A 57,214-nucleotide genomic window follows, 5' to 3' on the forward strand; every position below is an offset into this window, starting at 1 on the left:
AGCTTCTACCTGTATGCCCCGAAAGCGGACCCCTATCTGCGCCGTCGCTGGCAGGAGCCCCATCCGGCAGACCAGGCGGCCGAGCTGGAATCCTTTGCCCGTCTGTGCCGGCGCGAAGGGGTGCGTTTCGGGGTAGGCCTGAGCCCGTTCGAGATTTTCAACCGGTTTGATGACGCCGCCCGGGAAGCGCTGGCAGCCAAGCTCCGGATGCTAGACCGGCTGGGGATTCAGGAGCTGGCCATCCTGTTTGATGACATGCGCTCTGAAGTGCCGGAGCTGGCCCGCACCCAGGCGGAGATTGTCCGCTGGATTCGGGATAACTCCAAGGCCACCACCATCAGCGTGTGCCCTACCTACTATTCCGACGACCCGGTGCTGGACCGGGTGTTCGGAGAACGCCCGGCGGACTATCTGGAAACCTTGGGCGCCGAGTTGCCGAAAGAGGTCAGGGTGTTCTGGACCGGGGAGGAAGTCTGTTCCCGGGAAATCTCACCGGGGCACCTGAAGCGGGTAGGGGACCGCCTGGGCCGCAAACCGGTGCTGTGGGATAACTACCCGGTGAATGATGGTGACCGGATGTCCCGGCATCTGCACCTGCGGGCCTTTACCGGCCGCCCTGCGAACAATGCCGCACATCTGGCGGGCCACGCCATCAATCCGGCATTACAGCCGGCGTTGACGGCGATCCCGGCGCTCACCCTCGCGGAATCGTACCGACAGGGGCCGAACTATCAGTATGGCCAGGCGTTTCATCATGCCGCCCGGGAACTGTTGGGGGTAGACCTTGCCAATCAGCTACAAACCGATCTGCTGGTGCTGCAGGATGCCGGGCTGGAGCGGATCAGTGATGAAAAGAAGCAGGCACTGATCCACACCTACGATGCCTTTGATCACCCGGCCGCCAACGAGATTCTGCGCTGGCTGGCCGGTGATTATCAGGTGACGGACGAGATGGTTCAAACCCAGTAGGCGGACGTTACTCGAGGTAATAGTCGACGGTCGATACAACGCGTACCGTTTTCACCGGCTGCTGTTGCTCAGAAATCCCCGGTGCCTGGTCCCGGGCCAGGATCTGGAACACCCCCTGATTGGCCCGGCGCAAACCGCCAACACTGGCGTTAGCATCCCGGGCGAACTGCTGGGCAGCTTCCCGAGCGGCGGCGGTGGCTTCGGCAATCATCGCTGGCTTGATGTCGTTCAGGCCACTGAACAGGTAAGTGGGGCCGCCGGGGCCGTAATCGGTGGTCAGCAGTACGCCGGAATCCACCAGTTCACTGACGTTCTGGGCCGCCTGGCGAATGCGGTCTATCTGGGTGCTGCGCACCATCAAGGTCTGGTTGATGATGAACTTCTGTTCGCCCTCGCCCTGATAAGGGTTGGCACGGGTGTCGGTGACATCCAGCCGCTGCAGTTCCACCGCACTCTTGTCGATCGCCTGTAACTCCAGAAACGCATAGATGGCTTCGCGGCTACTGCGCGCTTTTTCCTGCGCTTGTTCCAGGGTGTTGCCCGTGGCCACAAAGCGGATTGGCCAGAGTGCCAGGTCGGCCTGCACCTCCCGTTCGGCAACGCCTTTGACGGTGACATAGCGATCCGACGTTTTCAGGCCGGTGAGCCCTTCTTTCAATAACGAGGCAGAGAGAACAAGGCTTATGCCCAGGATAATGGCAACAACAACTTTCATGGTTCAGTCCCTTGTGTGAATCAACGTGCCTATTCTGTGATGCACTGGACCTCTGGTCCACTGCTAAAACGTTCCCGCATGGCGTTCTGCCGCCGATCCGTGTCCCGGAATTCCGGTGGCAGGGGTTGGATCAGATACAGGTAATCGCCCTTGTCGAGGTTGCCGGCCAACGGTGCTTGTCGTTCCTCGTTTGGCCAGAACACTGGACTGATCACCACCACGGAAAGCTCCGGCGCCTGTTGTTTAAGCAAGGCCACGGTGCCGAGCCCCTGCTCACTGTGGAAGGTGCCTGTCAGGTGCACTACCTGGTGGTCCGGATGCTGTTTATGAGCCTGCAGGATGCGCATGGCCATGGTGTTGTCGCGTAGCAGTTGGGCGTTGTAGGTGTTATCCATGCGCTCGGCCATGGAGGGATCGCCCTGGCCGTGGCTGCCGCTGATGGCCTCGACAAACTTTTCCCGGTAGGCGGGGGTGTCCCGGAACGGCTGCTCAGGCAGTGTTTGCCGTTGGTCGGCGGGCAGGCGCTCGAGGTAGTCCGTGCCAGTGCGGCCCACGCAACGAACCACATCGGCAGGGGCGTTGGCGGCAACAACGGGAAGATCATGGCGCCGGGAGAATTCCACCAGCGGCCGGTAAGAGCCCCGGTAGTTGTCCCAGGCGTTGGCGTCTTCGATCATCTCGGTTTCGCCGGTCATGCCCGCCAGATAACTGTCTAGCGCCGGCTGATCATCCAGATTGAACTGCTCCAGGGTCAGCACCTGGCGCGGACGCTGTTGGTAGAGCCGTTGCTGTAACCGGGCCTGCAGAAGGTGCGAAGCCTGGTGGCCATGATATTCGCCAATCACCACCACATCGGTGCTGGCCAGTGCGCGGGCCAGACTGTCGATAGTGACTGGCTGGCTTGAATGGCTGTCGAACAGTACGCTGTCATACAGGGTTTGTGGTTGCGCGGGCTCTGTGCCGGACGGTTTGGGTAGCTGGGCACAACCGGTCGTTAGCGCCAGGCAGAGGGCCAGCACAGGGGAGCGAAAGCACTTGGGTGTGGTCATCGGCAATGCTCACTCAGGTTTGTCGGTGCGCCCTTTGCGCCAGTCTTCGCCCAGTCTCTGCTCGACGTATTCGCGGATAAACTGGCGGACTTTCTGTGAAGGAGTAACATCCTCTGCCTTGCACAGTTCCTCAAAGACCGCTTTCTTCTCCGGATCGATCAGTAGCGTCAATCGGGCTGTTCGGTTTTCCTTAGTCATAAGTAGCAGTGCTCACGGCATGTTAATCAGGTTAACATTGAGTGTAATTTTCGTGAGCATATAATGACTGGGTCATCGTCGCAACCGGGAAAAGGTTTATGTCGCACCGCGCTCATCTGTTCTCTCTAAGGGGCGCTCACGCCTTCCGTGAAGCCTGTGTGGATGAGCGTTATACCGGTGGCCGCTTTCTGAAAGACCTGATGGCCGGTGTTACCGTCGGCATTATTGCCATCCCCCTGGCCATGGCGCTGGCCATCGCCAGTGGCGTTGCCCCCCAGTATGGTCTGTATACCGCCTTTATTGCCGGTTTTGTGATTGCCCTGTTTGGCGGCAGCCGTTACAGCATCTCCGGGCCCACGGCGGCGTTCGTGGTGATTCTGTACCCCATTGCCCAGAGCTACGGCCTGGGTGGTCTGCTGCTGGCCACCCTGATGTCCGGGGTGTTGCTGGTGATTATGGCGGTGATGCGCCTGGGCCGCTTTATCGAGTATATCCCGGAATCCGTCACCCTGGGATTCACCGGCGGTATTGCGGTGGTGATCGCCACCCTGCAGGTGAAAGACTTTTTCGGCCTGTCGGTCGAGACCATGCCGGAGCAATACTGGGACGAGCTGGCGGTGCTGGCTCAGCAGTTACCGGCCCTGGATTCCATGAGTACACTGATAGCCGCCATTACCCTGGCGGTTATGTTGCTCTGGCCCAGGCTGAAAACGCCGGTGCCGCCGCATTTGCCTGCGGTGATTATCGGCAGCCTGCTGGCGATCTGGTTCAATGCCAATGGGGCTGCGATAGAAACCATCGGTTCCCGGTTCAGTTACCTGTTGCCCGATGGCAGTACCGGTGCCGGCATTCCGCCGTTTCTTCCCGAATTTGCCTGGCCCTGGCAGCAACTGAATGCCCAGGGTGAGCCGGTGGGCCTGTCCTGGAATATGGTCCGCGAGCTGCTGCCGGCGGCCTTTGCCATTGCCATGCTCGGGGCCATTGAATCCCTGCTCTGTGCGGTGGTGCTGGACGGCATGACCGGTAAGCGCCACAGCGCCAACAGTGAGCTGATGGGGCAGGGCATTGGCAACATCGTGGTGCCGTTTTTCGGTGGTATTACCGCCACCGCCGCCATTGCCCGCTCAGCTGCCAACTATCGGGCCGGGGCCCAGTCACCGGTGGCCGCCATGGTGCATGCCCTGGTGGTGTTGCTGGCACTGGTGTCACTGGCGGGTGTTCTGGCTTACCTGCCCATGCCTGCCATGGCGGCCCTGTTGATCATGGTAGCCTGGAACATGAGTGAAGCCCCCAAGGCCGTGCACCTTCTCAAAACCGCGCCACGCAGTGATGTGCTGGTATTTTTGACCTGCTTTGGCCTGACTGTGGCGCTGGATATGGTCATTGCCATTACCACCGGCGTGTTACTGGCGGCGGTGCTGTTCATGCGTGAAATGGCTCAGATGACCAAGGTGACAGACATCAGCGAAAACAAGCGGGTAGTGCAGGCCGGGCTGCCGAGAGGCTGGCGGGTGTTCAAGATCAACGGCCCGCTGTTCTTTGCCGCCGCTGACCGGGTATTTGGTGAGCTGGCGGATCTGTCCCGGGAAACCCGGGGCTTTGTGTTGTATATGGATGGCGTAACCGTGCTGGATGCCGGCGGCCTGGCTGCGTTGAGCAAACTGATTGACCAGTGCCGGAAAAACGGCACCGAAATGATGATCGCTGACCTTCAGTTTCAGCCTCTTCGGGCCCTGGCCCGGGCTGGGCTGAAGCCGGAACCCGGCGTCAGCAGTTTTTATCCATCGCTGGCCTCGGCTCTTGAAACCCTCAATGCCCGCCGCAGTGCCCCGCAGATGGTTTAATCCGCCTACAGCGGCCAGTGCAGTTGCAGGTTGCCGCCGCCAAACCCGAATTTGTGCAGGTAGAAGGTGGGGTTCAGGGTTAACACTGCCTGGTTGCTGGCGCTCAGTCGGGTTTCAATAGGCACGGCCAGCTTGCCGGTAAAGCCGGTGTGCCGGCGTTGTTCTTCCTCCTGTTCAAACGTTTGCCGGATCTCGGGCGCACTCAGGTAAATGCCCGGGCTGATGCTGGTGTTCTGGCTGGCGCTCAGGGTGATCTCGGCGAAGACCGTGGGTTCCCGGCGCCGAATACGTCCCTCATCGTTCAGCTCTCGTCCGAAATATCCGGTTTCATCCAGTTGCAGCCAGGCCACTCCAACCGTGGGGGAGAGGCGGTGCGGCACCAGGGTGGCGGAGCCCCGGGCCTTCAGGTGATCCCGCTCGAATCCGGTGGCCCTGTTTTCATCGCTCCGCTGCAGCGTGTAATCCCGCCGTGTGCGCTCACCTTCCAGGTGTAACCCGATCAGCCAGTCTCCGGTTTGCTGGCGGTGGCTGATGGCTCCGCGCTGGGTTTCGTTGCTGACAGCCAGCTCCTGGCGCTGGCTGATGAACCGGGAATCCGGGGACAGGTTGAGCGATACCGTCGTACCCTCCACGGCAGTGGATCCTTGGTGATGCCACTGCAGAAAATAGGACTGCGGCTTTTTGCTGAAACGGTCGGCGGTATCGGTTTTTTCGTTGAAGTAGTAATCCGGTAGTATCACAGAGGCGTGCAGCCAGCTCTGGCTGTCGAGGTGATGGCGCGCGCTAAGATAAATGTCCGATTCCGCTTTGTCGGAGAACACATCGCCTTGCAGCCACACTTCTGTGCGCTCGCCAATGTTCTGGCGGAAGCCTACCAACTGCCGCTGATAGGGACCGTCCAGATCCTCCGCCCGCTGGATATCGAGCAGAAAGCCGTTCTGATCATCGCGAAACCCGAAATCCTGGCGGTAGCGGAAGTCGAAATACAGCCGGCGGCTGCTGACACTGCCGCCGGTACCGCGGATGCCGTTGTCCATGGCGGTCGGTAACGCCTGACGGTGATCAAACGTCAGCTCGTGAAGGAAGCGCTCGGTGTCATAGGCTTCATCCCGGCCCAGTACCACTGCATCGGACCTCCAGGGTTGCGGGATATGAGCAGTGCTGGCGCTTGCGGTGCCGGAGAGGGTGATTGCCAGTGCCAGGATCATCCGACGGGAGGCAGGGCTTCGGGTTGAAGTTGTTGTCATGGATTGAGGTCACCTTCCTGACAGGCTTTGTTCTATCCTATGTCCAACACTGATGATTCGCAAAAAAGGACCCCCATGTTGCCATTCCGGGTTGTTGACCGTCTGAAGTTCATTGTCGAGCGCCAACTTGTCAAAGGGGCTGGATTCCAGTTACTGGTTGTCGGCTTCTTTATTGGGCTTATTTCGCTGATCGGCGGGATGCTTGTGGTGCCCCAGGGGGGAGAGTTCGACGACCCGGGCTCGGCTGTCTGGTGGGCGTTTCTGAGGCTGACCGACCCGGGTTATCTGGGCGACGATGTGGGTACCTGGCAACGGGTGGTCTCCACATTGCTGACCGTGCTCGGTTACGTGGTGTTTATGGGTACCCTGGTGGCCATCCTGACCCGCTGGTTGATTGCGAAGATGGAAGAGCTGGAGCGGGGCCTGACACCAGTCACCCTGAAGAACCACTTTGTAGTGCTTGGCTGGACAGCTCAAACGCCGCCACTGGTGGCTGAGCTGTTCAGCTCTACCGGTCGGATGCAGCGTTTTCTGGAGAAGCACGACACACAGAAGTTACGGTTGGTAGTTCTGGCCGAAGAAGCCAGTGCAGAGCAGGCTCACGAGCTGGGGAATGAGCCCGGTGTTGGGCGCCGGGCCCGGGAGGTGATTCTTCGCAGTGGCTCGGCCATCCAGCCGGACGCCTTGCACCGGGTAGCGTGTCTGGATGCCGCTGCGGTGATTGTGCCAAGCCAGGTTCACGATGCCGGAAGCTTGGTGACGTCAGATGTGGAAACCGTCAAGGCGCTGTTGTCCATCGCTGCCCAGGCTCGCCATCTGAACGCCCCCCTTCCGTTTGTCGTGGCTGAGATACAGGACATGCGCAAACTGTCGGTGATTGAACGTGCCTATCCGGGGGCGGTAGAGGTGGTGGCCGGCGATGTCACCATCAGCAGGTTGATGGTGCAGAACGTACTGCATCCCCATCTTTCTGAGGTCTATAACGAACTGCTAACCGCGGGAGAAGGCAGTGAAATTTTTGTCCGGGGCGGTGAAACCGCCGAAGGCTTGAGCCTGGGCGAACTGGCGACCCAACGCCCGAGTGCCATTGTTCTTGGATTGTTGCAGCCCGCCGGTAGCGGCTGGAACGTCAACCTGCTGGCACCCGCAGACACGATTATTCGCCGCGAAGACCGCGTGGTGCTGTTGGCCAGAGATTACGAGCATACGGGGGCAGACCCGAAAGCGGAACCGCTGCCTGTTGTTGAAAGGACCGCTGCACGGCCCCACACAACTGGCGGTTCGGGGGCTCACCGGGTACTGGTTTTGGGCTGGAACCGCCGGGTACCCAGCCTGGCGGCGGAGTTCAGCAGTTACAAAGGGCGCAAATTCATGTTGAACATGGTGTCTGCCACCCCATTAAAAGAACGCCAGCGAGAAATTGACCGTTACGGCGTTGATCTTGAAGCCATCGACGGTCAGTTGCTGGAAGCTGACTACATGGTGGAAGACGATCTGCGAAAACTGAACCCCGCCAGCTACGATACGGTCATTCTGCTGAGCAGTGACCGCCTTGGTTCCGGGGAAGAGGCCGATGCCAGGGCCATGGTTGGTTACCTGCAGCTGGAAGAGATTCTGGCCGAGGCGCCCCGGCGCCCGCAGGTAATCATGGAGTTGAGTGATCCCAACAACCGCCAGCTGCTCTATGGCCACCAGAGTGAGATGCTGATCAGCCCGATGATCCTGAGCCACGTTCTGGCTCAGGTAGCCCTGCGTCGCGAACTCCGGGTAGTGTTGGATGAGTTGTTTACTGTGGGTGGTGCCGAGATTCAGTTTCGCGATCCCCACGATTACCCGTTGCCGGCGAGCGCGGATTTTCAGCTGCTTGAAAAAATTGTCGCCGCCAGCGGTGATGTTGCCCTGGGCGTTTATCGTGCAAAGGCTAATGAATTGGGGCGGCACCTTCAGCTGAATCCGCCACGAAAACAGTTCCTGGAGCTGCAGCCACAAGACCGGATCGTGGTGTTGGGAACCAGCTGAACGGGTTCAGGTGGCACCGACTTTGTGGTCCGGACCGGGGGGGACTTTTTGGGCCAGTGACTTGACGTGATCGCTCAAACCCACCGCCTGCTCAATATCGATGACCAGCGCGATGCCGGTACTAAGGCTTTCATCCAGTTTGCCGGCATTGCGGACAGCCGCCAGCACAGGGTCAACCCGGCGGCTTTCTACGAGAATCAGCAGTACATCTCTCGGGTCCAGTATTTCCAGTCCGAAAATACCCAGGGTTTTCTTCAGGCCCTGGCCTCGGGCATTGGTAATAATGGTAGCTCCGGTTGCTCCTGCTTCCCGGGAGGCGTCCAGTACCTTATCGGTTTTGTCCTCATCGACAAAAACCATCAGCAACTTGAATTCCATGGTGCTCTCCAGTGACTTGTTTCAGAAGCTATTCAACCTGTTCAAGCAACACCGCCATAATGTCGTCCATGGTGACAAAGCCCAGCAGATCATTGTCCTCCAGTACCAGGATGCGTTTTACCCGGTGTTCGGTCATCAGGCTGGCGACCTGGCGAACAGCGAGACTTTTCCCTACCGAGATTGCCGGCTTGGCGCAGGCGTCGTAAACGTTCAGCAGGTCAATGTCACCTTCTTCGGCAACAACGGTCTTGAGCACATTGGTGTAGGTAATCAGGCCGTAGGCATCATTTGGGTGCTGTTTCTCGACCACCAGGGATTTCACGTTATGCTTCTTCATCAGGCTCAGGGCTTCCCGCAGCTTGGCGAAGGGGGAAACACAAACCACGTCGGTAACCATGACCTCTTTGACCAGTTTCATCTCCGGTGCTCCTTAGATATTTTCTTTCAGATGCTGTTCAAACTTCTGGAACTGGGACATATCAATGCCGCCCAGGTGTTCCAGCGGCAGGGTGAATACCAGTCCCTGGGAATCGTTTTCCGCCGGCATCAAAAGTTTTTGAATGGATTTGAGTATCTGCAAGGACAGGCCCTTTTCCAGAACCATCACCAGCACACTCTGGCTGCCGTCGTAGGTCAGGCCAAAGAAGGTCTTCTTGGCCGTGTTGCTGATGCCCCGGCCGGAAAGCACGGTAATGCCGCCGGCGCCCAGATCGCGGGCGGCATCTATGCATTCCTGTTCCTGGTCTTCCGGAACAATGGCTACGAGAACGGAAAATTTCATGGTCGCACCTCTCTGCGGTCTGTCAGCCATTGCATGACAATGGCGTAGAGCATCACCGTAACAATAGGAAAGATAGAAGCGAAAGCAATCAGGCCGAAGCCATCAATCAACACACTTCGGCCCTCGATATTGGTGGCCAGGCCAATGCCGAGGGCGGTCACCAGGGGCACGGTCACCTCGGAGGTGGTCACCCCGCCCAGATCGTAGGCCAGGGCCACGATATATTTCGGGGCCAGGGCGGTCAGGATGATGACTACCGTGTAGCCACCCATAATGTAGTAATGCATGGAGCCGCCAACAATGATCCGGTGCACCCCGATGCTGATGCCAACGGCCACGCCCAGGGCAACCAGAATGCGAATGGCATTACCGTTGATCCGCCCGGAGGCGGCCTCTTCGGCCTGCTTGCCCACAGCGAGCAGGGCCGGCTCGGCCATGGTGGTGGCAAATCCGATCATAAAGGCGAACAGATAGATGAAGCCGAACCTCTCGAGCTCAATCAGCTGCTCCGCCATGCTGGTGCCAATCGGGAACAGGCCCATCTTGAGGCCGACGACAAAGGCATACAGGCCCAGAATAACCAACAAAAATCCGAACAGGATCTTCGGCGGATTGGACAAGCCCCGGCGCAGGACGATGTACTGGAAGAACAGAATGGTTAGGATGATGGGCAGCACGTCCCGGAACATCTCCGCCAGCTCCAACAGCATTTTCAGGGCGCCGGAGATGGCTTCGCCTTCGTCCTGCAGGAGCATGGGGCCCGCTTCGTCGGATACGCCGCCGCTGTAAACCACGATGCCGTAGAGTTGCACAGTAATCATGGGCACCATGACCGCCAGGGCCACCAGGCCAAAGCCATCGGTGAGCGGATTGCGGCCCCGAATGGAAGCGGCCAGGCCGATGCCCAGGGCAGCAATAAGCGGCACGGTAACAATGTTGGTGGTGACTCCACCGGAGTCGTAGGCCAGCCCGACAATTTCTTCCGGAGCGAACCAGGTGACGATGACCACGGTGATGTAACCGATGATCATGAACCAGTGCAGCGGGTAGCCGAAGATGGTCCGGAACACGCCGAGGGCGATCACCACGCCAACCGACGTGGCGACCAGAAGCCGGAGGGTGAGAGCGTCAATCTTGCCTTCGCTGATCTCCTGGGCCTGTTGGGCTACGGCAATCAGGGCGGGCTCTGCCACCACGGCGGAGAAACCCATGGCGAAACCAAACGAGAGCAGGATAGGTACCGACCCCCGCTTGGCAAACTGGTTGGACAGGCTTTTGCCCACCGGGAAAATAGACAGCTCAAGGCCCTGAAGGAACAGGGCGACACCGGCAGCAACAATCAGCAGGCCAATGGCCATGCTGAGTGTATTGTCCGGCATCTGCTGAAGTACGACCAACTGGAAGAACACAACCACCGCAATAATCGGAAACAGATTCTTCAGTGCGTGCAGCAGCGAGTGGCCGAAAGCGCGGATGTAGAACACCGGATACCTCTGTTACCCGTCGTCGCCGGGGCGTGATATTAATCAAGTGGCTGAATCATAGCATGTTATAGCGTGGCCAAAATGACCGGGCTCAAGAACGGCTCTGGTCTACCGGCTTATCCATTTTTGGTATTCACCAGAAAAATGCCGAAAATACACCATATAAATTTCAATTATAAATCGGAAAGCACTAAAGTTACGCCCAACGTCATCCCCTGCCGGGTTGTATGAGCAGGCGGTTGGCTCCGGAGGCTGCTGGCAGCAGCGTTTCCGACCCTTTTGAACACTAACGTAGAAAGGATAGAGACCATGCCCTACGCACAAGACGTCGACCAGATTGCTTCCATCCTGAAGCAGAACCCGACCTGGAATGCTATCAACCCGAAGCACGCTGCCCGCATGCGCGCCCAGAACAAATTCAAGACTGGTCTGGACATCGCCAAGTACACCGCCAAGATCATGCGCGAAGACATGGCTGCTTACGACGCCGATTCTTCCCAGTACACCCAGTCTCTGGGTTGCTGGCACGGTTTCATCGGCCAGCAGAAGCTGATCTCCATCAAGAAGCACTTCGGTACCACCAAGCGTCGTTACCTGTACCTGTCTGGCTGGATGGTTGCTGCCCTGCGTTCCGAGTTCGGCCCGCTGCCTGACCAGTCCATGCACGAGAAGACTGCGGTTTCTGGCCTGATCGAAGAGCTGTACACCTTCCTGCGCCAGGCTGACGCATGGGAACTGAACCACCTGTTCCGTGCCCTGGAAGAAGCTGAAAACGCCGGCGACACCGCCAAGGCTGCCGAGCTGATCAAGCAGATCGACAACCACGAAACTCACGTTGTGCCGATCATTGCCGACATCGATGCTGGTTTCGGTAACGCAGAAGCGACCTACCTGCTGGCCAAGCAGATGATCGAAGCCGGTGCTTGCTGTATCCAGATCGAGAACCAGGTATCTGACGAGAAGCAGTGTGGCCACCAGGACGGTAAAGTAACCGTTCCCCACGCCGACTTCCTGTCCAAGATCAACGCGGTTCGTCTGGCGTTCCTGGAACTGGGTGTGGACGACGGCGTGATCGTTGCCCGTACTGACTCCCTGGGTGCTGGTCTGACCAAGCAGATCGCTGTAACCAACGAGCCGGGTGACCTGGGTGACCAGTACAACAGCTTCCTGGACGGCGAGTACATCGAAGACGCTTCCCAGATCGAGAACGGCGACGTTGTGATCAAGTCCAACGGCAAGCTGCTGAAGCCGAAGCGTCTGGCCTCTGGCCTGTTCTGCTTCAAGCCGGGCTCTGGCGAAGACCGTGTTGTTCTGGACTGTATCACCAGCCTGCAGAACGGTGCAGACATGCTGTGGATTGAGACCGAGAAGCCGCACGTTGGTCAGATCGCTGCCATGGTTAACCGCATCAAGGAAGTAGTGCCCGACGCCAAGCTGGTTTACAACAACAGCCCGTCCTTCAACTGGACCCTGAACTTCCGTCAGCAGGTATTCGATGCCATGAAGGAAGAAGGCAAGGATGTATCTGCTTACGACCGCGCCAAGCTGATGAGCGCCGAGTACGACAACACTGAGCTGGGCCAGCTGGCTGACGAGTGGTGCCGTAACTTCCAGCGTGATGCGTCCCGTGAAGCGGGTGTGTTCCACCACCTGATCACCCTGCCGACGTACCATACTGCGGCTCTGTCTACCGACAACCTGGCCAAGGGCTACTTCGGTGACGAAGGCATGCTGGCGTACGTTGAAGGTGTTCAGCGCAAGGAAATCCGTCAGGGCATCGCGACTGTGAAGCACCAGGACATGGCCGGTTCCAACATCGGCGATGACCACAAAGAGTTCTTCGCTGGTGAAGCGGCTCTGAAGGCCGGTGGTAAAGACAACACCATGAACCAGTTCGGTTAATCGACCGGTTCCGGTTGTCCGGCAGGCACGCGGTGCCTGCCAGCTACCCGAGACCCCGCAAGGCTTTTGCTTTGCGGGGTTTTGTTTTTTTAACACGTCTGATTTTGGCTATCTGCCTGATTCCCCGCCTTTCTTTTTTGTTTGTCCAAGTGTCGTTAAAACCTGCTGTTTCAGTAATGGAACAGGTCGTCCTGGTGTTCGCTCTGGTGTCGAGCAGTATCACTCCTGAAGATCTATATAAGTCAGATAGATAACAGCTGCTTGGTAAGGTTGGCACGGTAATCGCTCCAATACATGAGCGGGTCTGGACCTTGGCTTACCCGGTTGCTGGCGGGTTGGGTCGGATTCCTCAAAGCCAACAAACTCAAAGGAAATGACATCATGAATACCAAGAAAAGTCTGCTAGCAGCTGCCATCGCCATGAGCATGGGTATCTCCGGTTACGCTATGGCACAACAGGGAGGAGACGGCGACCCCAACAACAACGCCAATGACAATTCCTCTGCCAACACCAATTATTCCGGAAACACGGATTCCGGTAACGACAACTCCACCGACAACTCCGATAACTCGAACAATTCAGACAACAGCACCGATGTGTCTGATTCGTTCAAGATTGCCGACAGTGGCAACAACATGTCGGATAATTCAAACAACTCCGATAATTCGAACAATTCGGATAACTCCAATAATTCCGACAACTCGGATAATTCGGACAACAGCACCAATGTTGCCGACGCCTTCAAGATTGCCGATAGCGGCAATACCGATGCATCGGACAACTCCGACAACTCCGACAATTCGGATAACAGCACCAATGTCAGCGATTCCTTCAAGATCGCCGACAGCGGTAACACCGACAACTCGGATCATTCAGACAATTCGGATAACTCCGATAACTCTGACAATTCCGACAACAGCACTAACATCAGCGATTCGTTCAAGATTGCTGACAGTGGCAACAGTGACAGTTCCGATAACTCCACCAACGCCACTGATTCCTACAACACCGACAGCAGCGACAATTCAGATAACAGCACCACCACGCTGAATCTGTCCCTGGAAGTGTTCATGAACGATGCCGAGCTCAATGGCTCTGTATCGGGGACCAACGTCACCTACGGCAGTGCTAACGGTGAAAGCTCCTATGTGGATACCCGGGCCTCCAATGAGATTTCCGGTGGCTCCGCTAACTTCACTGGTGTCGGAGCCTTCGCCCAGAACGCGGGCGTGGGCAGCGTGACTCAGGCCAACGTCAGTGTGATGTCCAACCTCAACGCGGGTGGTGGCACCAACTGAGGCAATCAGGGCTGCTCCGGGTGTTGAACCGGGCAGCCCTGTGTTGTCGGGAGATGTGTCATGACAAGGTGCGTCACGCTTTTACTGGTACTGGGCAGCCTGTTTGCCATAACGGCGAACGCGGGTGACTGGCCCGATGTAGAACCACTGAGTGCCGAACAGCTGGATTCCGCCAGCGGTCGCCAGGGCATCTCCATGCAATGGCAGCTGAATGAAACCCAGCAGAATGGTCTGGTCAGTGGCAACGTACTGTCCGGCCCGGTGATTACCGGCGACAACCGGATCAGCGACCACGCCTTCGACAATATGAACGGCGTTGCCACGGTGATTCAGAACAGTGGTAATCAGGTCGTCATCCAGGACAGTACCCAGATCAACATACTCATCAACCATTGAAACCGGAGGCGGGCCATGGCGGGAATACGACAGCTGGTGACGGGTGTTCTGGCGACCCTGCTGTGGCCTTCGGCTTTTGCCGGAACCGTGTTGGTTCCCGGCCCCGGGGGCGATGTGCAGGTTAGTGTCAGCAGTTTTCTGGACCAGCGATACCAGGATGTCTTCCGGCAACAGTACGATTTCAGCTGTGGCTCTGCAGCGCTGGCCACCTTGTTGTCGTTTCACTATGACCACCCGGTCAATGAACAGGAGGTGTTCATCGGGATGCTGGCCATCGCCGATGAAGACAAGGTTCGTCGGGAAGGTTTCTCCATGCTCGATATGAAGCGCTACCTGGAAGCGGAGGGGTATCAGGCCGACGGATTCCGGCTGCCCCTGAGTGGACTGCGAGAACAGGTACGTGTGCCGGTGATTGCCCTTGTGACCCTGGGGGGCTACCGGCATTTTGTGGTTATCCGGGGCATAAGTGAGCGCGAGGTGTTGGTGGCAGACCCCGCCCGGGGTTTGAAGGCCTATAGTTGGGCTGAATTCGAGCAAAGCTGGGATGGCTCAGCGTTCGTGATTCGTAGCCATCTGGACCAGGGGCGGTCCAGCTTCCTGGCAGACGGCCAATGGCCTGGACTGGCCCGGGCACCGCTGTTCAAAGGTCTCAAGGGGCCGGGTGTTGGCCATACCTTGCCCTATTGGCCCAGCGCACAGGAGTGGTGAGATCATGACAAAGGGTACCGGTCTATCCATGGTTTTTCTGCTGGTGGCACCGCTCGCCTGGTCCGACATGCGGGTGTCAGCACCTCCACTCAGCGACAACGAACTGGCCGAATTACGGGGCGGATTTGTGCTGGATAATCTGGAGATTGCCATTGGCCTAGAGCAGGTGGTGGCGGTCAATGGGGATACCCTGGTGGTCAACAGACTGCAGATTCCCGACCTGAATCGCCCGGTGTCCAATGCCTGGAGTAGCCAGATGGAAACCGTGCTGTCCGCGAACGTCCCCGGCTTGCAGGGGCTGGAGCTGGTGTCTGGCGCGGCGGGTAATGGGGGCTGGATGACTGTGATCCAGAACAGCCTCAACAGCACGGTCATTCAGAACACCCGGCAGCTGAATATTGAACTCAACAACCTGGGTGGCGCCTATCGCCTGCCCAGAGACTCCGGCCTGCCTCTGATCCTGCCCTGATTGCCGGTTAAAGGTTGATCGGCAGTTTCAGTGTGATTTCACTGTTAGGTGCGTTATCGGTAACGCCAACGGCGACTGTCAGGCTCAGGGTGGTTGCTGGTGATAACCGATGAGACAGGCCGAAGGACAGTGAACCTACCTGAATACGATCAAAATTGGCGGCGAACAGATCGTTGTTGTGTTCAAAGGTGGTTTTACGAATCACCGAGTGGTCGTAGCCGAGGCTGAAAGACGTCCGTTCGTTAAACGCAAAGCCCATGCCGAATCCGAAGCGGACCACGTCGCCCGGGTCTACGGTGCCGCCATTTTCAAAGCCCTGTTCCTCCTTGATGGTCCAGACGTAACTGAGGTTGCCAAACAGCACAGCCGGGTCGGTCGGGTAAATGAACGAGAGGCCAGGTTCGACCGACCAGAAGCCGGATCCTGTCGGCCGTTCTGCCAGTTCGATGCCGATGGGGTTGCCGCTGTTGTCGGTGAGCACCCGTTGTTTGACGTCGTAAGGGCCGTCGCCGGTCGGGGCTTTGGCTCGGAACACTCCGATCAGATAGGGCCAGCCATCGAGCCCGTCGTTGAGCTGGTAACGCACGGCCAGTTCAACATCGCCAAGTCCTTCACCGGACGATTCTCGCAGGGTGTCTACCGGCGTACCCTGGAAAATCTCCCTTTCCCGAAGATCCTCCCGGATACTCAGGTATGGTACCCGAACGCTGCCCTCAAACCGGCTGGTGAACCCATACTTCAGGGACACGGCGCTGACGAAAATGTCTCGCTGAATTTCGGAGATGTTGATCAGGCCAATCAGCAACGCGGGAATGATGGTGTAGCCCTCCACCGCAACCCGAGTGGCGTTACTGTGGGCGTGGGAGAACGAGGGCTCGATGGTGAAGCGGCCGGGCCGGGTCACTATGCCCCGATCTGCAGTGATTGAGGCGATGTCCGTTGCGGTATCCTGAACGGCCTGTTGTTGGGCGGCATCCGTGGTTGTTCTGGGCCTGGCGTCTGGTTCAGGTGGCGCGGCATTGGCTGTGCTTGCCAGGGCTGCGGCTAACGCTATCGGGGTCAGTGGTTTCATGTTCGGTCTCCTTGCCCTCTGCCGGGGTTCAGGTTGATGCTGGAAGGGAGCTGCAGGTTGTGCTTTTCGAGTAGCCGGTAAAACGACACCCGGGAAATCTTCAGTAGGCGAGCGGCGGCGGAAACGTTCTGGTGGGTAAGCGACAGGCTGGTGGAGATAGCCTGCTCCTCAGCCCTGGCTCGGAACGCCTCAAGGGTGAACCGGTCTGGTTGGGCAGGGGCGCCGGTTGGCTCCAGCCCCAGATCTTCGGGCGTAATATGCAGTGACTTAGTCATCAGCACCGCCTGGCGGATTCGATTCTGCAATTCTCGGAGGTTGCCCGGCCAGCTATGGCGAGCCAGAGTAACCAGGGTGTCGCTTCCGATCTGATATTGGCTTCCATCGCAGGCATCCAGCGCTCGGCGGGCCAGGAATGGAATGTCCTCGAGGCGTTCTTTCAAGGTAGGCAATGTCACGCTCAGATTGCCCAGCCGGTAGAACACATCGGATCGAAACAGCCCCTGTTCCACCCTCTTTTCCAGGGGCACGCTGCAGGTTGCGATGATGCGGACGTTGACCTTTATCGGGCGACTGGCGCCGACAGGCTCAATGATACCGTCCTGAAGGAATCGCAGGATCGCTGATTGCTGTTCCAGGCTTAGTTCATCGGCGCCGGTGAGGATCAGGGTGCCGCCATCGGCTGCAGCGATCCGGCCCATGCGCTTGTTCAAGGCGTGGGTAAAGGCCCCCCGTTCGTGTCCGAACAGCTCGCTCTGGGTTAATGAAGCGGGCAGGGCGGCGCAGTTTACATTGACCAGGGCCTGCGTGCGCCGATCGGAGTGCTCGTGGGCGAAGCGTGCCGCCGCCTCTTTGCCGGTTCCGCTGGCGCCGTAGATCAGCAACGGCTCGTTGGTGATGGAGAACTTGCGAACCAGGCTGCGGGCCATGCGAATGGCACTGGAAGGACCCTCCAGCGCGTACTGCTGATAATCACTGGCATGGTCGGAACTGGCCAATGCTTCGGTCAGTTTCGACATGCCCCACATGTGGCCAAGGCTGTCGGACAGGCGGTAGGGGGCGATGGGAAGGGTGTGGTAATCCTGGCAGAATTCCCGAATCAGTTGGCGCACCGCCGGGTGTTGCAGCTGCTCGCGCCGAACCAGGGCGAGCCAGGACGATACCGGTAAAGCCTCCAGCCAGGGCGCGAACAGCGGTAACCCGGCAAGCTCGAGATCGGCAACAACACACACACCCACTGCCAGCCCCCGCCAGTGCGGCAAAATGGCCAGGGATTGGGTATTGATATCAACCGGTACAATCGCCCACTGGGATGTGAGTGATGGCGGTACCGTGTTTTCGCCTGAATCCGCCGACAACCAGACGAGCGGTCGTTTCTGTTCCATAACCTTGCTCCTGCAAAGTGACTGAACAACCGACTGCTTCTGTTGGGAATCTTGGGGGAGCGAATGCGGAAACTGCTATAGTCGACCACGGCCCTGTGACCTGCTGATGAGCTTTGTCATGCAGGCGGAATCCCTGACAACCAGGCAAGCAGATTCTGCACCAGTTCTCTGGGGCGTTGACAATACAGCGAGTTGGAGATGGGTGTGGGGCGCACTGACAAGAGCTCTGTAAGGAAAGCTGACATGTCTGGCCGAAGAGTGGAGTGGCTCCATGCTATCTGATCAATGGACGGTGTTTCTGATTCTGGGCGCAACCCTTGCCCTGTTTATCTGGAACCGCCTGCGCTTCGATATCGTAGCCATGCTCGCCTTGCTGGCGGTTGCTGTCTCCGGCCTGGTTGCCCCCGACCAGTTGTTCGCGGGCTTTGGTCACCCGGCGGTGATTACCGTAGCCGCTGTATTGGTGATCAGCCAGGGGCTGGTGAACGGTGGTGTTGTGGATGCGGTCGCCCGATTGCTTGGTAAGGTTGGGCGTAACGCCGTTCTGCAGGTCATCACCCTGACTCTGGTGGTGGCCTTGTGTTCCGGCTTTATCAATAACGTGGGTGCGCTGGCGCTGTTGATGCCCGTGGCGATCTGGATGTCGCGGCAGTCCGGGCGCTCTCCGTCTTTGCTGCTGATGCCACTTGCCTTCGGCTCTTTACTGGGAGGCACCATTACCCTGATTGGTACACCCCCCAATATCATTATTGCCAGTTATCGCGAAGCGGGCTCTTTCGGCCTGTTTGATTTTGCGCCTGTTGGGCTGGCCATTACCGCTGTCGGCATTGTGTTCATCGGTGTGATTGGCTGGCGCCTGACACCCAAACGCGACGACCCGGCCGGTGGCGACAAACTGTTCAGCGTTGGTGAGTATGTTACCGAACTGAAGGTGCCGGAAGAGTCGCCCTTTGCCGGTGGCACACTGCACAACCTGCTTACCTCGGGTGGCACCGAGAAGAGCCTGGTGGTACTGGCATTGATTCGGGGAGAGGAGGTCTCGCCAGCACCATCAACCTTCAACGTGCTGAAGTACGGCGATGTGCTGTTGGTGGAAGCCGACACCGAGAGTCTGCAGGAGTTTGTCGAGCAAACCGGGCTGGCACTTGCCAATGCGGTGAACGACGAGGATGAAGAAGGGAAAGAATCGCAGCCAATGACATCCCGAGAGGGCACCGAAGAGCAGGTGGCCGCCGGGGACGTTCGACTGACGGAAGCCGTGATTTCACCATCGTCGCGTTTAATCGGGCGTTCTGCCAACCGACTGAACCTGAGAGAACGCTACGGTTTGAACGTGGTGGCCATTGCCCGGCAGGGGCACCGACTAAAGCGGCGCCTGGCAGACATCCGATTCCGTTCCGGGGATATCCTGCTGGTGCAGGGCTATGAAGACAATTTGTTATCGACACTGCAAACCCTGGGTTGCCTGCCGCTGGCCGGCGGGGTGTTCCTCGCCGCCATCGCGATCATCCTGTCTGGCCTGCTGACACCGCCCGTGGCGCTGGTGGCCTGTGCGGTGGCCATGGTGCTGGTGCAGTTGATGGATGCCGGCGATGCCTACCGAGCCATCGACTGGCCGGTGATCGTGCTGCTCGCCGCAATGATTCCCGTAGGGCAGGCCCTTGAAACCACGGGTGGTGCTGCGTTGATAGCTGAGCAGATCCTGACGGTTGCCCAGGGGCAGGCCGCCTGGGTCGCCTTGACCATCATCCTGGTGGGCACCATGTTGTTGTCGAACGTGGTCAACAACGCGGCGGCGGCCATTCTGGTCGCCCCGATAGCTCTCGGGGTGTCCAGCCAACTTGGATTGGCATCGGATGCAGTGTTGATGGCGGTGGCCGTAGGCGCTTCCTGTGCCTTCCTTACCCCGATCGGGCATCAGTCCAATGCCCTGGTTATGGAGCCTGCGGGTTATCGTTTCGGGGATTATTGGCGCCTTGGCTTGCCGTTGTCGGTGCTCGTGACGGTTGTCGGAGTGCCGATGATACTTTGGGTCTGGGGATGACTAGCGTTCGGCCAATAGGCCCCGGAAGTAAGCCTCTACAAAGGTAGGCGCCACGTCAGCCAGCGGCCATTGCTCTGGATCGGCCAGCCAGTCAAAAAACAGTCCCAGCATTTGTGTATGCAGCAAGTAGGCGGCCTGGGCGGGCGTTAGTTCCGGGTGTAGCTTTATCCGGTTTTCCGGGCGTCCCAGGATTTCCGTGACAAATTCTGTGGCTTCCCGGGCCAGCTCCCGGTGTTTGGCAATGGCCTGGTCGGATTCATTGCGATGGAACAGGATCATGTACACGCGAAAGTAGCGGGTATCCTGGGCCAGCTTGCGTAATGCCACAACGCACAGGTTTTTCAGGCTCTCAAGCCCCTGATCGGCTTCCGCAGTTTCATCCATCATCTCACCCAGAGGCGCCCGTACCCGTTCCAGCATGGCGTCCAGAATGTCGGCCTTGTTACGGAAATGCCAGTAGACCGCGCCGCGCGTAACGCCGGCCTTGCGGGCGATCTCTTCCAGCGAGGTCTTTGCAACGCCCTTGTCCATAAAGACGCATTCTGCCGCATCGAGAATGGCTTCCCGGGTGGCTTCGGCTTCGGCTTTTGTTTTTCGTGCCATGATTAATCGCAGTCATCTGATGGGAAAAACCGAAGTATAAAGGAAATTAGTTTACATACATACATGGATGGATGTATTTTAGCGCCCTATTAACGTTATGTATTATCCCGGGCTCGCTATTCCATCCCGGCTCGCCTTATGTCTTTAAACCGGTTTTCAGGAGACCGCGCCATGCGCATTGATAACGTTCACCGGCCGATGGCTCGCAACGGCTTTTTGGTTGCAGGTTTGTCATGCCTGTTCATTCTGGCTGGTTGCAGTAACGACGACGCAGGCAGTCAGCAGGGCGGCGGTATGCCGCCAGCAGCCGTGGTGGTTGAGCGAGCCGTGGCCGAAAACATCAGTGTGCGCCAGGATTATGCCGGCCGCGCTCGGGGTGCCCGTGAGGTAGAAGTGCGGGCGCGGATTCAGGGTATTCTGGAAGAGCGTCTGTACGAAGAAGGCCAGATGGTTCAGGAGGGCGACCCGCTGTTCCGGATCGATCGCAAGCCTGCGGAAGCGGCCTTGCAACGGGCCCAGGCTCAGCGCCAGGTGGCCGAGGCCGACCGGCGCCAGGCTGAACGGGAGTGGAACCGGATTTCATCACTGTTCCAGCGCAACGCGGTGAGTGAACGGGACCGGGATGCTGCCCAGTCCGCACTGGAGCTGGCCCAGGCCAATCTGGCGGTGGCCAATGCCGGCGTCGCCCAGGCGGAGCTGGACCTTGGTTATACCTCGGTAACCGCGCCGGTCAGCGGTGTCACCAGCCTGGAAGATTTTCCCGAAGGCAGTCTGATCAGCTCCGGTACCCTGCTGACCACGATTGTCCAGCTGGACCCGATCCATGTGCGCTTTGCCCTGCCTGAGAACGACGCCAACATTCGCCGGGCTGCCCGCGAGGGGATGCGCGGTGCCGGCGATCAGGAAGTGGCCGCCCGTCTGATACTGGCCGACGGCCAGGAATATGAGCTGGATGGGCAGATCGACTTTACCGCCTCCACGCTGGACCCGCGTACCGGTACAGTATCGGCCCGCGCGGTCTTTGGTAACCCGGAGAATGTGATCGTGCCCGGCCAGTTTGTACGGGTTCGGGTTGAGTTGCAGAGCTTCGAAGATGCCATCGCAATTCCGGAAAGAGCGGTGACTCAGGGGCCGAACGGGCCGGTGGTCTATGTGGTTGACGATGAGAGCACCGCAAAGGCACGTCGGGTAGAGCTTGGCCCGGTGAGTAGCGGTCGCCAGATCATTCTCAGCGGCCTGGAAGAAGGTGATCGTTACATCGTCAGCGGCCTGGTTAACCTGCGTGATGGCGCAACGGTAAACGTCACCAATACCGATGATGAGGGAGGCTCAGACTGATGCTGCGGACCTTCATCGACCGGCCGATCTTCGCATCGGTCGTTTCCATCATCATCACGCTTGGTGGTCTTCTGGCGCTAATCGGGCTGCCCGTAGAACAGTATCCAAACGTAGTTCCGCCCCAGGTGGTGGTGGACGGCCGGTTCCCGGGTGCCAGCGCGGACGTGATTTCGGATTCAGTGGTGGCGCCGCTGGAGCAGGAAATCAACGGCGTGGACAACATGATCTACCTGGAATCCAGCGCCACAGATTCCGGCAGCTTCCGGGTGACGGTCTCGTTTGAGATTGGCACCGATCCTGACCAGGCCACCATCAACGTCAATAACCGGGTACAGCAGGCGCTGGCTCGCCTGCCCCAGTCCGTCCGTAACCAGGGGTTGAAAGTGGAAGCCCGTTCCACCTCCATCCTGCAAGTGATTACCCTGTCTTCTCCGGATAACACCATGGATGTGGTGGAGATCTCCAACTATGCCTTGCTGAACGTGCTGGATGAGTTAGTGCGGTTGCCCGGTATTGGCGATGCCTCCCTGTTCGGGGCCCAGGATTATTCCATGCGGGTGTGGCTGAGGCCGGACAAACTCGCCCAGTACGAGCTGACTCCCAACGATGTAGCCATTGCCTTGCGCGCCCAGAACGCCCAGTTTGCGGCGGGTCGGATCGGGGCGGAACCAGCGCCCGAAGGGCAGGCGTTCACCTTCAGCGTGTCAGCCCCGGGCCGGCTGACCAGCCCTGAAGAGTTCGGTGAGGTGATCCTGCGCAGTGATGATCAGGGTGCCTCCCTGCGCCTGAAAGACGTGGCCAGAATCGAGCTGGGCGCCCAGAACTACGACTTCGCAGCGGTCTACAATGGTGGTGCCACCGTGCCCATGGGGGTGTACCTGCAGCCCGGTGCCAATGCCCTGGACGCTGCTGATGCCGTGAACGCGGCCATGGAAGAAATTGCAGACCGCTTCCCGGAGGGCCTGGAATACAACGTGCCCTACGACACCACCCGGTTCATTGATATCTCGATCCAGGAGGTGATCTCCACTTTCATTGTGGCGGTGTTGCTGGTGGTGCTGGTGACCTTCCTGTTCCTGCAGCATTTCAACGCTACCCTGATACCGCTGATTGCCATCCCGGTGTCTCTGATTGGCACCTTTGCCGGCATGCAGGCACTGGGGTTCTCGGTCAACTTGCTGACCCTGTTCGGCTTGATACTGGCGATCGGGGTAGTGGTGGATAACGCCATCATCATCATGGAAAACGCCGAGCGCCTGATGAAAGAGCAGGGCTTGTCTTCCTACAATGCGGCGGTTCTGACCATTCAGCAGGTGTCCGGCGCGGTGGTGTCTTCCACTCTGGTATTGGTGGCGGTGTTTGCCCCGGTGGCCTTCCTGGGCGGGCTCAGCGGTGAGCTGTACCGACAGTTTGCGATAACCATCGCGGTGTCGGTGGTGATATCCGGCATCGTGGCGCTGACCCTGACACCGGCGATGTGTGCTTTGTTGCTTGGCCACGAAGGCAAACAGTTGGCAGTATTCCGCTGGTTTGACGCCGGCTTCGACAAACTCACTAACGGCTTCTCTGCCGTGGTGGACTGGTTACTGCGCCATGCGGTGATTGGCGTGCTTCTGTTTGCCGCGATGCTTGGTGGCACCGCCTTCCTGCTGAACAAAATGCCCTCTGGCCTGGTGCCCCAGGAAGACCAGGGGTTTGTGCTAGCGGCCTACTCGCTGCCCCCCACCTCGGCCCTGAGCCGGACGGCGGACACTCGCGACCAGCTGGTTGAGCAGATGATGCAACTGCCGGAAGTGAAAGACGTGGTGTCCTTTGCCGGTTTCGACATCATCTCCAGCGCTCTGCGGACCAACAGTGGTGTGGCCTTCGTGACACTGGAAGACTGGGCAGAGCGGGAAGGCGAGGGCCAGAAGGCGGCCGACATCGCCAACAAGATCATGGGCATTGGCTTTGGGATGCCGGAAGCGTTTGTGATTGCCTTTACCCCGCCTCCGATTCAGGGCTTGTCCACCACCGGTGGTGTGGAAGGCTATATCCAGGCCCGTGGTGGCCGCACCCCGGCTGAGATCAAGGCCATGGCAGACCAGTTCACCCAGGCCGCCAACGCGCGGCCGGAATTGCAGAATGTGCGGGTGACCCTGGATACCGGCATTCCCCGTTACAAGGCCAACGTGGATCGGGAAAAAGCCCAGGCTGCCGGGGTTCCGATTGACCAGATCTTCACCACCATGCAGAGCACCTTCGGTGGCCTGTACGTGAACGACTTTACCCTGCAGGGCCGTAACTGGCAGGTCAATCTTCAGTCAGAAGGTGAGTTCCGTAGCCATCCGGACGACCTGCGCCGGGTGTTTGTGCGCTCCAACTATGGCGAGATGATTCCGCTGAGTTCCCTGGTGGAACTGGAGCGGGTCAGCGGCCCCGATATCCTGAACAGGTTCAACGTGTATCCGGCCGCCAAACTGCTGGCAGACCCGTCGCCGGGCTTCACCACCGGTGACGCCCTGGCGGCCCTGCAGGCGGTGGCGTCGGAACAGTTTGATCGTAACACCCTGCTGGGCTGGACCGGTGAAGCCTACCAGCTGCAGGATTCTGCGGACTCCGGCACTCTTGCCTTCGGCATGGGCCTGTTGCTGGTATTCCTGATCCTGGCCGCCCAGTACGAACGCTGGGGCTTGCCGGTGGCGGTAGCGACCGCTGTGCCGTTCGGTGTCTTTGGTGCTGCTCTGGCATCGTTACTCCGTGGTTTCCCCAACGATATCTATTTCCAGGTGGGCCTGCTGGTGTTGATTGGCCTGGCGGCGAAAAACGCAATCCTGATCGTCGAGTTCGCCGCCCAGAACCGGAAAAGCGGTATGAGTTCCTTTGATGCTGCCAGCACGGCTGCACGGCAGCGTTTCCGGGCGATTATGATGACAGCACTGACGTTCATCGTGGGTTCCATGCCGCTGGCCTTCAGTACCGGTGCAGGTGCGGTGTCCCGTCAGGAAATCGGTACCGTGGTGGTGGGTGGTATGCTGGCCGCCAGTACCCTGGCGCTGTTCTTCGTGCCGTTGTTCTACAAGCTGATCGAAGATCTTGCCGATTGGCGGCGTAACCGCAAGAAGGCTGCCTGAGGTGGCCTGATTTTCTGCGCCTATCGTATTGATAGCGACTGAACCGCCGTGGGTTTTGCCCTCGGCGGTTTTTTCTTTGTTATTCTTTCGGACAGGCAGAAGATACGAAGAGCAGGTGGGGAAGGCCTTTCCAAAACCTTGCGGAGCCATGGATGGCGGAGCAGAGCGTACAGGGATGTATTCACAGCGTGTTTTGGAAAGGCCTTCCCCATCTGCTCATACCACCGAGCCAGACGGCAAACGTATTTAGACTCCGGAGTTGCGGCACATGGTTGCTCAAGTGAAAAAGTTACAGCTATTAGATGAGTTGGAACTGGCCAGATCACGCACGGAGCAACTGATCTGCACGCTGCCGGAGCAGCAACTCGATGTTCCCTACCATCCCGGTGTGAACCCTCCGCTCTGGGAAATGGGGCATTCTGCGTTCTTCTACGAGGTCTTCGTGTTCAACCTGCTGGATGGCTCGCCCAGTTATGATCCAGCTATGGATGACCTGTGGGATTCCTTCCATGTTGACCACAAAGATCGTTGGCGCCGGGATATGTTTCCCGGCCGTGAGGAAACGCTCACGTACTTCAATGCCATTTACGATCGGGTTGCAGAGCGCATCAAGAGCCGTGAGTTGACCGAGCGGGAGCTGTATCTCTACCGCTACGCGATTTACCACCAGAACATGCACATCGAATCGCTGATCTGGTGCCGGCAGACGGTGGGGTATCCGGCGCCTTTGGACTTCAAGGCTGACCGGCCATCCCCGGGCGAGGCGATCGCCGGGGATGCGGAAATCCCTGCCGGGCGCTGGGTAATTGGTATGCCTGGCGAGTCGGAGCAGTTCGCCACCGAAGACTTTGCCTTTGATGCCGAGAAACCCCGCTTCGAGATTGAACTACCGGCGTTTGCCATCAGTCGTACGCTGGTGAGCAATCGGGATTTTCAGGCGTTTGTGGACGATTGCGGCTACCAGCGGCCTGAGTTGTGGTCGTTCGGTGGCAGGAAATGGCTGGAGTCTGAGCAGGATGTCAGCCTGGTGTACGGTGTAACGGAACCCCTGATGCATGTACCCCGGCACCCGTTGTACTGGCGCTGGCATGACGGCCAGTGGCAAGAGCGGGTGTTCGACCAGTGGCTGGCCCTGGAACCGGATGCGCCGGTTACCCATGTGACCTATTGGGAAGCGGAGGCGTACTGCAAGTGGGCGGGGCGTCGGTTGCCGACGGAGTATGAATGGGAAGTGGCAGCGCTGGGCAACAAGCCCGGGGAACCGTTCCGCCGTTATCCCTGGGGCAATGACGCCCCGGACAGTTCAAGGGCGGATTTGGACGGCCGCACCATGGCCCGGAATCCGGTGTTCGACTATCCCGCCGGGGCCAGCCGGTCGGGTTGCCGGCAGATGATCGGTGCGGTGTGGGAGTGGGCCACCAACGACTTCTTGCCCTATGACGGTTTCAAGGTGGACATGTACCCGTTTATGTCCACCTTGCAGTTTGCCACCCATAAGGTCACCAAGGGTGGCAGCTGTGCCACGTCATCCAACCTGATTCGAGGCACCTACCGGCAGGCTTACCTGCCGTTTCGCAGCGATGTGTTTACCGGGTTCCGGACCTGCGCTATTTGACGTTGTCGGCCAGGAATTCCCGGAATAGCCGGGCAGATTCTGCCGGCGTTTCAACCATGGGCGCATGGCCAATATCGTCCAGGAGCACTTTGCGTGCATTGGGGATGGCGTCAACGAACACATCGGCGTTGCGGTAGTCGATTACCCTGTCCAGCTTACCCCAGACCACCAGTACCGGAGCTTCGATCCGGGTAATGGCGTCGCGGAAGTCTGGCTCAAATCCGGTGTCGCGAATGGCGGCAAAGATAACCTCGTTCACTTCCCGGTTGGCGATGGCTTTTTCTTCCATCACATCAAAAATCGGCCAGGGTACGAAGGGGCGCTTTTCGAGAGCGAAGTCCAGAAGCTTGTCAAAATCACCTTTCTTCTTCGGGATCAGCGGGTTGTCACCATCCAGCACCCGATCTACCAGTTCGCTTTCATACTCAAAGATACCGGCGGGATCGAAGAGCACTGCGGTTTGAATCTGATCCGGATGGGTGGCGGCGTAGAGCGCGGTGATCGCGCCCCCCATGGAATTGCCCATCATATGAAACTGCTTTACGCCGAGTTCGGCCAGGACCTGATTCAGGTAATTCACCTGATCTTCAAACCGGTAGCCGATGTCCAGGGGTTTGCTGCTGTCGCCATGGCCAGGCAGGTCGATGGCGTAGACGTTGAATTCGCCTTTGAACTCCTTGGCGAGGCGGGTCCAGTTATCCTTGTTGGCGCCGAAGCCGTGTATCAGAACCAGCGTGTCACCTTCTACAGCCTCTTTGCTGCGCAGGTAGGTAATGTCCAGCTCGCCAACCGTGACTTCCGCTGTCTCAAGGCCGGCGCTGGAACGCTCCCAGCCAATGGCGCTGTCGTAGATGCTCTGTTTGGAGCAGGCACTGATAAGAAGGGTGGCGATGAGCAGCAGGGCAAGGTTGAGCGCGTTTCGGGGCACGGAGAACTCCTTTTCATTGTGGTCGTTGTGAACGCTAACACTACCCCAGAAAAAAGCCCGGTCAATGGCCGGGCTGAAGTTTTCCTGAGTCAGGCTGGTCCGTCAGCCATTTGTGTGGAGACGTCGATCAGAAATCGACGGTAATGCCCAGGGATGCCGTACGCGGCAGATTCGGCCGGGCGCCATCCGGTGAGCGAGCGATGATTTTCTGGGTATCAAACACATTGTCGAGCTTGGCAAAAACGCGGGCGCCTTCGGCGACGCGGTAGCTGCCGGAGAGATCAACCACGGTCAGCGCCTCGGTCTTTCTGAAGGTGTTGTCGGTGCCGCTGCGATCACAGGTGTTGTCGATACACATCTCGTCAACGTATGACACGTTCAGGTAAGCGTCCCACTGGTCGCCGGCGCGCAGCCCGGTGCGCAGGTTCAGGACGTTTTCTGGCAGGTAGACAAGGTTGTCGCCCTTCAGAACATTACCGGAGTCGCTGTCTTTGGTGACCTCGGCATCGGTGAAGGTCCAGGTGGCTTCAACCGGAATCGACAGGCCGTTGCTCAGTGCGAACTCGTAGCCTGCCAGGGCTTCAATACCCTGAATGCGGGCTTCACCCTGACTGACCGAACCGGTGTCCTGGCCGCCAGCGCAAGGGGTAGCGACGGAGCAGTTCTGGACCGTGTTTTCATAGTCACTGTAGAAGCCGATCAGCTCGTAGCGACCAGCGCCGCGCTGAATCCGGGCGCCGAGCTCGTAGTTGGTGCTGAGTTCGGGCTCAACATCGGTGCTGCCGGCTCCAGCCGGAGCCATACCCCGATGAACACCGGCCAGAAGTGTGACGCCGCCATCCAGTTTGTAGGTTGCGCCCAGGCCTGGCAGAAGTTCACCAGTGCTGTTTGAGGCACGGTCCTGTACATCGGTGCGGGCCTCTTGCTGATAGCGTACACGACTGGTTTCGATATCCTCGTACCTGAGCAGGCCGGTGACGGTCAGTCGATCGTTTACGGTAACGCGGTCTGCAATGTAGGTGCTCCAGGCCTCGGCTTTTTCAATGGCGTTGTTGCTGCCACTGATGCCATTTCCGGAGGTGGTTGAGACATACTGCAGAACCGGACGGCCGTTCACGATGACCTGGTCGAAGGTATCTTCCGGCTGCAGGCGATCCACCTCGTCTTCGTGGTAGCGCAGGCCAAAGGTCAGGTCGTGACGCATTCCGCTCAGGTTAAGGCCCCAGTCCGCCACAAAGTCGATACCCTGGGATTCATATTCCCGGGCGTTGTTCTTGATCTTGATACCGGCGAGATCCGCCTCACCGCGAAGCTGCTGCTGGGCGAGGGCGTCACCACCATTGGCAGCATTGATCAGGGAGTTCAGCCCTGCCGCTTTGTACCAGTTGCGTTTGAATTCGTTGCGGTAGGCGGTGGTGGTCAGGGTTACATCGTTGTTGAAATCCACCAGGTGCCGGGCCATGAAACCGGTGCGCTGGGTATCCATGTTATCCCGCTCAGACGCGAAGTAGCGCTGGTCCGGGTTGGCATTGAAGTCCGCGTCGGTCAGGCCGAGGTAGGTTTCCAGGCTCAGCTCTTCGCTGTAATCCACTTTCAGGTCGAGCTGATGGTAGATGTCGGCGTCCGGGCGTGTGTTCAGGCGAAGCTTGGCGACATAATCCTGCTTGTCGAAGCCGGCTTCGCGGTCTGACTGGCGGATGTCCTTGAAGCCGTCACTTTCATGCTGGTGAGTTTCGATCAGCCATCCGGCCTGTTCGCTGTTGGCGCCATACCAGGCGTGGATGCGTTTGCCGTTATCTTCGGCAATTTCCGCCGTTACCCGACCGCCGGTCGTGGTCGGAATCGGCGTGGAGCGCAGGTTAATGGCGCCGCCAACGGTGGCCGGGCCGTAACGGAGCAGGTCTGGTCCTTTCAGCACTTCAACGCCGTTGATGCGGCCGAAGGACGGGAAGTAGTAGGCGGCCGGACCAGAGTAGGGAGCAGGGGCCATCAGCACGCCGTCTTCCATCAGGGTAACCTTGCCGGACCGGCCGGAACCGGAGCCGCGAATACCGATGTTAGGACGCAGGCCGTAGCCTTCCTCTTCAAGCAGATAAACACCAGGCACTTCCTTTACCACTCGGTGCACGTCCGTGTACTTCATGGTTTCCAGGTCTTCGTTTGTTACCACATGGGCTGAGCCCGGCAGGCTGGCGGCTGAGGTCTCATCCCCGATGATGACCAGCTCCTTCAGTGTGTGCTCCTGGGCAGCGGCAGGAAGGGAGGCGGCCATGATGGCGGCTACGATAAAACGGCGGGTAAATCGTTGTTGCATAATCGCATCCTGTGCAGGTGTCATTGAGTAAGGGTTGCAACTATACAAATGATAAGCGTTAACAACAAGTAATTATTATGATGTAGATTTGAAGTTCCTATTGGCTTTCGGCCATAAAAAACCCGGCGCGGGGCCGGGTTGTGACTCGCTAGCAGGCAGCTTTACCGTTCCCGGGCAATGGCCCGGTAGGCAATGTCGTTCCGATAGAACATGCCGTTCCAACTAATTTTCTTCGCCAGCTGGTAAGCCCGCTGCTGGGCCTCCGTCACGGTGTTGCCCAAAGCGGTGGCGCACAGAACCCGGCCACCGGCAGTCACCACGTTATCACCATCCAGCTTGGTACCGGCGTGGAAGACTTTCTCACCTTCTGTTTCACCTTCCGGCAGGCCGGAGATCACATCACCCTTGCTGTAGTCGGCAGGATAACCACCGGCCGCCAGCACAATGCCTACAGAGGCGCGGTCGTCCCACTCGGAGTCGCACTGGTCCAGTTTGCCATCTGCGGCGGCCTGGCACAGTTCCACCAGGTCCGACTTCATGCGCAGCATGATCGGCTGGGTTTCCGGGTCACCGAAGCGACAGTTAAACTCGATCACCTTTGGTGCACCGTTGGTGTCGATCATCAGGCCGGCGTACAGGAAACCCTTGTAGGGGTGACCTTCCGCGGCCATGCCGTTGACGGTGGGGTAGATCACCTCGTCCATGATGCGTTTGTGCACATCGGCTGTAACCACCGGGGCCGGAGAGTAGGCACCCATGCCGCCGGTGTTGGGGCCGGTGTCGCCGTCGCCCACCCGCTTGTGATCCTGGGAGGTGGCCATGGCTAGCACGTTCTTGCCGTCGACCATCACGATGAACGAGGCTTCCTCGCCGTCCAGAAACTCTTCCACCACTACGCGGCTGCCGGCATCGCCAAAGGCGTTGCCTGCGAGCATGTCGCGGATGGCATCTTCGGCTTCGGCCAGGGTCATGGCGACAATCACGCCTTTACCGGCGGCCAGGCCGTCGGCTTTGACCACAATCGGTGCGCCTTTTTCCCGCACGTAGGCGAGGGCCTCATCGACGTCAGTGAAGTTGGCGTAGTCGGCGGTCGGGATCTTCTGGCGGGCCAGGAAGTCCTTGGTGAAGGCCTTGGAACCTTCCAGCTGGGCGGCGCCGGCGCTGGGGCCGAAGATGCGCAGGCCGCGGGCTTCAAACTTGTCCACCACGCCGGCTACCAGCGGGGCTTCCGGGCCGACGATGGTCAGGCCCACGCTATTCTGCTCGGCAAAATCCGCCAGGCCGTCCAGGTCCATCACGTCCAGATCGACGTTGTCCAGGTTTGGTTCCCGGGCGGTGCCGGCGTTACCGGGCGCTACGAAGACTTTGTCTGCCAGGGGGGATTGCGCGGCTTTCCAGGCCAGGGCGTGTTCGCGCCCGCCACTGCCAATAACCAGAATGTTCATGTGTTGCTCCTGAATTCTTTGATCAGTGACGGAAATGGCGCATGCCGGTGAAGACCATGGCGATGCCGTGTTCGTTGGCAGCGTCAATCACTTCTTGGTCGCGCATGGAGCCGCCCGGCTGGATGACAGCGGTAATGCCGGCCGCCGCAGCGGCGTCGATGCCGTCCCGGAACGGGAAGAAAGCATCCGATGCCATGACGGACCCCTTCACTTCCAGGCCTTCGTCGGCGGCCTTGATGCCGGCAATCTTGGCGCTGTAAACGCGGCTCATCTGGCCTGCGCCCACGCCGATGGTGCGGCCGGCCTTGGCGTACACGATGGCGTTGGATTTCACGTACTTGGCCACTTCCCAGGCGAACAGCAGGTCGTTCAGTTCCTGCTCGGAGGGCTGGCGCTCGGTGACGACTTTCACGTCTTCCATGGCGACCATGCCCAGGTCACGGTCCTGCACCAGCAGGCCACCGGTCACGCGCTTGTAGTCCATGGTCTGGGCGCGCTCGCCGTCGAACTCACCACAGGCCAGCAGGCGTACGTTCTTCTTGGCAGCGACAATCTCAACCGCTTCCGGCGCCACGCTCGGGGCGATGATGACTTCCACGAATTGGCGGTCCACAATGGCCTTGGCGGTAGCCGCGTCCAGTTCCCGGTTAAAGGCGATGATGCCGCCGAACGCCGAAGTGGGGTCGGTGGCGAAGGCCAGGTCATAGGCCTGCAGAATATCGGTACCGATGGCTACGCCACAGGGGTTGGCGTGCTTGACGATGACGCAGGCCGGGTCGGCGAAGGGCTTGACGCACTCCAGGGCGGCGTCGGTGTCGGCTACGTTGTTGTAGCTCAGTTCCTTGCCCTGCAGCTGCTTGGCGGTGGCCACACAGGCTTCTTTCGGGTTGCGCTCGGCATAGAAGGCCGCGCGCTGGTGCGGGTTTTCACCGTAACGCATGTCCTGAACCTTCACAAACTGGGCGTTGAAGGTGCGGGGGAAATCAGCGTTGTCGTTGTCCGGGGTGCGGCCACCCAGGTAGTTGGCGATGGCACCGTCGTAACCGGCGGTGTGTTCGAAGGCCTTTACCGCCAGGTCGAAGCGTGTGTTGTAACTGAGCTGGCCATCGTTGTTGTCGAGCTCTTTCAGTACCCGGCTGTAGTCGGAAGCGTTGACTACGATGGCGACATCGTTGTGGTTCTTGGCCGCAGCACGGACCATGGTGGGGCCGCCGATGTCGATGTTCTCAATGGCGGTGGCCAGATCGCAGTCGGGGTTGGCTACGGTGTCTTCAAACGGATACAGGTTTACCACCACCATATCGATGGGGTTAATGCCGTGCTCGCCCATGATGGCATCATCGGTGCCGCGACGGCCCAGAATGCCACCGTGGATCTTCGGGTGCAGGGTTTTTACCCGGCCGTCCATCATTTCCGGGAAACCGGTGTAGTCGGACACTTCGGTGACCGCTACGTTGTTTTCCTTGAGCAGGCGGAAGGTGCCGCCGGTGGACAGCAGCTCGATGCCGCGTTCGGTCAGGGCACGGCCGAAGTCGACGATGCCGGTTTTATCACTCACGCTGATCAGGGCGCGACGGACGGGGGTGTTAGCCTGGTTTGCCATGGGTCACTTTCTTCGCTGTTCAGATAAGCCGGGGATAGCCTGGATATAAAGAACAAGGGCCTCGCGAACGCATCCGGGAGGCCCTTCAGGGACAAGTCTGATTATAGCAGACCGTACTGCTTGAGTTTCTTGCGCAGGGTGCCGCGATTCAGGCCGAGCATGGTCGAAGCCTTGGTCTGGTTGTTGCGGGTGTATTTCATCACCTGCTCCAGCAGCGGGGCTTCCACTTCCGACAACACCAGCTGGTAGACGTCGGAAACCGGCGCGCCATCCAGCTGCGCGAAGTAGTTCTTCAGGGCCACTTCCACGCTGTCACGCAGGGTGACGGTGTTGCCGCTGTTGTTTACCGTGTGCAACTGATGCAGATCATCGTTTGCCGGTGTGCTCAGGGTGTCGTTTGCCAAAGTCTCAGCGGTCATGCTGCGAATACCTCTCCATTTCGTAAGCCTGAAAAATACTGTTCGATGCTGTCTTTCTGCTCCAGCGCATCGTCGATGGCGTTGAAGCGTTTGCGGAACTGTTTGCTCTGGTCGTGGGACTGCAGGTACCAGCCCACGTGTTTCCTGGCGATTCGCACGCCCATTTTCTCGCCATAAAAGCCGTGCAGCTCTGCCAGGTGCTCTGACAGGATCTGCTCCACCTCATTCAGGGGTGGTTCTGGCAGGTGTTCACCGGTTTCCAGGTAGTGCAGGATCTCCCGGAAGATCCAGGGCCGCCCCTGTGCACCACGGCCGATCAGCAAACCATCTGCGCCGGTGTGCGTCAGCACTTGCCGGGCTTTCTCCGGCGTGGTGATGTCGCCGTTGGCAAAGACTGGAATGCCGACGCTGGCCTTCACCTCTGCGATGGTGTCGTATTCCGCGTCGCCGTTGTATTTGTCTGCACGGGTGCGACCGTGAACCGCGATGGCCTGGATGCCTGCGTCTTCGGCCATTCTTGCAATCACCGGCGCGTTCCGGTTGTCCTGATCCCAACCGGTGCGCATTTTCAGCGTGACCGGAATGTCCACGGCGCTGGCCACCGCTTCCAGAATGGCCCTGACCAGCTTTTCGTCTTTCATCAGGGCGGAGCCTGCCGCCTTGTTGCAGACCTTCTTTGCAGGGCAGCCCATGTTGATATCAATAATCTGGGCCCCGAAGGCGGCATTCTGCCGCGCCGCATCGGCCAGCATGTCCGGATCGCCACCGGCAATCTGAACAGACCGGGGTTCCGGTTCGCCCTGATGGTTCAGGCGAGTCTGGGATTTCCGCGTATGCCAGAGTTTGCTGTCTGCTATGACCATTTCTGATACTGCCAGGCCCGCTCCCATCCGCCGGCAAAGCTGCCGGAAGGGTCGATCGGTTACACCGGCCATGGGTGCAACTATCAATGGGTTGGGCAGGGTATACGGCCCGATTTTTGCCGTCGGCAGCATGATCTGAGTCCGTGTCACAGCGATTTAAGCAAGATTCGGCCAGAAGCGGCTGGTTAAATTATGACCGCTTCAGTCTCCGAAGGGCGGTAATGATACCGCCGGAGGGGGTCTGATTGAAGGGGAAAAGTGCTGAAAAAATTGATTATTTTTCGTGCTTTTTGGTTGACTTTTGCGCTGTCAACTGTCGCCCCGGCCCCTCATCAGGGTGTCCAGGGCCGGAAGCTCAGGTTGTAATTGACCGCGTCGCGGCCCGGATCGCGGATGCTGATCGCAATCCGTACCGGAGTCTCAGAGGGCATGGCGCTGAGAGATTCCGCTTCACCGGCAAGATATTCCGCCGGTGTAAAGGTGCTTTGCGCAACCACATCGCCGTTGAGGTTGGAAAAGGTCAGGGCGATGGCCGGGAACGGCTGTTCGAAGGTGGCCCGGTTAATGATGACAGCGTCGACGATCAGCTGGGTGCGGTTGTCCGGGTCGGTCCGGACGACCAGTTTCCTGCTTTGGATGGCTTCTACGTTGATCAGCGGTTTCAGCTGGCAGCCCGCCAGTTCACAGCCTTTCTCGTAGAATGGTCGGAGCTGGGGAATGGCAGACAGCCGATCAAACTGGAACCAGGTTACCTGGGCAACCAGAGCGCCCAGTAGGGCCACAACGACGAGCGTCCACAGGGCGGTTCTCAGGCGGCTGCGGCCCTGGCCAACCGATACCGGGTCGCGGCGCAGGTCCCGATACAGGGTGTCGGGCGTTTGATCAGCCCTGCGTGCCGGTTCTTTCGGGGCCGCAGGCCGGTCGTCATCGGTTGCCGCAAGCGTAAGCTCTTCGGGAGCGGTTGCCGGGCTGGCTGACTTGCTTTTGCCTGGCGCTGGCGGCTCGGGTGTTTCTTCGCTGTCGGCGGCGTCAGGTGCCTCGGATGCTGGCGAATCCGGGGGTGTCAGCTGCAGATCCGGCTCAGGTTTGTTTTCCGGTTCTGGCGCTTGTGGTTCAGGTTCGGCCGGTGCTTTCGGCGCCCGAGCCGGTTGATCGTCCGCCAGCATGGCTTCCGCCCAGCTTTCGTCAACGTCCTGCTTTTCCGGGGTCAGGTCGTCATCGTGGTAGCCGGACTCTTCCGGTTCATCAAACGAGCGGAAACTGTCGCTCAGTTCGTCATCGGAAAACGTCAGCTTGCTGCCGGCATAACGGCCTTCTGTGGCATCTTCTTCCGGGTTGTCGGCAAAGATAAAGTCTTCTTCATCGTGCCCTGCGTGGGTGTCTGCGGGCGGAGGAGGGGTTTCCCCTGCTGCTTTGCCACCTGTGGCGGCTGGCGCAGCGCTGCCGGTGGATTTGACGACCTGGTGCTCAATGGCGTTGAAAACTTTCAGGCAGCTGCCACAACGGACTTTTCCCCCGGCGATACTGAGTTGTTCGTCAGTCACCCGGAAACGGGTTTCGCAATTAGGGCACTGAGTCTGCAGGCTGCTTTGGGGCATGCTTCGTTCCTGAAAGCTTGATCGCGGATAGATCGATTCTCGATCATTGATCTATCACTACATCTGTCACTACAAAGGAGGCAGTTTAGTCGTAAAGCCCGGGCTCGTCATCCGTCCTTGCGCCGTCCTGTGAGGCGTATCCAGTCTTCTTTCTGTTCCGGCTCGTCCATGGTGAACCAGGGCTCGTAGGCGTCCATCACCTCCCGGGCCTGATTGAACAGGATGCCGGACAATACCAGATCCCCGCCGGGCCTGGTCAGTTCCGCCAGTCTCGGAGCCAGGCCGATGAGCGGTTGGGCCAGGATATTGGCCAGCATAATGTCGGCTCGGGTGTTCGGATCCTTGCCGGGCAGGTAGAGATCCAGGCGGTTGTCTTCCACGCCGTTCCGACGGGCATTGTCCCGGCTGGCTTCCAGCGCTTGCGGATCGGTATCCACGCCAATCACGTGGTCCGCGCCGAGCAGCAGGGCGGCCAGGCCCAGAATGCCGGAGCCACAGCCGTAGTCCGTCACCTGCTTGCCCGCGACATCCTGGCCGTCGAGCCATTCCAGGCACAGGGCGGTGGTCGGGTGGGTGCCGGTGCCGAAGGCCAGGCCCGGGTCCAGCAGCAGGTTGGCCGCGTCCGGGTCTGGCGCCTCGTGCCAGCTGGGGACAATCCACAGGCGCTTACCAAACTGCAGGGGATGGAAATCGTCCATCCAGGCCCGTTCCCAGTCTTTGTCTTCTACCAGGGTAACGTCGATTTCGGGCAGGGACTGCTGGGTTTGCTGATGCCAGGCGTCGCGGATATCCGCCAACAGTTGCTCGGTGTTGCGGTCAGACTGGAACAGGCCGGTAACCGTGGTCTGGCTCCAAAGGGGTGTGGTGCCCGGGTCGGGCTCGTACAGGGGCTGGTCGGCTGCGTCTTCCATGGAAACGGCGTCTGCGCCCATTTCCATTAACAGGTCTTCCAGCTGATCCGCGGTGTCCGGATCAGCTGGAATCTGGAGTTGTATCCAGGGCATGGTTAATCCCGCATCAGTTTCTCAAGGTAGTGGATGGTGAAGTCTACCTGTTTAAAGCCACCATCGCGTACCAGTTTTCGATGCAGGGGTTGGTTGGTCTTGATGCCCTCGACCAGCATTTCGTCCAGCGCGTTCTTCATGCGCCGGCGGGCAATCTCCCGGTCGTCGCCCCAGGTGATCAGTTTGGCCACCAGGGAATCGTAGTACGGCGGTACCGTGTAGCCGCTGTACAGATGGGAGTCGACACGAATGCCATTGCCACCGGGAGCATGGAAATGTTTGACCTTGCCGGGGCTGGGCACGAAGGTTTGCGGGTCTTCGGCGTTGATCCGGCATTCGATGGCGTGGCCAGAGATGTGGATTTCGTCCTGGCTGTATTGCAGCGGCAGTCCGCTGGCAATGCGCAGCTGCTCACGGACGATATCAACACCGGTCACCATCTCGGAGACCGGGTGCTCAACCTGTACCCGGGTGTTCATCTCGATGAAATAGAACTCGCCGTCCTGGTACAGGAACTCAAAGGTGCCGGCACCCACGTAGCCGATTTCCTTACAGGCGTCGACGCAGGCCTTGAGCGTGCGTTCCCGGGATACCGGGTCAACATTCGGGGCCGGGGCTTCCTCGATGACTTTCTGGTTCCGGCGCTGCATGGAGCAGTCCCGGTCGCCCAAATGGATCACGTTGCCGTGCATGTCCGCCAGTACCTGAATCTCCACATGGCGTGGTGTTTCGAGGAATTTTTCCAGGTAGACGGTCGGATCGCCAAAAGCGTTCTTGGCTTCGCTCTGGGTGATTTGTACTGCCTTCAGCAATGCAGCCTCGGAATGCACCACCTGCATGCCACGACCACCACCACCGGAAGCGGCCTTGATCATTACCGGGTAGCCGATCTGGCGAGCCACCTGGAGGGTGCGCTCGTCGTCGTCCGTCAGCGGACCGTCAGAGCCGGGCACGGTGGGTACGCCGGCCTTCTTCATGGCTTCAATGGCGGATACCTTGTTGCCCATCAGGCGGATGGTTTCCGCTCTTGGTCCGATAAAGCGAAAGCCGCTTTTCTCGACCTGCTCAGCAAAGTCGGCGTTTTCAGCCAGGAAGCCGTAACCCGGGTGAATGCCTACGGAGTCCGTTACTTCTGCAGCGCTGATGATGGTCGGGATGTTCAGGTAGCTTTCCGTCGCGCTGTTGGGACCGATGCAGACGGTTTCGTCGGCGAGACGAACGTGCATAAGGTCGCGATCGACCTGTGAGTGCACGGCTACCGTCTTGATGCCCAGCTCTTTGCAGGCGCGGAGGATTCGCAGGGCGATTTCACCGCGGTTTGCGATCAGAACTTTTTCTAACATGGCCATGGTTAACAATCACCGAATTCAGGAAATGACGACCAGGGGCTGGTCAAACTCCACCGGCTGGCCATTCTCGACCAGGATTTCGGTGATGGTGCCGGCTTTGTCAGCCTCGATCTGGTTCATCATCTTCATGGCTTCCACAATGCAGATGACATCACCAACGTTTACCTTCTGGCCAACTTCGACAAACGCTGCAGCGCTCGGGGACGGTGAGCGGTAGAAGGTGCCCACCATCGGAGATTTCACTGCATGGCCATTGATGGCAGCTGGCGTAGAGGTTTGTTCAGCCGGCGCTGCCTCGGGTGCTGGGGTCGGTGCCGGAGCCTGGGGCGCGGGTGCTGAGTAGTGGCTCACGTAATGGCCACCGGAGGCCTGTTCCCGACGGCGCGATATACGAACTGAATCGTCACCCTCGTGAATCTCCAGCTCCTCGACGTCTGACTCCTCGAGCAGTTCAATCAGTTTCTTGATTTTACGAATATCCATAACTGTTCCAGTCCCGTTGTCTCTGGTCTATCGGTGAATTCGTTGCAGTGCAGCCTGCAGAGCAAGGTCGTAGCCCTGGCTGCCCAGCCCGCAGATAACCCCTTCGGCGATATCTGAAAAATAGGAGTGATGGCGGAAAGGTTCCCGCGCATGCACATTTGATAAATGCACTTCTATAAACGGTATGCCGGAGGCCAGCATGGCGTCCCGCAGGGCGACACTGGTATGGGTAAAGGCGGCAGGATTGATAATGATAAAATCCACGCCCTCACCCCGGGCCTCATGTACCCGTTCAATCAATTCGTACTCTGCATTGGATTGCAAATGCAGCAGGTGGTGACCTTGCTCGGCCGCTTTCTGGTGCAAGCGGTCGTCAATATCGGCCAGTGTTTCATAGCCATAGACCTCGGGCTCCCGGGTGCCGAGCATGTTGAGGTTGGGGCCATGGAGCACAAGTATGGTCGACATGGTTCTGTCTGCCTTGGTGTTTTACAGGATCGCCGAAGATAACGGCACGTTACCTCAATGGTGCGTACTTGTTAGCCTCAGATCAACACTTTTTGACAATCTTGCCTGTCGTACATTGGTCTTAAAAAGGTTACACAGCAATCGCTGTAAGCGCGATGACATTTCGTTGATGACAATCATTGTCGATGAAGGTGAGCCATGCCGGTATTCGACATTGGTTTCATGGGGCCGGGCGCGGCGCCCGGCCCGAAGTGATCAGGATTCTGCCAGGGAAACGCAATTACGCCCATGTTCCTTGGACGTGTAAAGCGCCCGATCTGCGCGCTCGCACAGGGACTGGGCGCTGTCACCCTGCCAGGCGGAGATGCCGCAACTGAAGGTGACGTTGAATTCCCGGTCGCCGGCCGGCTGTACCAGCTCGGAGAAGCGCTCGCGGATTTCATTCAACACGTTGCGGGCGTCACCGGGCCGTGTGTTGGGCAGAATGATCGCAAACTCCTCACCACCATAACGACCGATGTGATCCGTTTTTCGCAGTCGCTGCTTCAGAAACATCGACAGGCTTCGCAGCACCCGGTCGCCAATGGGGTGGCCAAAGGTGTCGTTAACCTTTTTGAAGTAATCGATGTCGAGCATTGCGAAACACAGGGGTTGGTCTTTCTGCCGGGCCCGCACGATTTCCTGCTCCAGCAGATGCAGGGTATGGGTGTGGTTATACAGGCCGGTGAGGCTGTCGCGAATCATCAGTGCCAGCAATGACCGGGCCCGGCGGCCACGGTTGTGCAGGGTGGCAATCAGGTGCTTGGGGTCGATGGGCTTGGTCAGGAAGTCGTCGCCCCCCAGGCTCATAGCGTGCAGCTGCTTGCTGACGTCTTCTTCCGCGGACAGGTAAATGATGGGAACGCTGTGGAAGCGATCCTGCTGACGGATCACCCGGGCGATCTCCATGCCGGTGCAGCCGGGCATGTACATGTCCAGAATGATGATTTCCGGCGAAAACTCTTCCAGGGCGTGAATAATCTGCATCGGATCGGTGATGATGTGAGCGGTCATGCCCGCTTTCTTCAGCACCGTTTCCATGTATTTGGCCTGGGCCCGGGAGTCATCCAGAACCAGCACCTTGTAGGGCTCGACCGTATTGCCGTGGGTGTAGGTTTCGATCTTTTCGATCAGCTGGCCGGGGTCCACCGCCGGGTAGAAAAACTCCTCGCCGCCACACCGGGATGCTCGCAGGCGGGTTTCAATACTGCCGTCTTCATCGCTCATGAAGATGATCGGTATGGGCGTGTCGTGCTGCTCCTGTAGCTGCTCCACCGTGGCAATGCCACTGTTAGTGTCGCCGCCGAAGTTGACATCCATGAGGATGGTTTCCGGCTTGCTCAGGGCGCAGGCTTCAATCAGGTCAGAGGCACTGCTGAACGCGGACGCCCGGAACCCGAAAAATTCCAGCTGGCGGATCAGGCGGGCGGCCATTTCACCGTTGGACAGCGCAATGTAAACCGGTGTGCGTCGGTATTGCTGGGGCGTGTCGGAGGTTTCCTGGTCGGTACGGCGTTGGGTGCAATGGCGCAGAGTCTCGGTGGCATCTTCCAGTTGTCGTGCCTGGTCATCCTCAAGGGGGGAGCTCTGGTGCCAGTGCTCAAGCAGTCCCAGGATGTGCTCCGCAGCGGCGGCATGGCTCTCCATTTCGAACCGTTTGGCATAGCGGACCAGCTTGTCCGTTGCCGAGACCAGCTCATCGCGGTAAACCGCGGCTTGATCCCTGTCTTCGCGAATCTTCTGCCAGGTATCCAGAACCACCCTGGCCTGGGTGGTCACACGGCGGGCGAAATGCTGCCTGAGTTTTTCTTTCTGGCTTTCGTCGTTCATTGTGCTCCGGCCTGTCTGTTTTCATTTTTTGATGGTCCGATCCGGCAGGACTAACTTTTTAACCTTAGTCCTTTTGCAGAGTCTATAGTGTTTAATGTTGTCGGCGTAGGTTGCGCTATGTAAATGTTTGTCAACTCTGCGGTACAGGTCACAGACACTCATCTAACCAATTATCGGACCGGAGCCCCAGCAGCTATGGCGGGGATGCTTGGAAAGAGAGCTCAGCAACACGGCGTGATTACGCTTCAGGGGCTATTACTGGTGTTTACCGGTGGCTTGCTGGTGCTCATTCTCACGGCGTCGTTCATCACCAGTTTCGGCTATTTTCGGGGCTACGTAGCCGATCAGCTCGGTGACCATGCCCGGGACGGCGCCACGGCCACGGGCTTATCCTTGTCGAACGCCATTGATGGCTCAGATCCGGTGGCAGCTGCGTCGCTGCTTGATGCCGTGTTCGACAGTGGCCGGTACTTGTCTGTGGAATACCTTGATCACAGTGATAGCCTGATTGCGGGCAGAAGAATGCCGCTTCAGGGTACTGCCGCCCCTGGCTGGTTTATCCGTTTGGCCTCCCTGCCGCGGCCAATGGCTGAGGCCGAAGTCGTGCGTGGCTGGAGCCGTCTGGGCAAGGTTCGTGTGGTCAGTCATCCGGGCCGGGCTTACGACGATCTCTGGCGCATTACCGTGGGACTGTTGGTGGGCGTGCTGGCCATCGGCGGTGCCGGTCTGGTCGTCCTGCACCTGTTGCTGGGGCGAATACTCAGCCCGCTGAAAGCGTTGGAAGCTCAGGCCAGGGCTTTGGGGCAGCGGGATTTTCGGAAACGGGTCGACATCAAGTCAACCCGGGAACTGAACCAGGTTACCGAAGCCATGAATCAGATGGCGGATGACCTCGGCCAGTTGTTTGAGGGGCAAGGCAAGCTGATCCAGCATTTGCGCAAGGTGAACAACGAAGATCCCGTGACCGGCTTGGCCAGTCGGAGTGCCTTTGATCAGCGACTGCGGGCTGAGCTTGAATCCGAGGAAAAGGCTGCCCCGGGCGTGCTGATTATGATCCAGCTCGGCGTTTTCGTTGACTACAACAGGGCCTATGGCCGCAGCGAGGGTGACCTGCTCCTGAAGCAGGTTGCCGGCTGTCTGCGGCGCTTTGTGAAGCGGCATGCTGAATCTTTCGCCGGGCGCAGGACGGGGGCTGAATTCGCGGTTTTCCTGCCGGGCGCATCCGCGGCAGATGTCCGTGTGTGGGCGGAAGAACTGGTGGCGGAACTTGACGGGCTTTATGCGGATCATGCCGCACCGATGGATACCATCGTGCACGCTGGCCTTGCGGTGACCGCAGAAGGGCTGGGCAGCCGGGACCTGCTGGCAGCTGCCGATGAGGCCCTGGTGGCAGCCCAACAGCGGGATGAATCCTGCTGCTGGGTGGCCGAAACGGGCCCGGAGAATCACCACAACATGGAAACCTGGCGGGCTATCATCAGCCAGGCGATACGTGACCGCAGTTTGTCGCTGTGGTTACAGCCCATGGTGCAGGGCGGTGAACAGTCGGTGGTTCACTATCAGGTGTTTTCCCGTATCAACAGTCCTGAAGGGGTTCTCAAGGCAGGTTTGTTTGTACCTGTGGCCGAGCGCCTTGGGCTAATCAAGGACATTGACCGGCTGCTGATCGAGCGGGTTCTGGAGCGCCTGGCGAGCCATCCAGGGGAGCGCCTGGCGGTATCCCTGGGGAGTGCGTCCGTTGCTGATCCGGAGTTCCGGAGGGATTTGCTGGCGAGTCTTGGGCAGGCAGGGCCTCTGGTTAGTCGTCTTTGGGTTGGTGTGGCCGAGCAGACCATTCACCATCACCGCAAGGATGTCAGCACACTGGTTCGAGAGCTTGTCCGGCTCGGGGTGCCGGTTCTGGTGGATCGTTTCGGGGTGGGGGGCGTGCCGTTCAGCTACTTGAAGAATCTGCCGTTCCGGGCCATGCGTATCGATAACAGCTTCATCCATAACCTGGACAGCCATGATGAAAATCGTTTCTGGCTGGAGTCCGTGGTGGCCATAGCGCGCAGCCGGGGCGTGAAGGTTTTTGCGACAGGAGTGGAAACGGCAGCAGAATACTCGGTACTCTGTAAACTGGGTATTGATGGAGCCATGGGATACCATCTTGGCAGGCCATTTGCCGCTGATTGACAACTGACGGGAGACTTGCAGCCTTATGCCGGGCAAAATCACACAGTACTTCAGGGACAAGAAAGACGATATGCAGGATTACACCGGAGGCAACGGTGTCATTGGCAAATTTGTTCTGGCGATCCTGTTGGTATATCTGCTTGTAACCACCATTCTCGGTATGTACTGGAGCAGTGAGCCAGATACCTTTTCTGTGCGAGAGCACACCCGTGCTCTCGCCAGTGACATGGGCCGGGAGCCGGTGACCGGTTTTGCCACCACGGCCACGATGATCAAGATTGCCGAAACCTTGCTGGACAAACCCGGTGGCTACATTTCCAACGATATCTTCCCGCCCGGGTTGTGGATGGACAACATGCCCAACTGGGAGTTTGGTGTGCTGGTGCAGTTGCGGGATCTGTCCAGAGCCATGCGTAAGGACATCAGCCGCTCCCAGAGCCAGTCTGCTGAAGACGCGGACCTGATCATCGCCGAGCCGCAGTTTCATTTTGACAGCGGTAGCTGGGCCATTCCTTCCACGGAGCGGGAGTACCGTCGGGGCATTAATGCGCTGAAACGATACCTGGACCGGCTGTCTCATCCGGAGCAGCCCAACGCTCAGTTTTTTGCCCGTGCTGACAACCTCAATAACTGGCTGGCAGACCTTGAAACCCGGTTGGGCAGCCTGTCACGAACGCTCAGCGAGAGTGTCGGGAAAGCCTCGGTTTCGGAAGCCCTGGCGAACCTCAACCCGGATGATCCGCTGGCGGAAGACACCGGTGGTGATGACGTGAAAACGCCCTGGGCCAAAATTGATGACGTGTTCTATGAGGCCCGGGGCAGCGCCTGGGCATTGCTGCACATCTTCAAGGCCATTGAGGTGGATTTCCGCAAGGTATTGCAGGACAAAAATGCCATGGCCAGCGTGAAGCAGATCATTATTGAGCTTGAGGGCACGCAACAGCCCATGTGGAGCCCGGTGATTCTGAACGGCAGCGGCTTCGGGGTGCTGGCGAATCACTCACTCACCATGGCGGCCTATCTGTCGCGGGCGAACGCGGCCATCAGTGATATGCGGGATCTGCTGTCCAGGGGTTAAGAGACCAGATCTCGCGCACAAAAAAGCCGGGCAGTTGTGATGACTGCCCGGCTTTTTTGTGCCTGAAGTGCGATCAGCCTTTGTAGGCGTTAACCGCGTCTTCAATGGCTTTTTTGGCTTCGGAGGCGTTGCCCCAGCCCTGTACCTTCACCCACTTGCCGGGCTCCAGCGTCTTGTAGTTTTCGAAGAAGTGACGGATCTGGTTGCGCAGCAGCTCCGGCAGGTCGTCGATCTCTTTAACATCGTGGTAGGTGGTGGTCAGCTTGTCGTGCGGCACCGCAACCAGCTTGGCATCACCACCGGCTTCGTCTTCCATGTTCAGCACGCCTACCGGGCGACAGCGAATCACGCAGCCAGCCTGAATGGGGTACGGAGTAACAACCAGCACATCGATGGGATCGCCGTCATCAGCCAGGGTGTGGGGGATGAAGCCGTAGTTGGCCGGATAGAACATGGGGGTGGCCATGAACCGGTCAACCAGCAGGGCGCCCATGTCTTTGTCCAGCTCGTACTTGACCGGGGAGCTGTTAGCCGGGATCTCGATGGCTACGTAGATGTCTTCTGGCGGGTTCTTGCCAGCGGGGATGTTGTCGAATTGCATGTGCGATCCTTCCTGCTACGTTGAGGTACGTTTAACTGCGTTCAAAAAGTGGGCGTAATTATACGGGACAATGGTGTGGACCGAAACTAAACGTTGGTCTGTAAGGTTCCGCAACAGGTTGCCGCTGGCTCGGGGCTTTGGTAGTTTTCAAAATAGAAGTGGCGAAATTTCATCCATTCTCAAGGGATATGAGAGACAATGGAACAAAGGAATGGTCGGGTGATTGATCTAACGGCTTGCCAGGTTTGGCACGAAAGCGGGCTCTCGATAACGTTTGAGGGTAATCCGGGCTCTTCTCACTTCGGCGTCTCCCCTTGCCGCCCCGAACGCCTTTCCTCCCAATTCCCCTGATACTCAATGATAGAGTGTTGATCCACTGACATAGGACGTTGCATATGCTGGGTTCCACAGGCTTACAGTTCACCATAAGCGTTGGTGAACTGCCCGACGACACTTTCAGTGTGTATGAGTTCGATATTACTGAAGCTCTTTCAGAGGTATTTGCCCTTGACCTTACAGCCTTCAGTAAGGCCAGTCACATTGCGCCATCGGAGGTATTGGAGCAAGAGATAATCCTTCGGATATACCAGGATGAGCAGTTGCTGAGGCAGTTCAGAGGTGTGGTGGCCGAGTTTTCCCGTGGTACAGCGGGCAACCACAGAACCCGGTACGAGATGTTCGTTAGGCCTCCACTCTGGCGCCTCGGCATAGGCCGGAACAGCCGGATATTCCAACATAAAGATACCGAAGTCATTGTCCGGGAGTTGCTGGAGGAATACGCGGTAGTAGGCACACGTTTCGACCTGAACCGGAAACCGGAAGAGCGTGAGTACTGCGTGCAATACCGAGAGTCAGATCTCGCCTTCCTGAAACGGTTGGCGGCTGAAGAAGGTTGGCACTTCAGGGTGGAACACGGCACGCAGAGTTCTGAGTTTATCGTCGCAGATCATTATCGGGATTCGTTGAAACTGGAAAATGCCCCATACAATGCCACGGCTGGAGGGAGCAGTCGGCAAAGCTGTGTATACCGGTTCGATACCACCGAGCGAGTGGGTGTTGCCGGGGTTACCATGAAAGACTACACCTTCCGCAACCCCGCCTATGGGCTCGACCATGTGGAAATGGCGTCAGACCTGCAGCACCAACGGCCAGACTACGAACACTACGATTATCCTGGTCGGTACAAGCAGGACGCCAGCGGCGAGCCCTTCGCCCGTGCACGGCTTGATAGCCTCCGGCAGGGCGCAAGCACCGCCAGCGGAGAAAGTAATCGGGCTGATTTTACAGCCGGGGCTCGTTTTCAGTTGGAGGGCCATTTTGATGACGCCGCCAATAGTGAATGGTTGTTGATTAGCGTGACTCATCATGGTGTACAGCCTCAGGTGCTGGAGGAGGAAGCAGGAGGGGAGCCCACTACCTACGGTAATGGGTTCACCGCTGTACCGGCAACGGTAAATTGGCGACCACGGAACGACCGTTGCCGCCCGGTAATGGATGGCCCTCAAATAGCCCGGGTGACCGGTCCGGCCGGGGAAGAAATCTATTGCGACGACCACGGCAGGGTCAAGGTATGGTTCCCCTGGGACCGCTATGGCACGGACGATGAACACAGCAGCGCCTGGTTGCGAGTCAGCCAGGGCTGGGCCGGCGGCCAGTATGGCTTCATGGCGCTACCCCGTGTAGGCCACGAGGTGATTGTCAGCTTCCTGGACGGTGATCCAGACCAGCCCATCATTACTGGGCGAACCTATCATGCGACCAATACGCCACCTTATACCCTGCCTACCAACCGAACCCGAACTGTACTCAGAACACAGACACACCAAGGAGGCGGCTACAACGAATTAAGCTTTGAAGACGAAAAGGAAAAACAACTGGTTTATCTTCGGGCGCAGAAAGACCATGAGTTGGAGATCTACAACGACCAGAAGTACTCCGTCGGCAATGACCGTGAAAAACACATCGGCAACGACCAGCGCCTGAACGTAACCCGGGACGAACAGGTCGACATTGGCCGCGACCAGAAGGCCTCCATCGGGCAGGATCAGACCCTGGAGGTTGGCCGTGACCGGTTTACCAACATTGGCCGCCACTATCGCCTGGAAGTGGCTGATCGTCGCCACGAGTTCAGCCGCGCCAATCATGATCTGGAAGTGGGTGGACACTACACCCAGAAAGTGCAGGGCAAGGTACTGGTAGAGGCCGGCGAAAGCGCGCTGATCCATACACGGAACCTGACGCTCACCGGCAGCGAAAGCGTGGTTATCCAGGGGCCGGGGGGCAAGATCACCATTGGCTCAGGTGGCGTGACCATTGATTCACCGTCCATCAAGCTGAACGGGCCGGTGGCGGTCTCAACCGGCGCGGTCTCGCAGATCAAAACCTTGGAAAGCGCGGCTCGGGAGGGAACGCCGCTGGTTGATATCTGCTCCGCGTGTGGAGACGGTGCATGAGTAACGCCAAGCGACAGCATGCGCTGGTCTGCCGGGGCGTGCAGTGGTTGATACTGGACGCCGCCGCCTGTCCCGAACCCCTGTGGTTTGCCCGTGGTGCTGGCTTGGACACCCTTTCCCTGTTCCGCCAGCAGGACGAAGAGCTCGCCGACAGCGGCCCCTGGCTCATTGCAGTTGAGGGGGAGACCGGGACTATCGATGTGTGTTTGCAGAAAGATCCGCTGGGCCACGCCAGCCTTTGGATTTCGAGCTCCTTTGGCCATAAACATCTGGCGGATGCCTTGCGGTCGCGGGTGTATGCCCGTTTGCCCGGAGGAGAAACAACGCGGTTTCGCTGGTACGACCCGCGAGTACTTAGCCCCTACCTGGAAGATTCGCCGCCTCCTCGCCGCGATGAGTTCCTGGCTCCTTTTGATACTCTGATTCATGCCGATCTCAATCCGTACCAGCACCCGCACCAATATCAGCTTTGGCAGCGAAACGAAGCCGGAGACAGTTTCGTGGGTCGTCACCTGCCGTTCATGGAGGAAATCTGATGGGTATTCCCGTTTCATTGAAAGGTCATTACCACATGTGCCCGATGTTCTCGGGTAACACACCACACGTTGGTGGCGGCATTGCCGAGGGCGATGGGGCCTTTACCGTCAACGGTACGCCGGTTGCCCTGCAGGGCCATAAGTGCAACTGCAAAGTCGGCGGGCCCGACACCCTGAGCCAGGGTACTCCCGGGTTGACCGTGAACGGCGTGCCAGTTGTGTTGCAAGGGAGCGCTACGGCTCACGGCGGCGTGGTGCTCGAAGGTGATCCAGCAGTAACGGTGGCCTGATGATGGCATGGACATTGACTCAGGAAGAGCTTGACCGCATGCCCAGCCAACAGCAACGAGTTCGCCAATATGCGTTGGCGCGCCACCTGTTGGATTTGCCCGATCCACCAGCAGACTGGCCCGAATGCAAGGCGCAACTAGATACAGGCTTGAGCCTCGCGGCAGAAGCCGGTTTTACGAGCCTGCCCGCAGTCACGCTCCTGCTGGAAGCGCTGCACTACGTGCCTGACGCATTCGAGAATACGGCGGTACAAGGTTATCTACATTCCGGAGCGCTCGAGCAGTTTCGGGCAGAGCGGGTACTGGAATGGGCAAGGGAGCACAAGCAGCACAAGGAGAATGTGGATGAGTTGTCATGAGGATTGCCAATGCCGCCCGGGCGTTGTGGCTCTGGTGTTTGTGCCAGGGATTATGGGTACGAGGTTGAAGAACCGCAGGAGCGGTAGCTCTGTTTGGGACCCTGCTGCTGGAATGGAATATGAGGGCCCCAGTGGTGCGGCCATCGAAATCAAAGCGCAGCGCGAACAGGAAATGGCTGATGCCCAAGCGGAGGACGGCGACGGAAAGCTCGAAGTTATAGGTAAATGGTTCCGGCGCCGCTGGGTTGGAGTGAAAGAGCGCGGTGACGGCTTGGTTGAAAGAGGCCGAACGGCCCGTCGTTATGTGGGAGTGGTTCCTCGAGTCAGTGATTTTGTGTTTGCCGGGCCGTTACGGCGCAAAGAATTGCTGGTAAATGATGAAGTTGGGGATGAGGGAAGCCCCGCTGTGGATCGGAAGGACGATTTGTTGGACGTTGATGACGGATCTGATCATTATTTCAAAGTTTACACTGCAGTACCGCCTTCTCAGGTAGAAGAAAAGCGCCAGCGAGGTTGGGGTGAGGTGCATTGGGACAGTTATGGCCCATTCCTGAAGTTTCTAGAAAATAAGGGGCGGAATTTGTCACGGCTGTATCCTGGCCTGCGCTTCCCTGTGTTCGCCGTAGGCTATAACTGGATGTTGAGTAACGGAGCTGCGGGCGAGCGCCTGAAAGACCGAATTGCCGAATTCCGTCAACAGATCGTGGACCAGGACGATCGCGGTATCGGGCCGGCAGACGTCAAGTTTTTGGTAATCAGCCATTCCATGGGTGGTTATGCCTCGCGGGCGGGCTTTGCCATGGCGGGCTTGGAGACTGACGTGGAGGCCGTCATTCACGGCGCAATGCCAACACATGGTAGCCCTGCCACTTATAAAAAGTTCCGGGCGGGCGAATCGGGAGGCGTCAAATTGGTGCTCGGTAAAAATGCTGCAGATGTGACGGCTATCCTCGGGTTCTGTCAGGGCGGCCTTGAACTTTTGCCCAATCAGTTATATCGCACAGCGGACAATCAGGCGGACTGGCTGTATCTGAAAAGCGGAGATCAAGAACCGGAAATGATGGATGTTGGGACTGGAAGTGCGGTGTTTGATTTCTACTCCCGGTTTGATGTTTGGTATCGGATGATTCAGCCGGAGTTGTTGGCGCCAGAGATTGCTGGAGTCCCATCAGACCAAGGCGGTTTGGATGGGCATGAGACGGCGATGAAAGTTCGGTTGGGCAAAACTTCGCTATTCCATCAGGCCCTTGCGGATAATTTCCACAATACCTCAGCGCTTATTTACAGCAATAACGACAATAATCTAGCGTTTGATCGCTGCTTGTGGGAGGGAGCGCAGGTTTCAGATGGCGGGAAAGATGAGTGGATAGTATACCGCCACGAGAACCACGCACTGTTTTTCGGTGACGGTACGGTAAGCCTATACGGACCTCAAGAGAAACAAAGGCACGAAGCGGCATTGGATAGTTGGCTAAAGCAGGCCCGGCATGAGTACCATCCACCGCCGCCACCCCGAGCCCATACCGCAGACTACAAACTGCAATCAGAAACCGCCCCGGGGGATGGTACCGTCCATGCAGGTGCGGGTGACCATCCCAGGTCTGCCGGAGGGCTAAAGCGGCTTGGCCTGCCTGCAACAGAGGAGCACCAGGGCTTTTTCAACTGTCCGGATGTCCGGGATCTGGTGATGGGGGAGTTGCAGATCCTGTTGCCGGACATACATCGAAAACTGGGAGGCTGAATGGCGCCTATTGCCCGACATGCCCTCACGGGGTTTTTGTTTCTGATACAAACCACACAAGGACTGGCCATGAACAAAATGGAAGTGCGAGAAGAAGATATTCCGGTGTTCGAGTTTACGGAACATTGTGCCGGCCGCTACCAGTTAGAGCTGCCTGCGGATATGGAGTTGATCCGAAGCGGCTACAACGACGAGTTGATCCTAGCTTCGGTGTACCCACCAGATGAGGTGCGTCACGATACGGCCTATCGGGGTGAGCATCGGGTTGATGGGTGGCGATCACGGGTGGAAGCTGCCCGTCAGAAAGAGCCTGTAGAAACACGCAATGTACACTGGGTCCCGGAAGGAAGCCTGAAAACACTGGTGTACTATGCGGACTATCGGAAAATTCCAGGTTTGAGTGAAGACCCGGCTGCCAAACATGTATTTAAAGCCCATTTCCTCAAAGACTTCTCAACTGCGGAAAGGTCTATTGCCATTCAAGGGCAAGGTGGTTTGGGTTTCGTTTCGCGGGATGAACCCGAATACAAAGCCATCTACCACGAACGCCTGACCCAGATGCAGGAGCGAGCTCAAGCTCTGGAACACCACCCCTGGCCCCATAACAAACCAGGAGTGTGTCTAGACCGGGAGTTTGTGGTGGTGAACGCAGTAGCGCCGGAACGAGAGGGCTATAGCATGCAGTTTGTCAACGGTAAAGGGTCCTGGTTTACGTTGAAAGGCGGTACCTATACCAGTGAAGGAAGGATGAAAGAGGTGCAGAGCGAAGCTCGCGGTATGTTGGCCTTCCTGGCGTCCAGCAGCATGAAGGTCGCGGGCCGCAAGGGCCGGCTGTTCATCAGCGACGGCAAGTATAGCGAGACCGAGCGGGAGTTTCGTTGGGTGGCTACCGACAGCAAGGTAAACAGCTTTCACCACGGCCACTTTGTGATTGAAGGCGCTATAGAAATGAAAGACTACCCGGAAATGGCGCCGATGAAAGGCACAGACGTGATCGTGGGGCTGCTCAAGAGTGTTCAGGTACGGCCGTACGCCATGCTGGATGCTAAGCGATGAACGATACGGAACTCCGGCGTCGGTTCCTTGCCACATTGATCATCATCGGTACCACCCTGCTCGGTACCCTTGCGGGCGTTGTTACTGGATTGATTGTGGGTGTCATTCCCGGCGTGATGGCGCTTTTCGAGGCCAACTCTGGGGGATGGAACGGTATTGCCCGGGCGGTGGTGTTTTTGTTCCTGGCCGGTGGTTTTGGCTTGGTCGGAATGCTGACTGGAATTTGGCTCGGGTTCCGAAAGGCTTGTTCAAAACCCTCCTAGACATTTTCCATACGCCTGGGGGCACACTACAAACAGGAAGGTAGAATGGCACCGGTGATTCAACGCACCTTGGTGACGCTGGCTCTTATGATCGGGCCAGTACAAGGAATGGTCATGAGCAAGACGGATGTGCGAGAGGACGAGATCCCGGAATTCGAGTTTACGGAACACTGCGCCGGTCGCTACCAGTTGGAGCTGCCGGCGGACATGAAGCTAATCGACAGCGGCTACAACGATGAACTGATTATGGCGTCGGTGTACCCGCCGGAAGAACAGGTCCACGACACTGCCTACCGGGGTGAGCCGCGTGTAGAGGATTGGCAGGCCCGGGTGGAAGCACAGCGGCAGAAGGAGATTGTTGAAACCGGCTACGTGCATAAAGGGCTGGAAGGTAGTCTCAAAACACTGGTTTATTATGCGGACCGACGGAAGATTCCCGGAATGCGTGAAAAGCCTAATCGTAGCCATAAGTTTGAAACCTTTTTTCTCAAAGACTTCCCGGAGGTTGAACAGGCCATTGCGATCCAGGGCCAGGGGGCGCTTGGCGTCGTGCAGCGTGATGAACGGGATTACAAAGCCATCTACCGGGAGCGCCTGGCCCGGATGCAGGAGCGTGCCAATCAGGTGGAATACCACCCCTGGCCACATAAAAAGGCGGGCGTCTGCCTGGACCGGGAGTTCGTGGTGGTGAATACCCTGGCCCCGGAGCGGGAAGGGTATGCCATGGAGTTCTATAATGGCAAGCGTTCAAGATTTTTGCTGATGGGTGGCACCTACACGAGCGAAGGCAGGCTGAAAGAGGTGCAGAAGGAAGCCAGCGGCATGCTGGCCTTCCTGGCTTCCAGCAAAATGAAAGTGGCGGGCCGCCAGGGCCGGCTGTTCATCAGCGACGGCAAGTACAGCGAGACGGAGCGGGAGTTTCGGTGGATAGCGACTGATAGCGAGGTAAACAGCTTCAAGAACGGCCACTTAGTTATTGAAGGCGCCATTGAGATGAAGGACTACCCTGAAATGGCACCGATGAAAGGCACCGACGTGATTGTCGGGTTGCTCAAGGGTGTGCGTGAGCGCCCCTATGGCATGTTGGACGTTAAGAGGTAGTTGGTTAGCACCACATATTAACGTTTTGACAAGGATCGGCTGTGATGCAGTGGTTTATGGTGTTCATTGGAATTGTTTTCGGTTTATTTATTGGCGCTGTGATGGGCTGGTTCGTCGGATTGACACCGGTGGTCATCGATACGTTTAACAGTCTTTTCTCATTGAAAAGGTCCGGTGACTTTTTTGGTGGCAATCTGAATGCTGTTGTTTTCACGCTGCCGGTACTGGCTATTCTGGGCTCAATTGTGGGTGGATACCTGGGATATCGTGCCGGTTGAAAACTGAAGACCAAACAGACCAGGCCTAAAGCCTGATCTGTTTGGCAATCAGCTCCTTCATGATCTCCGTGGTCCCACCGCCAATGGACAGAATCTTGGCGTCCCGATACAGCCGCTCTACTACCGATTCCCGCATATAGCCCATGCCACCGAACAGCTGTACCGCTTCGCGGGTAACCTTTTCGCACACATCCACCGAGAAATTCTTGGCCATGGCCACCTGTTTGATCGGGTTCTTGCCGGCCTGCATCAGCGCAGCGCAGCGGTAGGTGTATTCCCGGGCGATGTCGATCTGGGTCGCCATGTCCACCAGCTTATGGCGGGTGACCTGGAAGCCGGCGATGTTGCGGCCGAAGGCCTGGCGTTGTTTGGTGTAGTCCAGGGCCGCCTCGTAGGCCAGTTGAGCAGTCATGTAGGCCATGATGGACAGGCTCAGGCGTTCGGCCAGGAAGTTACTCATGATGGCGATAAAGCCGGCGTTTTCGGCGCCGATCAGGCGATCTGCCGGTACCCGGCAGTCTTCAAAGAACAGCTCGGCAGTGTCGCTCGCCCACCAGCCCATTTTCTTGAGCTTTTTGCCGGTGGAGAAGCCGGGCATGTCGCGGTCGATCAGCAGCAGGCTGATGCCGGCGTGGCCTTCGCCCCCGGTGCGCACAGCCACCGTGTAGTGATCGGCGCGGATACCGCTGGTGATGAAGGTTTTGCTGCCGTTGACGATGTAGTGATCGCCATCTTTTACCGCCCGGGTCTTCAGGTTCGCCACGTCGGAGCCGCCGCCGGGCTCGGTGACGGCCAGGGCGGCAATTTTTTCACCGCGCAGAACGGGAGGCACAATCTGCTCCCGAATCTCTTTTTTAGCCCACTTGGCCACCGGCGGCAGGCCGATGTCCAGGGAGCCGATGCTGGCCACAAAGCCACCGGAGGTGGAACGCATCAGTTCTTCGGAAACCGCCACTTTCATAAAAATGTCGCCCTCAGCGATGCCGCCCAGAGCCTCAGGGAAGCCAATGCCCAGAAGCCCTGCGTCGCCTGCGAGCTGGTAGATTTCCCGGGGGAATTCGCCGGCTTCTTCCCAGTCGTCTATGCAAGGGCGAACATGGGTTTCGATAAATTTGCGCGCGGTCTGGCGCACCTGCTCGTGGGTTTCGTTGAAGTAGTCAGACACGGATTCGCTCCCGGTGTACTTGTTTTTCGATGGAAGAAGTGTCGCGCAATCTCCGCCACCAAGCAAGCGCTTGGTTTGCATTTCGCCGGGCACAAAAAAAGCTGGCCCGGTTGGCCAGCTTTCTGGAGGCAGTCCGTAACCTGTCAGGCGCTGTTACGAGGGATGCTCTTCACGCCCTCGCTGGTGCCCAGCAACAACAGGTCCGCCGGGCGGCGGGCGAACAGACCGTTGGTGACCACGCCCACGATGTTGTTCAGTTTTTCTTCCATCTGGATCGGGCGGGAGATATCCAGGTTGTGGACGTCGATGATGATGTTGCCGTTGTCTGTGGTAACACCATCACGGTACACGGGATCACCGCCCAGCTTGACGATTTCCCGGCCGACATGGCTGCGTGCCATGGGAATAACTTCCACCGGTAGCGGGAAGTCGCCAAGGATGCTCACCATTTTCGAGTCGTCCGCAATGCAAATGAAGGTTTTGGCTACCGCCGCTACGATTTTTTCCCGGGTCAGCGCGGCGCCGCCGCCTTTGATCAGCTCCAGGTTGGCGTTGGTTTCGTCGGCACCGTCGACATAAAACTCCATCTCACTGACGCTGTTCAGGTCATAGACTTCAATACCGTGCTTTTTCAGGCGTTCTGCGGTGGCTTCGGAGCTTGCCACGGCGCCGTCGAATTCATCTTTGTACTGGGCGAGGAAGTCGATAAAAAAGTTAGCCGTGCTGCCAGTGCCCACGCCGACAATGCTGCTGCGTTCCAGTTTCGGGGCAATGTAGTCCACGGCTGCTTTGGCAACGGCTTGTTTGAGTTCGTCCTGCGTCATGGTGGGCTCCGGGAGAAAAAAGATGATTTTTCACGCATTATACGCGCCCAGTGTCTCTGCTTATAGACGGCTGCCGTGCAAAGTTTCTACACTGTAGGTTTTTCCAAGCCAATCACCAGCAACCGGAACCACCATGCCGCAACGCTACATCAAGAAGATTCTCGATGCGCGGGTCTATGACGTCGCCATCGAAACACCCCTGACTGAAGCCCGTAGTCTTTCAAAGCGCTTTGGCAACAATATTCTGCTCAAGCGTGAAGACCTTCAGCCGGTGTTTTCCTTCAAGATTCGTGGCGCCTACAACCGGATTGCCCAGCTTTCGGAGGAGCAGAAAGCCAAAGGGGTGATTTGTGCCTCTGCTGGCAACCATGCCCAGGGCGTGGCACTGGCAGCCAAGAAACTGGGCATCAAGGCAGTGATCGTGATGCCCCAGACCACCCCGGAGATCAAAGTGCGCTCGGTGAGGGACCACGGTGCCCGGGTAGTGCTCAAAGGCGATGCTTTTGATGAAGCCGCGGCCCATGCCCAGGAACTGATCAAGAAACATGGCTACACCTACATCCCTCCCTACGACGACCCGGATGTGATTGCCGGCCAGGGCACCGTCGCCATGGAAATCATGTGGCAGTTCAGCCAACCGATCCATGCCATCTTTATCTGCGTGGGCGGCGGTGGCCTGATTGCCGGTATGGCCGCCTACATCAAATACCTTCGCCCGGAGATCAAGGTAATCGGTGTTGAACCCGAAGATTCCAACTGCTTGCAAGCAGCGCTCGCGGCCGGTGAACGGGTGGTCCTGGACGAAGTGGGCATCTTTGCCGACGGTGTGGCGGTCAAGCAGATTGGCAAATACCCCTGGGAAATCTGCAAAGATTACGTAGACGAAGTGATCACCGTCTCCACCGACGAAATCTGCGCAGCCATTAAGGATGTGTTCGAAGACACCCGCTCCATTGCCGAGCCCGCCGGGGCTTTGGGTGTTGCCGGTATCAAGAAATACATCGAGCGTGAACAGATCGAAAATGAAAATCTGATCGCCACGCTCAGCGGCGCCAACATGAATTTCGACCGTTTGCGTTACATTTCAGAGCGCACCGAAATCGGTGAGAAGCGCGAGGCCATCCTGGCGGTCACCATCCCGGAACGCCCGGGTGCCTTCAAGACCTTTATCAACGCCTTGCACAAGCGCAGCATCACCGAATTCAACTACCGCTATTCGGACTCTGACGACGCCACCATCTTCGTCGGTATCCAGATCCAGGCCGGCGGCCACGGCCGGGAAGACCTGGTGCAGGAACTCCGCGAAAACGGCTACTCTGTGATCGACCTCACCGACAGCGACCTGGCCAAACAACACATCCGCCACATGGTCGGCGGCCATGCGCCATCGGTGGATAACGAAGTGGTGTACCAGTTCGAATTCCCCGAACGCCCGGGTGCCCTGCTGAAATTCCTGATGTCCCTCGGCACCCGCTGGAACATCTCCCTGTTCCACTACCGCAACCACGGCGCCGCCTACAGCCGCGTGCTGCTGGGAGCACAGGTGAATGAGGATGAGATTCCGGATTTCGAAAAGATGCTGGAGAAGGTGGGTTTTCGTTACGAAAACATGACCGACAACGAAGCCTACCGGTTGTTCCTCGGCGCCGGGAACGGAAGCGCAAACGAACAGTAGAAACCGGGCCAAATCACCCAAGTAGAATCAGGGGGTGGATGGGCTTTACGAGACTGTGCGGAGCCATGGATGGCGGAGCCCAAGCGTCACATGGATGTGCCGAAGGAGCGTGTTTCGGAAAGCCCATCCACCCCCTGATTCGGGGACCCAGGACCGATTCGGCCTGTTAGTGCCAAAAACCCTTACATAACTGTAACGAGTCAAAAATTGTAAAATTGAAGTTACGTGTTAGTCTTTCGTCTAATTCTCGAACCCGAGAATAGCTAGCTGATTTTCCAACTAATTAACTCAAAGAAAAAACGGGAAATACGTAATGGGTAACAAGCCTGACATCATCCGCGCCATCGTGCTCATCTTTGCTGTCGGCCTTGTCATTACCGGCTTCACTTCCATCCAGGCCTCAGAAGACAAACGTGCCGACCGAGCGGCTGCGCCAGCGGTCGGGTTTATCCAGTCTGCCAATCAGGGTCTGAACCGGTAACAGCGCTGGTCCGTAACCACGCCGTGCAGGGGCACATCCCAGGATTCTATCGGTAATTCACGGACTTTCTGAAAATCGTGGGCCAGCCCTATCAGCTTGGGCGCCATGGCCGGCCTTATCCGGCTGAAGGCGAACGTGCGGTCATAGAACCCACCGCCCATGCCGAGCCT

Annotated in this window: 52 protein-coding genes (2 of these 52 running past the window's edge); 25 read left to right on the forward strand and 27 right to left on the reverse strand. The window is 58.3% G+C overall.

Features of this window, described 5'->3' with window-relative positions; genetic code table 11:
- Window positions 1-969, forward strand: partial view of a beta-N-acetylglucosaminidase domain-containing protein gene (locus ACZ5Q2_RS06665; protein ID WP_432210320.1) — the 3' portion only. The gene continues 99 nt to the left of window position 1, outside the view; 969 of the gene's 1,068 nt are visible here — the last part of the coding sequence; its start codon lies beyond the left edge, outside the window; the stop codon is at window positions 967-969.
- Between the two features lie 7 nt (window positions 970-976).
- Here the strand turns inward: ACZ5Q2_RS06665 and ACZ5Q2_RS06670 are convergent, their stop codons facing one another.
- The 3 genes from ACZ5Q2_RS06670 to ACZ5Q2_RS06680 are packed head-to-tail and all read right to left on the reverse strand — an operon-like array spanning window position 977 to window position 2,931.
- On the reverse strand, window positions 977-1,684 hold the full coding sequence (locus ACZ5Q2_RS06670) for an SIMPL domain-containing protein (RefSeq protein ID WP_432210319.1): 708 nt from the start codon (window positions 1,682-1,684) through the stop codon (window positions 977-979).
- Window positions 1,685-1,713: 29 nt separating this feature from the next.
- Entirely contained in the window at window positions 1,714-2,733 is a 1,020-nt protein-coding gene (locus tag ACZ5Q2_RS06675) for a ChaN family lipoprotein (protein ID WP_082780479.1), read from the reverse strand.
- 9 nt (window positions 2,734-2,742) lie between these two features.
- The gene (locus tag ACZ5Q2_RS06680) at window positions 2,743-2,931 is read right to left on the reverse strand and encodes a hypothetical protein (protein WP_061330742.1); all 189 of its coding nucleotides are present in this window, start codon (window positions 2,929-2,931) and stop codon (window positions 2,743-2,745) included.
- Window positions 2,932-3,029: 98 nt separating this feature from the next.
- Here ACZ5Q2_RS06680 and dauA point away from each other — a divergent pair, with 98 nt between their 5' ends.
- Window positions 3,030-4,775 carry a C4-dicarboxylic acid transporter DauA gene (gene dauA / locus ACZ5Q2_RS06685; protein WP_432210318.1) on the forward strand — a complete coding sequence of 582 codons (1,746 nt, stop codon included), beginning with the start codon at window positions 3,030-3,032 and terminating at the stop codon, window positions 4,773-4,775.
- A gap of 5 nt (window positions 4,776-4,780) precedes the next feature.
- Here the strand turns inward: dauA and ACZ5Q2_RS06690 are convergent, their stop codons facing one another.
- On the reverse strand, window positions 4,781-6,022 hold the full coding sequence (locus ACZ5Q2_RS06690) for a hypothetical protein (RefSeq protein WP_374813775.1): 1,242 nt from the start codon (window positions 6,020-6,022) through the stop codon (window positions 4,781-4,783).
- 75 nt (window positions 6,023-6,097) lie between these two features.
- Between ACZ5Q2_RS06690 and ACZ5Q2_RS06695 the strand changes: the two genes are divergently transcribed.
- Entirely contained in the window at window positions 6,098-8,041 is a 1,944-nt protein-coding gene (locus ACZ5Q2_RS06695) for a CASTOR/POLLUX-related putative ion channel (protein ID WP_061330739.1), read from the forward strand.
- A 6-nt stretch (window positions 8,042-8,047) separates the two neighbouring features.
- On the opposite strand, the gene ACZ5Q2_RS06700 is transcribed toward ACZ5Q2_RS06695, so the two are convergent.
- The 4 genes from ACZ5Q2_RS06700 to ACZ5Q2_RS06715 are packed head-to-tail and all read right to left on the reverse strand — an operon-like array spanning window position 8,048 to window position 10,684.
- Complete coding sequence (locus tag ACZ5Q2_RS06700) at window positions 8,048-8,419, reverse strand: P-II family nitrogen regulator (RefSeq protein WP_061330738.1); 372 nt, start codon at window positions 8,417-8,419, stop codon at window positions 8,048-8,050.
- Between the two features lie 28 nt (window positions 8,420-8,447).
- The gene (locus ACZ5Q2_RS06705; protein WP_058092434.1) at window positions 8,448-8,837 is read right to left on the reverse strand and encodes a CBS domain-containing protein; all 390 of its coding nucleotides are present in this window, start codon (window positions 8,835-8,837) and stop codon (window positions 8,448-8,450) included.
- Between the two features lie 12 nt (window positions 8,838-8,849).
- On the reverse strand, window positions 8,850-9,200 hold the full coding sequence (locus tag ACZ5Q2_RS06710) for a hypothetical protein (RefSeq protein WP_058092435.1): 351 nt from the start codon (window positions 9,198-9,200) through the stop codon (window positions 8,850-8,852).
- The gene (locus tag ACZ5Q2_RS06715; protein ID WP_058092436.1) at window positions 9,197-10,684 is read right to left on the reverse strand and encodes a DUF1538 domain-containing protein; all 1,488 of its coding nucleotides are present in this window, start codon (window positions 10,682-10,684) and stop codon (window positions 9,197-9,199) included. The genes ACZ5Q2_RS06710 and ACZ5Q2_RS06715 overlap by 4 nt, the downstream gene beginning before the upstream one ends.
- Window positions 10,685-10,993: 309 nt before the next feature.
- On the opposite strand from ACZ5Q2_RS06715, the gene ACZ5Q2_RS06720 reads away from it, so the two are divergent.
- The 5 genes from ACZ5Q2_RS06720 (at window position 10,994) to ACZ5Q2_RS06740 (ending at window position 15,458) form a co-directional block, all read left to right on the forward strand.
- Entirely contained in the window at window positions 10,994-12,586 is a 1,593-nt protein-coding gene (locus tag ACZ5Q2_RS06720; RefSeq protein WP_061330737.1) for an isocitrate lyase, read from the forward strand.
- Between the two features lie 381 nt (window positions 12,587-12,967).
- Window positions 12,968-13,885 carry a hypothetical protein gene (locus tag ACZ5Q2_RS06725; protein WP_432210317.1) on the forward strand — a complete coding sequence of 306 codons (918 nt, stop codon included), beginning with the start codon at window positions 12,968-12,970 and terminating at the stop codon, window positions 13,883-13,885.
- Between the two features lie 60 nt (window positions 13,886-13,945).
- Window positions 13,946-14,281 (forward strand): hypothetical protein, encoded by a 336-nt coding sequence (locus ACZ5Q2_RS06730; RefSeq protein WP_058092439.1) that lies wholly within the window; start codon window positions 13,946-13,948, stop codon window positions 14,279-14,281.
- Between the two features lie 15 nt (window positions 14,282-14,296).
- Entirely contained in the window at window positions 14,297-14,989 is a 693-nt protein-coding gene (locus ACZ5Q2_RS06735; protein WP_058092440.1) for a C39 family peptidase, read from the forward strand.
- A gap of 4 nt (window positions 14,990-14,993) precedes the next feature.
- Window positions 14,994-15,458, forward strand: a complete 465-nt coding sequence (locus ACZ5Q2_RS06740) for a hypothetical protein (RefSeq protein ID WP_058092441.1) — start codon at window positions 14,994-14,996, stop codon at window positions 15,456-15,458.
- A 7-nt stretch (window positions 15,459-15,465) separates the two neighbouring features.
- Here ACZ5Q2_RS06740 and ACZ5Q2_RS06745 read toward each other — a convergent pair whose 3' ends face one another.
- Both ACZ5Q2_RS06745 and ACZ5Q2_RS06750 read right to left on the reverse strand, forming a co-directional pair.
- Window positions 15,466-16,530, reverse strand: coding sequence for a transporter (locus ACZ5Q2_RS06745; protein ID WP_058092442.1), 1,065 nt, complete (start codon window positions 16,528-16,530; stop codon window positions 15,466-15,468).
- Entirely contained in the window at window positions 16,527-17,912 is a 1,386-nt protein-coding gene (locus tag ACZ5Q2_RS06750; RefSeq protein WP_061330735.1) for a sigma-54-dependent transcriptional regulator, read from the reverse strand. The genes ACZ5Q2_RS06745 and ACZ5Q2_RS06750 overlap by 4 nt, the downstream gene beginning before the upstream one ends.
- A gap of 271 nt (window positions 17,913-18,183) precedes the next feature.
- Between ACZ5Q2_RS06750 and ACZ5Q2_RS06755 the strand changes: the two genes are divergently transcribed.
- On the forward strand, window positions 18,184-19,956 hold the full coding sequence (locus ACZ5Q2_RS06755) for an SLC13 family permease (RefSeq protein WP_061330734.1): 1,773 nt from the start codon (window positions 18,184-18,186) through the stop codon (window positions 19,954-19,956).
- On the opposite strand, the gene ACZ5Q2_RS06760 is transcribed toward ACZ5Q2_RS06755, so the two are convergent.
- Complete coding sequence (locus ACZ5Q2_RS06760; RefSeq protein ID WP_061330733.1) at window positions 19,957-20,559, reverse strand: TetR family transcriptional regulator; 603 nt, start codon at window positions 20,557-20,559, stop codon at window positions 19,957-19,959.
- Window positions 20,560-20,730: 171 nt separating this feature from the next.
- Between ACZ5Q2_RS06760 and ACZ5Q2_RS06765 the strand changes: the two genes are divergently transcribed.
- The 3 genes from ACZ5Q2_RS06765 (at window position 20,731) to senA (ending at window position 26,625) form a co-directional block, all read left to right on the forward strand.
- A complete protein-coding gene (locus ACZ5Q2_RS06765; protein ID WP_061330732.1) occupies window positions 20,731-21,897 on the forward strand; it encodes an efflux RND transporter periplasmic adaptor subunit in 1,167 nt (388 codons plus the stop codon).
- Window positions 21,897-25,010, forward strand: coding sequence for an efflux RND transporter permease subunit (locus ACZ5Q2_RS06770; protein ID WP_061330731.1), 3,114 nt, complete (start codon window positions 21,897-21,899; stop codon window positions 25,008-25,010). The genes ACZ5Q2_RS06765 and ACZ5Q2_RS06770 overlap by 1 nt, the downstream gene beginning before the upstream one ends.
- A 268-nt stretch (window positions 25,011-25,278) precedes the next feature.
- A complete protein-coding gene (senA, locus tag ACZ5Q2_RS06775; RefSeq protein WP_432210316.1) occupies window positions 25,279-26,625 on the forward strand; it encodes a selenoneine synthase SenA in 1,347 nt (448 codons plus the stop codon).
- Here senA and ACZ5Q2_RS06780 read toward each other — a convergent pair.
- From ACZ5Q2_RS06780 to ACZ5Q2_RS06835, 12 genes are all read right to left on the reverse strand, one after another.
- Complete coding sequence (locus ACZ5Q2_RS06780; protein ID WP_432210315.1) at window positions 26,618-27,553, reverse strand: alpha/beta fold hydrolase; 936 nt, start codon at window positions 27,551-27,553, stop codon at window positions 26,618-26,620. The genes senA and ACZ5Q2_RS06780 overlap by 8 nt on opposite strands.
- 127 nt (window positions 27,554-27,680) lie before the next feature.
- Entirely contained in the window at window positions 27,681-29,867 is a 2,187-nt protein-coding gene (locus tag ACZ5Q2_RS06785) for a TonB-dependent receptor family protein (protein ID WP_432210314.1), read from the reverse strand.
- Between the two features lie 161 nt (window positions 29,868-30,028).
- On the reverse strand, window positions 30,029-31,312 hold the full coding sequence (purD, locus tag ACZ5Q2_RS06790; protein ID WP_061330727.1) for a phosphoribosylamine--glycine ligase: 1,284 nt from the start codon (window positions 31,310-31,312) through the stop codon (window positions 30,029-30,031).
- Between the two features lie 22 nt (window positions 31,313-31,334).
- The gene (purH, locus tag ACZ5Q2_RS06795; protein WP_432210313.1) at window positions 31,335-32,915 is read right to left on the reverse strand and encodes a bifunctional phosphoribosylaminoimidazolecarboxamide formyltransferase/IMP cyclohydrolase; all 1,581 of its coding nucleotides are present in this window, start codon (window positions 32,913-32,915) and stop codon (window positions 31,335-31,337) included.
- Window positions 32,916-33,016: 101 nt separating this feature from the next.
- A complete protein-coding gene (gene fis / locus ACZ5Q2_RS06800) occupies window positions 33,017-33,334 on the reverse strand; it encodes a DNA-binding transcriptional regulator Fis (protein WP_058092452.1) in 318 nt (105 codons plus the stop codon).
- Complete coding sequence (gene dusB / locus ACZ5Q2_RS06805; RefSeq protein WP_138435836.1) at window positions 33,331-34,329, reverse strand: tRNA dihydrouridine synthase DusB; 999 nt, start codon at window positions 34,327-34,329, stop codon at window positions 33,331-33,333. Before dusB ends, fis begins: the two co-directional genes overlap by 4 nt.
- A gap of 200 nt (window positions 34,330-34,529) precedes the next feature.
- On the reverse strand, window positions 34,530-35,795 hold the full coding sequence (locus ACZ5Q2_RS06810; RefSeq protein ID WP_432210312.1) for a DUF3426 domain-containing protein: 1,266 nt from the start codon (window positions 35,793-35,795) through the stop codon (window positions 34,530-34,532).
- Between the two features lie 107 nt (window positions 35,796-35,902).
- Entirely contained in the window at window positions 35,903-36,799 is an 897-nt protein-coding gene (gene prmA / locus ACZ5Q2_RS06815; protein ID WP_061330723.1) for a 50S ribosomal protein L11 methyltransferase, read from the reverse strand.
- Window positions 36,800-36,801: 2 nt separating this feature from the next.
- Window positions 36,802-38,148, reverse strand: a complete 1,347-nt coding sequence (gene accC / locus ACZ5Q2_RS06820) for an acetyl-CoA carboxylase biotin carboxylase subunit (RefSeq protein WP_058092456.1) — start codon at window positions 38,146-38,148, stop codon at window positions 36,802-36,804.
- Between the two features lie 18 nt (window positions 38,149-38,166).
- Window positions 38,167-38,631, reverse strand: coding sequence for an acetyl-CoA carboxylase biotin carboxyl carrier protein (gene accB / locus ACZ5Q2_RS06825; RefSeq protein WP_061330722.1), 465 nt, complete (start codon window positions 38,629-38,631; stop codon window positions 38,167-38,169).
- Between the two features lie 27 nt (window positions 38,632-38,658).
- Window positions 38,659-39,099 carry a type II 3-dehydroquinate dehydratase gene (gene aroQ / locus ACZ5Q2_RS06830; RefSeq protein ID WP_061330721.1) on the reverse strand — a complete coding sequence of 147 codons (441 nt, stop codon included), beginning with the start codon at window positions 39,097-39,099 and terminating at the stop codon, window positions 38,659-38,661.
- A 255-nt stretch (window positions 39,100-39,354) separates the two neighbouring features.
- A complete protein-coding gene (locus ACZ5Q2_RS06835) occupies window positions 39,355-40,968 on the reverse strand; it encodes a diguanylate cyclase (RefSeq protein WP_432210311.1) in 1,614 nt (537 codons plus the stop codon).
- Window positions 40,969-41,163: 195 nt separating this feature from the next.
- Between ACZ5Q2_RS06835 and ACZ5Q2_RS06840 the strand changes: the two genes are divergently transcribed.
- Window positions 41,164-43,143, forward strand: coding sequence for an EAL domain-containing protein (locus ACZ5Q2_RS06840; RefSeq protein ID WP_432210310.1), 1,980 nt, complete (start codon window positions 41,164-41,166; stop codon window positions 43,141-43,143).
- A gap of 25 nt (window positions 43,144-43,168) precedes the next feature.
- Window positions 43,169-44,221, forward strand: a complete 1,053-nt coding sequence (locus tag ACZ5Q2_RS06845) for a DUF2333 family protein (protein ID WP_432210309.1) — start codon at window positions 43,169-43,171, stop codon at window positions 44,219-44,221.
- Between the two features lie 73 nt (window positions 44,222-44,294).
- On the opposite strand, the gene ppa is transcribed toward ACZ5Q2_RS06845, so the two are convergent.
- Complete coding sequence (ppa, locus tag ACZ5Q2_RS06850) at window positions 44,295-44,822, reverse strand: inorganic diphosphatase (RefSeq protein WP_058092462.1); 528 nt, start codon at window positions 44,820-44,822, stop codon at window positions 44,295-44,297.
- Between the two features lie 395 nt (window positions 44,823-45,217).
- Between ppa and ACZ5Q2_RS06855 the strand changes: the two genes are divergently transcribed.
- From ACZ5Q2_RS06855 to ACZ5Q2_RS06895, 9 genes are all read left to right on the forward strand, one after another.
- Entirely contained in the window at window positions 45,218-47,275 is a 2,058-nt protein-coding gene (locus ACZ5Q2_RS06855; protein WP_432210308.1) for a type VI secretion system Vgr family protein, read from the forward strand.
- On the forward strand, window positions 47,272-47,811 hold the full coding sequence (locus ACZ5Q2_RS06860; protein WP_432210307.1) for a DUF4123 domain-containing protein: 540 nt from the start codon (window positions 47,272-47,274) through the stop codon (window positions 47,809-47,811). Before ACZ5Q2_RS06855 ends, ACZ5Q2_RS06860 begins: the two co-directional genes overlap by 4 nt.
- The gene (locus tag ACZ5Q2_RS06865; RefSeq protein WP_286251983.1) at window positions 47,811-48,101 is read left to right on the forward strand and encodes a PAAR domain-containing protein; all 291 of its coding nucleotides are present in this window, start codon (window positions 47,811-47,813) and stop codon (window positions 48,099-48,101) included. Before ACZ5Q2_RS06860 ends, ACZ5Q2_RS06865 begins: the two co-directional genes overlap by 1 nt.
- Window positions 48,101-48,460 (forward strand): hypothetical protein, encoded by a 360-nt coding sequence (locus ACZ5Q2_RS06870; protein WP_432210306.1) that lies wholly within the window; start codon window positions 48,101-48,103, stop codon window positions 48,458-48,460. The genes ACZ5Q2_RS06865 and ACZ5Q2_RS06870 overlap by 1 nt, the downstream gene beginning before the upstream one ends.
- Before the next feature lie 64 nt (window positions 48,461-48,524).
- A complete protein-coding gene (locus ACZ5Q2_RS06875) occupies window positions 48,525-50,201 on the forward strand; it encodes a lipase family protein (RefSeq protein ID WP_432210305.1) in 1,677 nt (558 codons plus the stop codon).
- Between the two features lie 69 nt (window positions 50,202-50,270).
- Entirely contained in the window at window positions 50,271-51,257 is a 987-nt protein-coding gene (locus ACZ5Q2_RS06880; protein ID WP_432210304.1) for a hypothetical protein, read from the forward strand.
- On the forward strand, window positions 51,254-51,520 hold the full coding sequence (locus ACZ5Q2_RS06885) for a hypothetical protein (RefSeq protein WP_432210303.1): 267 nt from the start codon (window positions 51,254-51,256) through the stop codon (window positions 51,518-51,520). The genes ACZ5Q2_RS06880 and ACZ5Q2_RS06885 overlap by 4 nt, the downstream gene beginning before the upstream one ends.
- A 114-nt stretch (window positions 51,521-51,634) precedes the next feature.
- A complete protein-coding gene (locus tag ACZ5Q2_RS06890; protein ID WP_432210302.1) occupies window positions 51,635-52,621 on the forward strand; it encodes a hypothetical protein in 987 nt (328 codons plus the stop codon).
- 41 nt (window positions 52,622-52,662) lie between these two features.
- Window positions 52,663-52,899: a hypothetical protein gene (locus ACZ5Q2_RS06895; protein ID WP_432210301.1), complete on the forward strand. Its 237-nt coding sequence runs from the start codon at window positions 52,663-52,665 to the stop codon at window positions 52,897-52,899.
- 25 nt (window positions 52,900-52,924) lie between these two features.
- Here the strand turns inward: ACZ5Q2_RS06895 and ACZ5Q2_RS06900 are convergent, their stop codons facing one another.
- Window positions 52,925-54,064 carry an acyl-CoA dehydrogenase family protein gene (locus tag ACZ5Q2_RS06900; RefSeq protein ID WP_432210300.1) on the reverse strand — a complete coding sequence of 380 codons (1,140 nt, stop codon included), beginning with the start codon at window positions 54,062-54,064 and terminating at the stop codon, window positions 52,925-52,927.
- A 143-nt stretch (window positions 54,065-54,207) separates the two neighbouring features.
- Window positions 54,208-54,888 carry a ribose-5-phosphate isomerase RpiA gene (gene rpiA / locus ACZ5Q2_RS06905; protein WP_432210299.1) on the reverse strand — a complete coding sequence of 227 codons (681 nt, stop codon included), beginning with the start codon at window positions 54,886-54,888 and terminating at the stop codon, window positions 54,208-54,210.
- A gap of 133 nt (window positions 54,889-55,021) precedes the next feature.
- Between rpiA and ilvA the strand changes: the two genes are divergently transcribed.
- Entirely contained in the window at window positions 55,022-56,563 is a 1,542-nt protein-coding gene (gene ilvA, locus ACZ5Q2_RS06910) for a threonine ammonia-lyase, biosynthetic (RefSeq protein ID WP_106693873.1), read from the forward strand.
- 313 nt (window positions 56,564-56,876) lie between these two features.
- Complete coding sequence (locus ACZ5Q2_RS06915; RefSeq protein WP_167392875.1) at window positions 56,877-57,044, forward strand: hypothetical protein; 168 nt, start codon at window positions 56,877-56,879, stop codon at window positions 57,042-57,044.
- On the opposite strand, the gene ACZ5Q2_RS06920 is transcribed toward ACZ5Q2_RS06915, so the two are convergent.
- On the reverse strand, window positions 57,026-57,214 hold the 3' portion of the coding sequence (locus ACZ5Q2_RS06920) for a 5-formyltetrahydrofolate cyclo-ligase (protein WP_106693872.1). Its footprint extends 447 nt past the window's final position; only the last 189 of its 636 coding nucleotides appear in the window; its start codon lies off the right edge, out of view; it ends in the stop codon at window positions 57,026-57,028. The genes ACZ5Q2_RS06915 and ACZ5Q2_RS06920 overlap by 19 nt on opposite strands.

This window comes from Marinobacter alkaliphilus (assembly GCF_055394375.1).

Coding starts and splice junctions, on each gene's coding strand:
- ACZ5Q2_RS06885 (WP_432210303.1), top strand. CDS start 51,254: ATGAACGATACGGAACTCCGGCGTCGGTTCCTTGCCACATTGATCATC.
- ACZ5Q2_RS06720 (WP_061330737.1), top strand. CDS start 10,994: ATGCCCTACGCACAAGACGTCGACCAGATTGCTTCCATCCTGAAGCAG.
- ACZ5Q2_RS06675 (WP_082780479.1), bottom strand. CDS start 2,733: ATGACCACACCCAAGTGCTTTCGCTCCCCTGTGCTGGCCCTCTGCCTG.
- prmA (WP_061330723.1), bottom strand. CDS start 36,799: ATGCCCTGGATACAACTCCAGATTCCAGCTGATCCGGACACCGCGGAT.
- rpiA (WP_432210299.1), bottom strand. CDS start 54,888: ATGACGCAGGACGAACTCAAACAAGCCGTTGCCAAAGCAGCCGTGGAC.
- ACZ5Q2_RS06810 (WP_432210312.1), bottom strand. CDS start 35,795: ATGCCCCAAAGCAGCCTGCAGACTCAGTGCCCTAATTGCGAAACCCGT.
- ACZ5Q2_RS06860 (WP_432210307.1), top strand. CDS start 47,272: ATGAGTAACGCCAAGCGACAGCATGCGCTGGTCTGCCGGGGCGTGCAG.
- purH (WP_432210313.1), bottom strand. CDS start 32,915: ATGGCAAACCAGGCTAACACCCCCGTCCGTCGCGCCCTGATCAGCGTG.
- ACZ5Q2_RS06770 (WP_061330731.1), top strand. CDS start 21,897: ATGCTGCGGACCTTCATCGACCGGCCGATCTTCGCATCGGTCGTTTCC.
- ACZ5Q2_RS06690 (WP_374813775.1), bottom strand. CDS start 6,022: ATGACAACAACTTCAACCCGAAGCCCTGCCTCCCGTCGGATGATCCTG.
- ACZ5Q2_RS06760 (WP_061330733.1), bottom strand. CDS start 20,559: ATGGCACGAAAAACAAAAGCCGAAGCCGAAGCCACCCGGGAAGCCATT.
- ACZ5Q2_RS06750 (WP_061330735.1), bottom strand. CDS start 17,912: ATGGAACAGAAACGACCGCTCGTCTGGTTGTCGGCGGATTCAGGCGAA.
- ACZ5Q2_RS06730 (WP_058092439.1), top strand. CDS start 13,946: ATGACAAGGTGCGTCACGCTTTTACTGGTACTGGGCAGCCTGTTTGCC.
- fis (WP_058092452.1), bottom strand. CDS start 33,334: ATGACCGCTGAGACTTTGGCAAACGACACCCTGAGCACACCGGCAAAC.
- ACZ5Q2_RS06700 (WP_061330738.1), bottom strand. CDS start 8,419: ATGGAATTCAAGTTGCTGATGGTTTTTGTCGATGAGGACAAAACCGAT.
- ACZ5Q2_RS06680 (WP_061330742.1), bottom strand. CDS start 2,931: ATGACTAAGGAAAACCGAACAGCCCGATTGACGCTACTGATCGATCCG.
- ACZ5Q2_RS06765 (WP_061330732.1), top strand. CDS start 20,731: ATGCGCATTGATAACGTTCACCGGCCGATGGCTCGCAACGGCTTTTTG.
- ACZ5Q2_RS06735 (WP_058092440.1), top strand. CDS start 14,297: ATGGCGGGAATACGACAGCTGGTGACGGGTGTTCTGGCGACCCTGCTG.
- ACZ5Q2_RS06695 (WP_061330739.1), top strand. CDS start 6,098: ATGTTGCCATTCCGGGTTGTTGACCGTCTGAAGTTCATTGTCGAGCGC.
- ACZ5Q2_RS06710 (WP_058092435.1), bottom strand. CDS start 9,200: ATGAAATTTTCCGTTCTCGTAGCCATTGTTCCGGAAGACCAGGAACAG.
- accC (WP_058092456.1), bottom strand. CDS start 38,148: ATGGCCATGTTAGAAAAAGTTCTGATCGCAAACCGCGGTGAAATCGCC.
- dusB (WP_138435836.1), bottom strand. CDS start 34,329: ATGCTGCCGACGGCAAAAATCGGGCCGTATACCCTGCCCAACCCATTG.
- dauA (WP_432210318.1), top strand. CDS start 3,030: ATGTCGCACCGCGCTCATCTGTTCTCTCTAAGGGGCGCTCACGCCTTC.
- ACZ5Q2_RS06915 (WP_167392875.1), top strand. CDS start 56,877: ATGGGTAACAAGCCTGACATCATCCGCGCCATCGTGCTCATCTTTGCT.
- senA (WP_432210316.1), top strand. CDS start 25,279: ATGGTTGCTCAAGTGAAAAAGTTACAGCTATTAGATGAGTTGGAACTG.
- ppa (WP_058092462.1), bottom strand. CDS start 44,822: ATGCAATTCGACAACATCCCCGCTGGCAAGAACCCGCCAGAAGACATC.
- ACZ5Q2_RS06845 (WP_432210309.1), top strand. CDS start 43,169: ATGCCGGGCAAAATCACACAGTACTTCAGGGACAAGAAAGACGATATG.
- ACZ5Q2_RS06705 (WP_058092434.1), bottom strand. CDS start 8,837: ATGAAACTGGTCAAAGAGGTCATGGTTACCGACGTGGTTTGTGTTTCC.
- ACZ5Q2_RS06840 (WP_432210310.1), top strand. CDS start 41,164: ATGGCGGGGATGCTTGGAAAGAGAGCTCAGCAACACGGCGTGATTACG.
- ACZ5Q2_RS06890 (WP_432210302.1), top strand. CDS start 51,635: ATGAGCAAGACGGATGTGCGAGAGGACGAGATCCCGGAATTCGAGTTT.
- ACZ5Q2_RS06755 (WP_061330734.1), top strand. CDS start 18,184: ATGCTATCTGATCAATGGACGGTGTTTCTGATTCTGGGCGCAACCCTT.
- ACZ5Q2_RS06745 (WP_058092442.1), bottom strand. CDS start 16,530: ATGAAACCACTGACCCCGATAGCGTTAGCCGCAGCCCTGGCAAGCACA.
- ACZ5Q2_RS06870 (WP_432210306.1), top strand. CDS start 48,101: ATGATGGCATGGACATTGACTCAGGAAGAGCTTGACCGCATGCCCAGC.
- ilvA (WP_106693873.1), top strand. CDS start 55,022: ATGCCGCAACGCTACATCAAGAAGATTCTCGATGCGCGGGTCTATGAC.
- ACZ5Q2_RS06880 (WP_432210304.1), top strand. CDS start 50,271: ATGAACAAAATGGAAGTGCGAGAAGAAGATATTCCGGTGTTCGAGTTT.
- ACZ5Q2_RS06855 (WP_432210308.1), top strand. CDS start 45,218: ATGCTGGGTTCCACAGGCTTACAGTTCACCATAAGCGTTGGTGAACTG.
- ACZ5Q2_RS06670 (WP_432210319.1), bottom strand. CDS start 1,684: ATGAAAGTTGTTGTTGCCATTATCCTGGGCATAAGCCTTGTTCTCTCT.
- ACZ5Q2_RS06740 (WP_058092441.1), top strand. CDS start 14,994: ATGACAAAGGGTACCGGTCTATCCATGGTTTTTCTGCTGGTGGCACCG.
- purD (WP_061330727.1), bottom strand. CDS start 31,312: ATGAACATTCTGGTTATTGGCAGTGGCGGGCGCGAACACGCCCTGGCC.
- ACZ5Q2_RS06835 (WP_432210311.1), bottom strand. CDS start 40,968: ATGAACGACGAAAGCCAGAAAGAAAAACTCAGGCAGCATTTCGCCCGC.
- ACZ5Q2_RS06865 (WP_286251983.1), top strand. CDS start 47,811: ATGGGTATTCCCGTTTCATTGAAAGGTCATTACCACATGTGCCCGATG.
- aroQ (WP_061330721.1), bottom strand. CDS start 39,099: ATGTCGACCATACTTGTGCTCCATGGCCCCAACCTCAACATGCTCGGC.
- ACZ5Q2_RS06725 (WP_432210317.1), top strand. CDS start 12,968: ATGAATACCAAGAAAAGTCTGCTAGCAGCTGCCATCGCCATGAGCATG.
- ACZ5Q2_RS06785 (WP_432210314.1), bottom strand. CDS start 29,867: ATGCAACAACGATTTACCCGCCGTTTTATCGTAGCCGCCATCATGGCC.
- accB (WP_061330722.1), bottom strand. CDS start 38,631: ATGGATATTCGTAAAATCAAGAAACTGATTGAACTGCTCGAGGAGTCA.